46 protein-coding genes and 2 pseudogenes (1 of these 48 running past the window's edge) are annotated in these 56,912 nt (G+C 72.3%); 16 read left to right on the forward strand and 32 right to left on the reverse strand.

Annotation, left to right across the window (positions count from 1 at the left end):
* Positions 1-724: 724 nt before the first annotated feature.
* The 3 genes from ACWCWD_RS33280 to ACWCWD_RS33290 all read right to left on the reverse strand — a co-directional run bounded on the left by ACWCWD_RS33280 (position 725) and on the right by ACWCWD_RS33290 (position 3,724).
* Positions 725-1,279, reverse strand: a complete 555-nt coding sequence (locus ACWCWD_RS33280; RefSeq protein WP_450778755.1) for a chorismate mutase — start codon at positions 1,277-1,279, stop codon at positions 725-727.
* A gap of 145 nt (positions 1,280-1,424) precedes the next feature.
* Positions 1,425-2,807, reverse strand: a complete 1,383-nt coding sequence (locus tag ACWCWD_RS33285) for an FAD-binding oxidoreductase (RefSeq protein WP_450778757.1) — start codon at positions 2,805-2,807, stop codon at positions 1,425-1,427.
* 119 nt (positions 2,808-2,926) lie between these two features.
* Positions 2,927-3,724 (reverse strand): alpha/beta fold hydrolase, encoded by a 798-nt coding sequence (locus tag ACWCWD_RS33290; RefSeq protein ID WP_450778759.1) that lies wholly within the window; start codon positions 3,722-3,724, stop codon positions 2,927-2,929.
* Between the two features lie 276 nt (positions 3,725-4,000).
* Between ACWCWD_RS33290 and ACWCWD_RS33295 the strand changes: the two genes are divergently transcribed.
* Together ACWCWD_RS33295 and ACWCWD_RS33300 are read left to right on the forward strand one after the other, a co-directional pair.
* The gene (locus ACWCWD_RS33295; RefSeq protein WP_450778761.1) at positions 4,001-4,621 is read left to right on the forward strand and encodes a TetR/AcrR family transcriptional regulator; all 621 of its coding nucleotides are present in this window, start codon (positions 4,001-4,003) and stop codon (positions 4,619-4,621) included.
* An 18-nt stretch (positions 4,622-4,639) separates the two neighbouring features.
* Positions 4,640-4,966 (forward strand): annotated as a pseudogene (locus tag ACWCWD_RS33300) (MFS transporter); the annotation flags it as partial.
* A 381-nt stretch (positions 4,967-5,347) separates the two neighbouring features.
* On the opposite strand, the gene ACWCWD_RS33305 reads toward ACWCWD_RS33300, so the two are convergent.
* The 4 genes and pseudogenes from ACWCWD_RS33305 to ACWCWD_RS33320 all read right to left on the reverse strand — a co-directional run bounded on the left by ACWCWD_RS33305 (position 5,348) and on the right by ACWCWD_RS33320 (position 9,383).
* Positions 5,348-6,040: a class E sortase gene (locus tag ACWCWD_RS33305; RefSeq protein WP_450778763.1), complete on the reverse strand. Its 693-nt coding sequence runs from the start codon at positions 6,038-6,040 to the stop codon at positions 5,348-5,350.
* Between the two features lie 252 nt (positions 6,041-6,292).
* On the reverse strand, positions 6,293-7,261 hold the full coding sequence (locus ACWCWD_RS33310; protein ID WP_450778765.1) for a CPBP family intramembrane glutamic endopeptidase: 969 nt from the start codon (positions 7,259-7,261) through the stop codon (positions 6,293-6,295).
* A gap of 128 nt (positions 7,262-7,389) precedes the next feature.
* Positions 7,390-8,049 (reverse strand): response regulator transcription factor, encoded by a 660-nt coding sequence (locus ACWCWD_RS33315; RefSeq protein WP_450778862.1) that lies wholly within the window; start codon positions 8,047-8,049, stop codon positions 7,390-7,392.
* Position 8,050: 1 nt separating this feature from the next.
* Positions 8,051-9,383, reverse strand: a pseudogene (locus ACWCWD_RS33320) (sensor histidine kinase).
* Positions 9,384-9,563: 180 nt separating this feature from the next.
* On the opposite strand from ACWCWD_RS33320, the gene ACWCWD_RS33325 reads away from it, so the two are divergent.
* Positions 9,564-9,794 (forward strand): hypothetical protein, encoded by a 231-nt coding sequence (locus ACWCWD_RS33325; protein ID WP_450778767.1) that lies wholly within the window; start codon positions 9,564-9,566, stop codon positions 9,792-9,794.
* A gap of 44 nt (positions 9,795-9,838) precedes the next feature.
* On the forward strand, positions 9,839-10,744 hold the full coding sequence (locus ACWCWD_RS33330; protein WP_450778769.1) for an NAD-dependent protein deacetylase: 906 nt from the start codon (positions 9,839-9,841) through the stop codon (positions 10,742-10,744).
* Positions 10,745-10,790: 46 nt separating this feature from the next.
* On the opposite strand, the gene ACWCWD_RS33335 is transcribed toward ACWCWD_RS33330, so the two are convergent.
* From ACWCWD_RS33335 to ACWCWD_RS33405, 15 genes are all read right to left on the reverse strand, one after another.
* A complete protein-coding gene (locus ACWCWD_RS33335) occupies positions 10,791-12,191 on the reverse strand; it encodes an alkaline phosphatase family protein (protein WP_450778771.1) in 1,401 nt (466 codons plus the stop codon).
* On the reverse strand, positions 12,188-13,372 hold the full coding sequence (gene eboE / locus ACWCWD_RS33340) for a metabolite traffic protein EboE (protein ID WP_450778773.1): 1,185 nt from the start codon (positions 13,370-13,372) through the stop codon (positions 12,188-12,190). The genes ACWCWD_RS33335 and eboE overlap by 4 nt, the downstream gene beginning before the upstream one ends.
* A gap of 3 nt (positions 13,373-13,375) precedes the next feature.
* Positions 13,376-14,224: a TatD family hydrolase gene (locus ACWCWD_RS33345; protein ID WP_450778775.1), complete on the reverse strand. Its 849-nt coding sequence runs from the start codon at positions 14,222-14,224 to the stop codon at positions 13,376-13,378.
* A complete protein-coding gene (locus ACWCWD_RS33350) occupies positions 14,224-15,066 on the reverse strand; it encodes an EboA domain-containing protein (protein ID WP_450778777.1) in 843 nt (280 codons plus the stop codon). The genes ACWCWD_RS33345 and ACWCWD_RS33350 overlap by 1 nt, the downstream gene beginning before the upstream one ends.
* Complete coding sequence (locus tag ACWCWD_RS33355) at positions 15,063-16,106, reverse strand: sugar phosphate isomerase/epimerase family protein (RefSeq protein ID WP_450778779.1); 1,044 nt, start codon at positions 16,104-16,106, stop codon at positions 15,063-15,065. Before ACWCWD_RS33355 ends, ACWCWD_RS33350 begins: the two co-directional genes overlap by 4 nt.
* Positions 16,103-16,999 carry an SCO3242 family prenyltransferase gene (locus ACWCWD_RS33360; protein ID WP_450778864.1) on the reverse strand — a complete coding sequence of 299 codons (897 nt, stop codon included), beginning with the start codon at positions 16,997-16,999 and terminating at the stop codon, positions 16,103-16,105. The genes ACWCWD_RS33355 and ACWCWD_RS33360 overlap by 4 nt, the downstream gene beginning before the upstream one ends.
* Positions 17,000-17,175: 176 nt before the next feature.
* A complete protein-coding gene (locus ACWCWD_RS33365; RefSeq protein WP_450778866.1) occupies positions 17,176-18,357 on the reverse strand; it encodes an inositol-3-phosphate synthase in 1,182 nt (393 codons plus the stop codon).
* 212 nt (positions 18,358-18,569) lie between these two features.
* Positions 18,570-19,895: a ThuA domain-containing protein gene (locus ACWCWD_RS33370; RefSeq protein WP_450778781.1), complete on the reverse strand. Its 1,326-nt coding sequence runs from the start codon at positions 19,893-19,895 to the stop codon at positions 18,570-18,572.
* 342 nt (positions 19,896-20,237) lie between these two features.
* Entirely contained in the window at positions 20,238-21,245 is a 1,008-nt protein-coding gene (locus tag ACWCWD_RS33375; RefSeq protein WP_450778783.1) for a sugar phosphate isomerase/epimerase family protein, read from the reverse strand.
* Between the two features lie 9 nt (positions 21,246-21,254).
* Positions 21,255-22,463, reverse strand: a complete 1,209-nt coding sequence (locus ACWCWD_RS33380) for a Gfo/Idh/MocA family protein (protein WP_450778785.1) — start codon at positions 22,461-22,463, stop codon at positions 21,255-21,257.
* A 124-nt stretch (positions 22,464-22,587) separates the two neighbouring features.
* Positions 22,588-23,628 carry a substrate-binding domain-containing protein gene (locus tag ACWCWD_RS33385; RefSeq protein ID WP_450778787.1) on the reverse strand — a complete coding sequence of 347 codons (1,041 nt, stop codon included), beginning with the start codon at positions 23,626-23,628 and terminating at the stop codon, positions 22,588-22,590.
* Between the two features lie 17 nt (positions 23,629-23,645).
* Positions 23,646-24,665: an ABC transporter permease gene (locus tag ACWCWD_RS33390; RefSeq protein ID WP_450778789.1), complete on the reverse strand. Its 1,020-nt coding sequence runs from the start codon at positions 24,663-24,665 to the stop codon at positions 23,646-23,648.
* A complete protein-coding gene (locus tag ACWCWD_RS33395; RefSeq protein WP_450778791.1) occupies positions 24,662-26,179 on the reverse strand; it encodes a sugar ABC transporter ATP-binding protein in 1,518 nt (505 codons plus the stop codon). Before ACWCWD_RS33395 ends, ACWCWD_RS33390 begins: the two co-directional genes overlap by 4 nt.
* Positions 26,180-26,544: 365 nt before the next feature.
* Entirely contained in the window at positions 26,545-27,726 is a 1,182-nt protein-coding gene (locus ACWCWD_RS33400) for an ROK family protein (RefSeq protein WP_450778792.1), read from the reverse strand.
* A 560-nt stretch (positions 27,727-28,286) separates the two neighbouring features.
* Positions 28,287-29,444 (reverse strand): ROK family protein, encoded by a 1,158-nt coding sequence (locus ACWCWD_RS33405; RefSeq protein ID WP_450778794.1) that lies wholly within the window; start codon positions 29,442-29,444, stop codon positions 28,287-28,289.
* Positions 29,445-30,136: 692 nt separating this feature from the next.
* Between ACWCWD_RS33405 and ACWCWD_RS33410 the strand changes: the two genes are divergently transcribed.
* The gene (locus ACWCWD_RS33410) at positions 30,137-31,762 is read left to right on the forward strand and encodes a CehA/McbA family metallohydrolase (protein WP_450778796.1); all 1,626 of its coding nucleotides are present in this window, start codon (positions 30,137-30,139) and stop codon (positions 31,760-31,762) included.
* Between the two features lie 237 nt (positions 31,763-31,999).
* On the opposite strand, the gene ACWCWD_RS33415 is transcribed toward ACWCWD_RS33410, so the two are convergent.
* Entirely contained in the window at positions 32,000-33,628 is a 1,629-nt protein-coding gene (locus tag ACWCWD_RS33415; protein ID WP_450778798.1) for a family 43 glycosylhydrolase, read from the reverse strand.
* A 275-nt stretch (positions 33,629-33,903) separates the two neighbouring features.
* Between ACWCWD_RS33415 and ACWCWD_RS33420 the strand changes: the two genes are divergently transcribed.
* The 3 genes from ACWCWD_RS33420 to ACWCWD_RS33430 all read left to right on the forward strand — a co-directional run bounded on the left by ACWCWD_RS33420 (position 33,904) and on the right by ACWCWD_RS33430 (position 37,240).
* On the forward strand, positions 33,904-35,169 hold the full coding sequence (locus ACWCWD_RS33420; protein WP_450778800.1) for an amidohydrolase family protein: 1,266 nt from the start codon (positions 33,904-33,906) through the stop codon (positions 35,167-35,169).
* A gap of 177 nt (positions 35,170-35,346) precedes the next feature.
* Complete coding sequence (locus tag ACWCWD_RS33425; RefSeq protein ID WP_450778802.1) at positions 35,347-36,174, forward strand: PP2C family protein-serine/threonine phosphatase; 828 nt, start codon at positions 35,347-35,349, stop codon at positions 36,172-36,174.
* Between the two features lie 49 nt (positions 36,175-36,223).
* Positions 36,224-37,240 carry an MASE1 domain-containing protein gene (locus ACWCWD_RS33430; protein WP_450778804.1) on the forward strand — a complete coding sequence of 339 codons (1,017 nt, stop codon included), beginning with the start codon at positions 36,224-36,226 and terminating at the stop codon, positions 37,238-37,240.
* 21 nt (positions 37,241-37,261) lie between these two features.
* Here the strand turns inward: ACWCWD_RS33430 and ACWCWD_RS33435 are convergent, their stop codons facing one another.
* Positions 37,262-38,530: a D-arabinono-1,4-lactone oxidase gene (locus ACWCWD_RS33435; protein WP_450778806.1), complete on the reverse strand. Its 1,269-nt coding sequence runs from the start codon at positions 38,528-38,530 to the stop codon at positions 37,262-37,264.
* A gap of 537 nt (positions 38,531-39,067) precedes the next feature.
* On the opposite strand from ACWCWD_RS33435, the gene ACWCWD_RS33440 reads away from it, so the two are divergent.
* A complete protein-coding gene (locus ACWCWD_RS33440; protein WP_450778808.1) occupies positions 39,068-39,268 on the forward strand; it encodes an antitoxin in 201 nt (66 codons plus the stop codon).
* Positions 39,269-39,600: 332 nt separating this feature from the next.
* Positions 39,601-41,424, forward strand: coding sequence for an FUSC family protein (locus ACWCWD_RS33445; protein WP_450778810.1), 1,824 nt, complete (start codon positions 39,601-39,603; stop codon positions 41,422-41,424).
* A gap of 64 nt (positions 41,425-41,488) precedes the next feature.
* Here ACWCWD_RS33445 and ACWCWD_RS33450 read toward each other — a convergent pair whose 3' ends face one another.
* The 4 genes from ACWCWD_RS33450 to ACWCWD_RS33465 form a co-directional block, all read right to left on the reverse strand.
* Entirely contained in the window at positions 41,489-41,830 is a 342-nt protein-coding gene (locus ACWCWD_RS33450) for a hypothetical protein (RefSeq protein ID WP_390963837.1), read from the reverse strand.
* A gap of 45 nt (positions 41,831-41,875) precedes the next feature.
* Positions 41,876-43,606 carry an aa3-type cytochrome oxidase subunit I gene (ctaD, locus tag ACWCWD_RS33455; protein ID WP_450778813.1) on the reverse strand — a complete coding sequence of 577 codons (1,731 nt, stop codon included), beginning with the start codon at positions 43,604-43,606 and terminating at the stop codon, positions 41,876-41,878.
* Between the two features lie 156 nt (positions 43,607-43,762).
* Positions 43,763-44,776 (reverse strand): alcohol dehydrogenase AdhP, encoded by a 1,014-nt coding sequence (gene adhP / locus ACWCWD_RS33460; protein ID WP_450778814.1) that lies wholly within the window; start codon positions 44,774-44,776, stop codon positions 43,763-43,765.
* Positions 44,777-44,944: 168 nt separating this feature from the next.
* Positions 44,945-45,496, reverse strand: a complete 552-nt coding sequence (locus ACWCWD_RS33465; RefSeq protein WP_450778816.1) for a GH25 family lysozyme — start codon at positions 45,494-45,496, stop codon at positions 44,945-44,947.
* A 581-nt stretch (positions 45,497-46,077) separates the two neighbouring features.
* On the opposite strand from ACWCWD_RS33465, the gene ACWCWD_RS33470 reads away from it, so the two are divergent.
* From ACWCWD_RS33470 to ACWCWD_RS33480, 3 genes are all read left to right on the forward strand, one after another.
* On the forward strand, positions 46,078-47,445 hold the full coding sequence (locus tag ACWCWD_RS33470) for an FAD-binding oxidoreductase (RefSeq protein WP_450778818.1): 1,368 nt from the start codon (positions 46,078-46,080) through the stop codon (positions 47,443-47,445).
* 141 nt (positions 47,446-47,586) lie between these two features.
* Entirely contained in the window at positions 47,587-48,081 is a 495-nt protein-coding gene (locus ACWCWD_RS33475) for a hypothetical protein (RefSeq protein WP_450778820.1), read from the forward strand.
* Between the two features lie 93 nt (positions 48,082-48,174).
* Complete coding sequence (locus ACWCWD_RS33480) at positions 48,175-48,402, forward strand: hypothetical protein (protein WP_327179840.1); 228 nt, start codon at positions 48,175-48,177, stop codon at positions 48,400-48,402.
* 84 nt (positions 48,403-48,486) lie between these two features.
* Here ACWCWD_RS33480 and ACWCWD_RS33485 read toward each other — a convergent pair whose 3' ends face one another.
* Complete coding sequence (locus tag ACWCWD_RS33485) at positions 48,487-49,551, reverse strand: enoyl-CoA hydratase/isomerase family protein (protein ID WP_450778822.1); 1,065 nt, start codon at positions 49,549-49,551, stop codon at positions 48,487-48,489.
* A 226-nt stretch (positions 49,552-49,777) separates the two neighbouring features.
* On the opposite strand from ACWCWD_RS33485, the gene ACWCWD_RS33490 reads away from it, so the two are divergent.
* Entirely contained in the window at positions 49,778-51,916 is a 2,139-nt protein-coding gene (locus tag ACWCWD_RS33490) for a SpoIIE family protein phosphatase (protein WP_450778823.1), read from the forward strand.
* A 140-nt stretch (positions 51,917-52,056) separates the two neighbouring features.
* On the opposite strand, the gene ACWCWD_RS33495 is transcribed toward ACWCWD_RS33490, so the two are convergent.
* The gene (locus tag ACWCWD_RS33495; RefSeq protein WP_387368862.1) at positions 52,057-52,461 is read right to left on the reverse strand and encodes a roadblock/LC7 domain-containing protein; all 405 of its coding nucleotides are present in this window, start codon (positions 52,459-52,461) and stop codon (positions 52,057-52,059) included.
* 139 nt (positions 52,462-52,600) lie between these two features.
* Here ACWCWD_RS33495 and ACWCWD_RS33500 point away from each other — a divergent pair, with 139 nt between their 5' ends.
* Positions 52,601-53,029: a PPOX class F420-dependent oxidoreductase gene (locus ACWCWD_RS33500; protein ID WP_450778827.1), complete on the forward strand. Its 429-nt coding sequence runs from the start codon at positions 52,601-52,603 to the stop codon at positions 53,027-53,029.
* A gap of 98 nt (positions 53,030-53,127) precedes the next feature.
* Here ACWCWD_RS33500 and ACWCWD_RS33505 read toward each other — a convergent pair whose 3' ends face one another.
* Positions 53,128-53,742 carry a GTP-binding protein gene (locus ACWCWD_RS33505; protein ID WP_450778829.1) on the reverse strand — a complete coding sequence of 205 codons (615 nt, stop codon included), beginning with the start codon at positions 53,740-53,742 and terminating at the stop codon, positions 53,128-53,130.
* A gap of 332 nt (positions 53,743-54,074) precedes the next feature.
* Positions 54,075-56,198 (reverse strand): MMPL family transporter, encoded by a 2,124-nt coding sequence (locus ACWCWD_RS33510; RefSeq protein ID WP_450778831.1) that lies wholly within the window; start codon positions 56,196-56,198, stop codon positions 54,075-54,077.
* A gap of 225 nt (positions 56,199-56,423) precedes the next feature.
* On the opposite strand from ACWCWD_RS33510, the gene ACWCWD_RS33515 reads away from it, so the two are divergent.
* Positions 56,424-56,912, forward strand: partial view of a MarR family winged helix-turn-helix transcriptional regulator gene (locus ACWCWD_RS33515; RefSeq protein ID WP_450778833.1) — the 5' portion only. 15 nt of this gene lie beyond the right edge of the window; only the first 489 of its 504 coding nucleotides appear in the window; its start codon is at positions 56,424-56,426; its stop codon lies off the right edge, out of view.

Below are 56,912 nucleotides of genomic sequence, written 5' to 3' on the forward strand. Positions count from 1 at the left end.
GTCGAAGGAATCCTGCAGACCCGCGCCGCCTGACCGGCCGCCGTCAGTGCGGTGACTCTCCGTCGGGGTGCTGACGCCAGAGCGGGTGCTCCCGCCCGGCCACTCCCGTGCGACCGAACCGGCACGCATGCCCCGGCGGGCCTCCTCCGGTGATCGAGTCGGCGGAGGGCGTCCCCCCGCGCGGCGATTCAGCGGCTCCGCGACCTTCCCCGGTGTCATCGCCACGACGACCGGCTCGTGGCCTGCCGCGTACGGTTCGGCGGAACTCCTCGGAGCAAGGGCTCAGCAGCCCGGCATCCGGCTGCTGACGTAGCCGGAGCTCGGCCGGCCAGATCAGGCAGGTCGGGCAGGCGCCCGTCCTCGGGCTCAGTGAGCAGGGTCGCGAGGGAGCCGACGTGCCGGGTGAGTGCGTCGGGTTCGGGGCAGTGCGTCCGTACGGTCTTGAGCCGGAGTTGCCCGGTCTCGGTGTGGGTGTCCGGATGGCGGAGGATCCATCCGGCTACGGTCGGGCGCGGGCGGCCGGGGCGGACCCCGGCCGCGGTGAGGTGCGTCTGTCGTGCAGGTGGGCGCGCACGCGCTGGTAGCCGGCCTTGCAGCCGAGTGGCACGATCTCCTCCCGCAGTTCCCAGGCGTTGGTGCAGCCGATTTTCTGGCGGCTGCACCAACTGTCAGAGACCGACTGAGGTTGGTCCGGGGAAGTCGGGAGAGGCTCGACGCTGTCCGGTCACCCCTCGGAGCGGCACACCGACTGTGTCGCTGTCCTGAGTGCCTGGCGGTGGAGCGTGTCCAGCCGCTCGAAGGCTGCCCCGGACCCGGCGGCCAGGGCCAATTGCACCGTGCAGGCGACGGGCTCGTCCCGGAGTTCTTCCGTGTCCTTGAGTTCCTGAAGCAGGTCCGTGGTGAGCCGGTCGAGCTGCTCGCGGATCGGGCCGAGGTCGGGGCGCGTCGTGGGTGCTTCCTCCGGGTGGGCGGTCCAGCGGGCGAACAAGCCCTTCTGTACGAGCTTGCTCGCGGTGATCTGGTCCCGGAAGAACGCGACGGCCGCGTCCGGGTCCACCCCGGCGGCGTCGGCCTGTGTGCGGACCTGCGCCAGTACCTGTTCCTCGCGCACCGGGTCCTCGATGGGCGAGTCGGTTCCGAACTTGGACGCCGCCACGTCGTCGCTCACGCGGATCCGCTCGATGACGAGGTCGGTCAGAGGACCGAGTGCGCCGAGCGGCCTGGCCGCCTGGACGGTGCCGTTGATGGAACCGGTGTTCGCACGATCACTCGTGGCCATGGCCTGAGGAACGGTCAGCACGGTTGTGGCTCCAAGAAATCCGGCGATGACCGCATAGCGGGTCGTGTTGGTTCGAAGGTTCACTGGTCTGCCTCTGTTGTCCGTGGATGGATGCGGAGAGTGGTCTGCCCGCGTCGACGGGCCGTCACCGGGTTCGGGACGGGACCGGCAAGGAGGTCGCGTTGAAGGTGCGGTAGGGGTCGTACCGGTGCTTGACGGTGAGCAGCCGTTCGGCGTTCGGGCCGTAGGCGTGCGCGGTGCGTGCGGGCTCGTCCGGTCCGAGCAGGTTGGGGTAGCCGCCCGGCAGCGCGTCGGGGTCGAGGGCGCCGGCCAGTTCGCCGGCCCAGGCGCGGTGCCCGGCCGCACGGGTGTCGCCGGGCTCCCACTGCGCGATGATCTCGATCATGAGGTGCGGGGCGCGGTTGCCGAACGCCGTTTCGGTCACGGGTACGCGTGCCGCGGCTCCGTGCAGGCTGTGCACGGAGACGGCCGAGTGGGGCGAGGTGAGGGTGGCGCCCGCGAGGCTCAGCACGTCCCGCACTCCCGAGGTCAGGGAGGGTACGGAACGCGTCCGGATCTCGACGTGCCGGCCGGAGGGGAACTGTGCGTCGACGTTCGCGAGCATCCCGGACACGGTGGTCGGCGCGATCCGGGAGACGAGGGGTGTGCCGAGGGTGTCGAGCCGGGCCAGCGCGCGCTCCCCCGCGGCGAGGTCGTCGCCGCTCCAAGTGGGCGAGAGGAACACCACGGGCTTGCCGTCGGGGCCGGGCAGAACACCGGACTGAACGGTCAGTTCGTCCGGGCTCCCGGCCAGGACGTCCGGCAGTCCGGCCAGCACACCCGCGGCCTGCTCCCAGGCGAACAGCACCATGCCGGACAGCAGCGTCGGCACGGCGTGCAGGCGTACGCGCATCGAGGTGACGACCCCGAAGTTCCCGCCACCGCCGCGCAGCGCCCAGAACAGGTCCGGCTCCCGTTCGGCGTCGGTCGTGACGACCGACCCGTCGGCCAGCACCACCTCTGCGGACAGGAGGTTGTCCAGCGCGAGTCCGAAGCGGCCGCCGAGCGGCCCGTAGCCGCCGCCGAGGGTCAGGCCGGCCATGCCCACGGAGCCGGCGGTACCGGTCGCCGCGGTCAGGCCGAACGGCTCGGTGGCGGCGACGAGATCGGCGGCCGTGGCCCCTCCCGCCACCTCGGCGACCTTCGCCATCGGATCCACCCTCACCCGGCGCAGGCCGGAAAGGTCGATGGTCAGGCCGCCGTCGCTCAGCGCTCTCCCGGCCCAGTCGTGACCGCCGCCGCGCACCGTCAGAGGGACCCCGGACTCCCGCGCGGCCAGTACGGCGGTGCCGATCCCGGCCGGATCGGCGCACCGGAGGATCGCTCCGGGGCGAGCCGACACCGCGCCGTTCCAGATGTGCCGGCCGGTGTCGTACTCCGGCCCGGTGGAGACCACCTGCCCTTCAGGGATGGTCCGGCGCAGGACGTCGGTCAGACGGCCGAGCTGCTGGTGTGTCGTCACAGTCATGACACCTCTGTCTTGGAGATCTTGAGAAAAATTCGTGCGGAGCGTCGCTCGGCCGGCCTTGCCGGCCGGGGCCGGACGCCTCGGCCCCGGCCGGCAAGGCGGTCATGCGGAGTGGTGTCTCACCGGGTGCTGCGGGCGGCGTCCTCGATGATGCGGGTGACTGCGGCGGGGCGGCTGACCATGACGGCGTGGGAGGCGTTGACCTCTTCGGTGTGGGCGCCGGCCCGCTGGGACATGGAGCGCTGCAGGTCGGGGGCGATCGCGTGGTCCTGACGGGTGATCAGGCTCCAGGAGGGGATGGTGCGGAAGGCTTCCTGAGTACTGGCGTCGGTGACCGCCTTGGTGTTGGCGGGCCGCTGGACCGCCGCCAGGTCGGCGGCCGTGGTCCGGTCGACGTCACCGGCGAAGACCTCCCGGAAGTGGTCCGGATCGATGGACACGTCCGTACCGCCCGGGACGGTGGTCGACACCAGCGGGATGGCGGGTGTGGACTGCGCGGCCAGGTCGCCCACGGTCTCCCCCGTCGCGGGGATGAAGCCGGCGATGTAGACGAGGGCCTTGACGCCGGGGTCCGAGGCGGCGGAGTTGGTGATCACCGCGCCGCCGTAGGAGTGGCCGACCAGCACCACGGGGCCCTTGATCGTGGACAGGTAGCTGGAGACGTAGGCGGTGTCGCTGGTGAGTCCCTGCAGCGGATTTGCGAGGGCGCGGACGGGATAGCCGTCCTTGCGCAGTCGCTCGATCACCGAGGACCAGCTGGAGGAATCCGCCCACGCCCCGTGGACCAGGACGACGGTCGGCTTGTCGGAGGAAGGTCCCTTGTCGGTCGCCAGTGCCACCCCCGGAGCGGTGGTGGCACCGAGCAGCGTCAGGGCACCGACGGCAAGCGCGACGCGGCGCGGAATACGGACACGCATGATGTGGCCTTTCGATTCGCTGTGGCTTCTCACTGCGGAGGGCTGGACGCCGAGCTCCGGCCCCGGCAACACGGGGCCGGACACCGGCACTTGATTCGGAACCCGGGTCGGGCACGGACCTGAGTCCGCCACCCGGTCGTCGGCCGTGAGGCCGTCGGCCGGGTGCGACGAGCAGCAACCCACCGAAGGAGAACGTTCGGTCACATCATTAAAGGCGCCCGATCGGAACTTCGTCAAGACCGAACGTTCTATCTTGTTTTTTGCTAGCCTGCCGCCATGGACCCGACCCCGGAAAGCGCCGGCGCCTCCGAAGCGCAAGCACGGCTGCTCAGCACGGCAACCAGAATCTTCTATGCGGAGGGAATCCACTCCGTCGGCATCGACCGGATCACCGCCGAGGCCAAGGTGACCCGGGCCACTCTGTACCGGCACTTCGCGGGCAAGGAGGAGCTCATACTCGCCTACCTCGATCAAGCCGACAGGGGGATCCGCGAACGGGTCACCGCCGCCCGGGCGATCAGCCAGTCAGCCGTCGGCACGGTCCAGGCCGTCGCCGAATCCATCGCCCACGGCATCCGGACCCCCGGTTTCCGCGGCTGCGCCTTCCTCAACGCGGCAGCCGAATACCCCGACCCCACACACCCGATACACCGAGCCGTCCTGACCCACCGGCAGTGGTTCCTGAACACCGTCACGGACCTGCTGGCCCGGACCGGCGACGCACCCGCCGCCCGGCACCTCGTCATGCTCAGGGACGGCGCCATGGCGGCCGGCTGCCTCTTCGACCCCGAACTGGTCTCCGCGACCTTCCTGAAGGGCGTCGAAGGACTTCTTCTGGCGCGCACCGGCCCGCCTGCCGGGAGACCGCCGGCCACTCCCCGGACCTCCGCCCCGTAACAACCACTGCCACCAGGTGGCTTCGCGCAGAACCCCGCCGCTCTGATCACCGCCCGGTCCATCCAGGGCATGGGCGACGGCCTGTCCGCCCTCGGGCAGATCGTGCCGGCCGCGACGATCTCGCCCCGCCGGCGCGGCCGCTACTCCGGCTACCCGGGCGCCGCCTTCGCCGTCGCGACTGTCGGCGGACCGCTGCTCGGCGACGTCATCACCGGTACCTCGTGGCCCGGCCGGCGCCGGTGCCTGTTCGTCGGCGTCCCCTTCGCGGTCGTCGCGCCGATCGTGCTGCGGCGCACGCTCAACCTGCCGGTGGCCGGGCGCCGGCGTCGTGGTCCCGATGCCGGGCCCTCCTCGTCGCCGACGGTGGCCCGGTCACTGGCTCCCGTCGTGGAAGGGGCGCGGCTCCGGGCGTCGCGGGGCTCGTACGTGGCGTTTCGAGGGGCTCGTAGTGGTCGCGGGCTCATCCGCGAACCGGGGACAGCCGGGGTTGTGACAGGGGCCGGGAACCCAGCGGGGTACGAAGATGCCGAGGGTTTTGCGCCGTGCGACCACGCTCTCGACGGGCCGCTCACATGCCGGGCATACGTAGTCGGCCTGCCGATTGCTCTGACGCTCGGTTCTGGCCATACCTTTACGGTAGTCCGGCGCTCGGCCCTCCGACACCGGTCGCCCGGGTGCCGAGCGCGGTGTCCCCGGTGGGCGCTCCGGCCGCGCGCGGCTCACGGTTCACGCCGGGCGCACGGACACCAGTACGCCGATCTTGTCGATGCGGTGCTCCGGGTTGTCGTGGGCGTCGCGCCAGTGGTTTCCGGCCGCGTCGTCCTCCGGTGTGGCGCAGGTGGAGAGGGTGATCATGGCCCGGGTCGGTTTCTCGCCGGGCTTGCCCGGCACCTCGGCCCGCTGTTCGGCGAGCGAGCGGGCGGAGCGGAACGAGGTCTCCCGGGTTCCGGTGATCCGGTACTCGTACAACGTGCCGTCCTCCGTCACGAGGACCCGGTCGCCCCTGTCGAGCGACGGGAGGTCGCGCAGCGGTCCCCCGGCGGACAGCCGGTGGGCCGTCACCAGGTAGTTCCCGGTCTCGCCCGGCCCGACGCCGCCGTCCTTGCCGTACGGGCTCGCGGCCACTCCCCTGTCCTGGATGCGGGTACCGGGTGTGTCGTCCGTCGTGCCCTCGTACGGAACCACGCGGAGGTCCGCGACGCCGATCGCCGGGATCGCGAGGGCGGCGATCTCGGTGCGCGGATCCGTCCTGCCGTCCGGTGCGTCGGAGGAGGCGGGGAGCCCGATCGCGGCGGGAACGCCCGGGGAGGACGCGGCCGCGACCGCCGCGGGAGAGCCGACGGCCAGGACGGCAGCGACAGCGACAGCGACGACGGCGCGGGGAACTCGTCTCACGACATCTGCACGGCAAGGGTGCATGGCAGGACCCGTAGTGGCAGGAGGAGGGGGAGGGCGGGGCGCCTCCGGGACATGTCCGGGGGGCTCCCGCACCCCCCAGTAGACCATCGGTCGTCCGGCCCCGCCCTGCCGGACAGGCGGGGCCGGCTCAAGCGCCGGTTCGCCCGCCACCGTGGATCGGGGAGCGGGCTCGCGGTTCGTCCGCCGGGCGCGGTGGAACAGCCTGCCGCACGCACGCAGGCTGTACCTCCCGCCCCCGGGTTCGGGCCGGGTTCAGGCCGCGAGCGCGGCCGACGGCTTCGCCGGCAGTCCGAGGCGGCCACGGGTGGTGACGAGGACGGTGAGCGCGGCCACCGTGGAGCAGAGCAGGAACGCGTGTGTCGTGCTGTCCGAGGGGAGCGAGGGGAAGACGTACGGCCACGCCACGGAGAAGAAGTTGTTGACGCCGGTGTGCAGCAGCATGACCAGCGGCATGCTCTCGCCGGAGCGGTTGAACAGCCAGGTCATCACGGAGCTGAAGGCGAGCGTGGTCCCCAGGAACTCCAGGACCCGGAGGGGGTCCACGTGCGGGCCGCCGCCCCATTCGGTGAGGAAGAGCGGCAGGTGCCAGGCGCCCCAGAGCAGGCCGACGACGAGGGTGGACGTCAGGGGGCCGTAGCGGCGCTGCAGGCGGGGCATGGCGAATTCCCGCCAGCCGGGTTCTTCGGCGAGGCCGGTGGTGACCAGTTGGAGGACGAGCCCGGGCAGGTAGGCGGCCAGAACGGCGAGCGAGGGCAGCACCGGAGCGCGTCCGGCCACCACCGTGGTGGCGAGCGTCAGTGCGGCCGGAACCGCGAGGAGGACCGCGACGAACCAGCGCAGGCGCACCTTCAGCCGGGTCATCCTCCCGCGCCAGACCCGGAGTCCGGCTCGTCCCTCGACGGCCCAGGTGACGAGGAGCGCCGCCCCGATCGGTCCGAGGTACGCGCCGGGCAGGACCCCCAGGACCTGGGTGGTGCCACCGACGGACGGGAAGGCCGCCTGCCATACCCCCAGGCCGTTGCCGGACAGGACGTAGGGCGTCCAGGCCAGCCAGCTCAGGACGAAGGCGAGGGAGAAGAACCAGGTCAGGGGATGCCGTCGGAGGGCGGCCCGCAGCCTGGACCGGCCCGTCCCCGGGTCCGCCCAGCTGGGTTGCGGCGCCTCGGCAGCCGGATCGTCGCCGGCCGTGGTGCTGCTGCGGGCAGGGGTGTGGGAACGCATCGGGATGTCCCTCCGGACGGGGCTGATGTGACGCGGTCCAGCACATCAGCGGCGCGTCCGCGGATCATTGCCGCGCGCACCCGTTCAGAGGTACAGCAGGCTGTACCGGTCGCCGCGCCGAGGCGGTGTCACGCCCGGCGCCGGGTGTCCTCCAAGTAGTGGAGGACTGCCGCGACCCGCCGGTCCGCCTGGTCGGTGGGGGCGAGATCCAGCTTGGCGAAGATGCTGCGGATGTGCTTGTGGACCGCGCCGTCCGTCACGACGAGGCGGGTGGCGATGGCGCCGTTGCCGAGGCCCTCGGCCATGAGCGCCAGCACGTCCCGCTCTCTCGGGCTCAGCCGTTCCAGCCGGGGGTCCTGGCGGGTGCGGGTGAAGAGCTGGGCCACGACCTCGGGGTCGATGGCCGTGCCGCCCGAAGCCACCCGGTGGAGCGCTTCGAGGAACTCCTCGACCCGGCCCACCCGTTCCTTGAGCAGGTATCCCAGCCCGCCGACCCCGCCGGTGAGCAGCTGGGTGGCGAAGCTCTGTTCCACGTAGGCGGAGAGCACCAGGACGGGGAGGCCGGGTCGGCGGTGCCGGGCTTCGACCGCCACACGGATGCCCTCGTCGGTGTGGGTGGGCGGCATCCGTACGTCGAGGATCGCGGCGTCCGGCCGGTGTTCCTCGATGGCTTTCAGCGCCTCGTCGGGGGTCGCGGCCGTGGCGACCACGTCCATCGATTCGGCGCGCAGCAGGAGGGCGAGCCCCTCGCGCAGCAGGGGGTCGTCCTCGGCTATGACGATCCGCAGGTCACGGTCCACAGGGAAGTTCCACTTCAAGGGTGGTCGGGCCATCGGCCGGGCTGGTCAGGTGGAGCGTACCGTCGTGCGCGAGGACCCTGCGCCGGATGCCGGTGAGGCCGGACCCCTTCTCCGGGTCGGCGCCGCCGCGGCCGTCGTCGGTGACGGTCAGGCGCAGATGGCCGCCGCGGGCGCGGACGGTCACGACGGCCTGTCGGGCGCCACTGTGTCTGGCAACGTTCGTGAGGGCCTCGGCGACCGTGTAGTAGGCCGTCGCCTCGACGGATGCCGGACACCGTTCGGTGGTCTCCACGTCGATCCGGCAGGGCGCCGGGCTCTGCGCGGCGAGTCCGGAGAGCGCTCCGGCCAGGCCCCGGTCGTCCAGCACGGGCGGGAGGATGGTGCGCACGACCGTGCGGAGTTCGGCGAGTGCCTGCTCCGCGGCGGACTGGGCGCGTTCGAGGAGCTCGTCCGCGCCCGCGGGGTCGCGGACCACTTGGCGGCGGGCGGCACCGAGCAGCACGGCGACCGAGACGAGCTTGTTCTGCGTGCCGTCGTGGAGCGCCCGCTCGATGCGGCGCAGTTCGGTGGTGTGGGCGTCGAGTGCCGCGGCGCGGGTGGCGGTCAGTTCCGCGACGCGGAGCGACAGGTCGAGGTCGGAGCCGGCCGACAGCAGGCGTCGGCCGGAGCGTGCCTGAAGCCGTGCCATGGCGGGGAACAGGCCCACGACGATGGCGATCCAGCCGATGCCGAGCAGGCCCACGGAGAGGGCGTCGGGCCACGAGTCGGCGGTTCCGTACCCCATGGCGGTGGCGGACGAGTCCGCGGGAACGAAGGGCCAGTACAGCGGGAAGGCGGTGTCGCGTACGGCGGAGGCGGGGAGCCACACGCCGAGGAGTCCCAGCAGCAGTCCGACGGTCGCGTGCCGGGTCAGCCACCGCAGCTCCCGGTGGGTGACCGGATCGAGGAGTGCGAGCCGCAGCCCGGTCGGTGGAGGTCCGGGGGCGACCACTTCCGGGCCCCACCGGGAGAGCCGTCCGCGCTCCGCCCTTCCGGTCGGCGAGCAGGCGCACCGCGCGCAGCGTGGGCGCGGCGAGGAGCAGCCCGAGCCCGATCGGTGCGGTCACGGCCGCGACGACCAGCAGGGCCAGCAGGGCCAGCGCCGCGACGGCCGTACCGAGCCCGCCGACGAGTTGCTTGAGTGCCCGGCCCCCCGCGCGCAGGGTTCGTGCGACGGCTGCTCCGAATCCCGCGCCCGTCGCGTGCTCCGCGTCCGTCCCGGCCCACGCCCCCGCTGTCGTCGCGCGCTCCGCTTCCACCTCGGCCCCCGCCCCCACACCCATGTCCGTCGGCACACCTCTCCGGAGTTCCCGGTGACGCGTGCGGAGCGTACGCGCCCGCCCGCGTGGCGGGCGGTACAGCAGGCACCACCACGGGCCGGGCGCACGCGGGATCGGCCTCGGGCCGGTGGGTCCGTAGTTTCGGTCACGGACCCTTACCACGGACGCAACCAGGGAGTTCCCATGACCGATGTCGATCCTGCCCGCACCCGCACCGCCGTCCCGGCGCAGCGGGGCGGCGTCACGCGTAACGATCTCATCCGCGCCGTTCTGTGGGTGGTCGCGGTCGCCGCCGCGGTGGTCAACACGGTGGCTTCGTACCGTGGTGCCTCCCTCGGCACCCATCTGGTGTGCGGGCTGATCACCGCGGCCGGGGTCGGCGCCCTGGTCGTGGACTGGCGGCGGCGCCGGTGACCGGCCCCGGGACCCGCCGTTCGGGGCCGCCGTAATCTGGGAGCATGCGCATGCGTCCCACTCTGACCTGGACCCCGCCCGAAGACCTGCCGCCCGGAACCACGGATCCGTCTCCGGTCGCCGAGGCACTGACCGCCGGCGGTGTGCTGGTGCTCAGCGGGGCGGGCATCTCCACGGAGTCGGGCATTCCCGACTACCGGGGGGACGGCGGGAGCCTGAGCCGGCACACCCCGATGACCTACCAGGAGTTCACCGCCGACGCCGCTGCCCGGCGGCGCTACTGGGCGCGCAGTCACCTCGGGTGGCGTACGTTCGGCCGGGCGCGCCCCAACGCGGGGCACCGGGCGGTGGCCGCGTTCGCGCGGCACGGTCTGGTCTCCGGTGTGATCACCCAGAACGTCGACGGCCTGCACCAGGCGGCCGGCAGCCGGGACGCGGTGGAGCTCCACGGGAGCCTGGACCGGGTCGTCTGCCTCTCCTGCGGCACCTTCGGCGCGCGCCGCGAACTCGCCGCCCGGCTGGAGGAGGCCAACGAGGGCTTCGCGCCGGTGGCCGCCGGCCTCAATCCGGACGGTGACGCCGACCTCACCGACGAGCAGGTCGTGGACTTCCGGGTGGTGCCCTGCGCGGTCTGCGGCGGCGTCCTCAAGCCGGACGTGGTGTTCTTCGGCGAGGCCGTGCCCGCGGAGCGGGTGGCGCGCTGCCGGGCGATGGTCCGTGAGGCGTCGACGCTGCTGGTCCTCGGGTCCTCCCTGACGGTGATGTCCGGTCTCCGGTTCGTGCGCCAGGCGGCCGAGGAGCGGAAACCGGTGCTGATCGTCAACCGGGACGCGACGCGGGGCGACACCCATGCCGTCACCCGCGTCGCGCTCCCGCTGGGGCCCGCCCTCACCGCCGTGGCGGGCCGGCTGGGGATCGCCGTCGACGACGGGGCCGCCGGGGCCCACTGACTCCCGGGGCCGGCGAGCCGTGCGGTGCCGGCCCCGGTACGGGAGGTCACCGCGGCAGGCCGGCCAGGGCGAGGAGCAGGGACTTCACGTCGGTGGCCGCGATGCGGTCGCCGACCGCGTCGGGGGTGGAGCAGATGAGGAGCGGGCCGTCCTCGTCGCGTTCCGGGAGGCGGCCGTGGCTGCCGCGTACGGGTGAGGCGTCGAGGGGTACGACCGCCATGCGGTAGCGCATGCCGAGCTTCTTGCGGGCGAGCGCGGTGGCGGCCTTGACCTTGACGTAGGGATCGAGCGGGTCCATGAACAGCTCGACCGGGTCGTATCCGGGTTTGCGGTGGATCTCGACGAGGGCCGCGAAGTCGGGGGCGCGGGCGTCGTCGAGCCAGTAGTAGTACGTGAACCAGGAGTCCGGTTCGGCCAGGGCGACGAGTTCGCCGGAGCGGGGATGGTCCAGGTGGTGGGCCTTCTTGCCCTCGTCGTCGAGGAGCACGTCGATGCCCGGCAGGCCGGCGAGGGCGGCGCGGGTGGCCTCCAGGTCCTCGGGGCGGTTTACGTAGATGTGGGCGATCTGGTGGTCGGCGACCGCGAAGGCGCGGGAGGCCATCGGGTCCAGGTACTCCATGCCGTCCTGGGTGTGCACCTCCAGCAGTCCGGCGCGGCGCAGGGCGCGGTTGATGTGGACGGGGCGGTCGACGGGGGTGATGCCGTACTCGGAGAGGACCACGACGGTGCGGTCCTCGGCGCGGGCGTCGTCCAGCAGCGGTGCGATCACGGCGTCCAGTTCGGTGGCGGCGCGGTGGGAGCGCGGGTCGTCGGGGCCGTAGCGCTGGAGGTCGTAGTCGAGGTGCGGGAGGTAGCACAGGGCGAGGTCGGGGGTGCGGGTGCGCAGGATGTGCCGGGTGGCGTCGGCGATCCACCGGCTGGAGACGAGGTCGGCGCCGGGCCCCCAGAAGTGGAACAGGGGGAACGTGCCGAGTTCGGCGGTGAGTTCGTCGTGGAGTGCGGGGGGCCGGGTGTAGCAGTCGGGTTCCTTGCGGCCGTCCGCGTAGTACACGGGCCTGGGGGTGACGGTGATGTCGGTGTCGGCGCCCATCGCGTACCACCAGCAGATGTTGGCGACGGTGTAGCCGGGGTGGGTGCGGCGGGCCGCGTCCCACAGCTTGTCGCCGGTGACGAGGCCGTTGTGCTGGCGCCACAGGAGGATGTCGCCGAGCTCGCGGAAGTACCAGCCGTTGCCCACGATGCCGTGTTCGGCGGGTGTGGTGCCGGTGAGGAAGGTGGACTGGGCGGTACAGGTGACGGCGGGCAGCACGGTGTCGAGGTTCGCGCGGGAGCCGGTGCGGGCGAGGGCCGCTAGGTGCGGCATGTGCTCCAGCAGGCGCGGGGTGAGGCCGACGACGTCCAGGACGAGCAGGGGGGTGGGGTTCGGGCCGGTGGGTTCGTCGTTCACGGCAGCTCCTTCAGGCCGAGGTCGCTCAGCAGGTCGCGGACGAGGTCGAGTTCGGCGGCGATTCCGTCGGCGAGCCGGCCCCGGTCGCGGGGGCGCAGTTCGGGGGGCAGGGCCTGCCAGGTGTAGGTCTCGACCTCCAGGTGGCGGGTGAGCGGGTGGGGGCCGCCGACCAGGCGGGCGAGGGCGGACTCCATGACGGGGAGGGTGGAGGTGAGGGGCGCGGCGGGGGCGGCGTGCAGGGGGACGTGGAAGTGGACGCGCCAGGGGTCCGTGTCGGGCAGGGTGCCGCCGTTCAGCGCCTCGGCGAGGTCGTCGGTGCCGCGCGGGCCGGTGGCCGCCGCACCGGGGCGCGGCCTGCTGCGGGTCTGGTGGAGGAAGCGGGGCTCGTCGAACGCGGCGAGGGCCCGGCGGACCTCGGGGAGCCGGGGGCGGCCGGCGTCGAGGGCGGCCGAGAGCTGGGACTTGACGATGGTGACGCCGGCCCGGGTGAGCGCGTCCAGGGCGGTGCCGGGGTCCTCGAAGGAGGTGGCGAGGTGGCAGGTGTCGACGCAGACGCCGATGCGGTCGTGGGCGATCGCGGTGAGCGGGGCGATGGCGTCCGCGGTGGTCTCCACGATGCAGCCGGGTTCGGGTTCCATGCCGATCCGGATGGAACGCCCGGTCACTTCCTCCAGGGCGTCGAGGCGTTCGGCGAGGGTGCGCAGGGCGGTGCGGGCGGCGTCCGCGCGCCGGTCGTCCCAGGGGGTGCGCCAGGCGAGCGGCAGGGTGGAGATGGAGCCCTCGGTGATGTCGTCGGGCAGCAGCGCGGCGAGGACGCGGGCGAGCGAGTGGGTGTACCGGAGCCGTTCGGGGTCGGTCCAGTCCGGCTGGTAGACCCGGTACTTGACCTCCTGGTCACCGAATCCCTGGTACGGGAATCCGTTGAGGGTGACGACTTCGAGACCGCGCCGGGCGAGTTCGAGGCGCAGCCCGCGGAGCGCGGCGGGGTCGGTCACGAGGGCCTCGGCCGCGTCCTTGGCGAGCCACAGGCCGATGCCGAGGCGGTCGAGGCCCAGGCGGCGGCGTACGGGTTCGCAGTGGTCGCGGAGCTGGGCGAGGACTCCGTCGAGTGTCTCGGCGGGGTGGACGTTGGTGCAGTACGCGAGGTGGACGACGGTGCCGTCGGGATGCCGGAAGCGCATGGGTCACTCCCCGCCACGCTGGATGCTGTTGCCCTCGTGCGCGGGTCCGGTGGCGGACGCGTCCAGGTTCAGGCGCCCGCTGAGTCCGTAGAAGGCGACGGGGTTGCGCCACAGCACCCGGTCGACGTCGTCGTCGGTGAAGCCGTCGGCGAGCATGAGGTCGGCGACCTTGCGGATCTTCAGGGGGTCGCTGTGGCCCCAGTCGGCGGCGGAGTTGACCAGAATGCGTTCGAGGCCGTGGGTACGGAGGATCGCGACCATCCGCTTCTCGTCCATCTTGGTGTCGGGGTAGACGGAGAAGCCGAGCCAGCAGCCGCTGTCGGCGGCCAGGTCGACGGTGGTCTCGTTGAGGTGGTCGACGAGGACCCGGTCGGCCGGCAGCGCGGACTCGCGGACGAGGTCGAGCGTGCGGCGCAGTCCGGTGAGCTTGTCCCGGTGCGGGGTGTGCACCAGGGCGGGCAGCCCGTGGTCGGCGGCGAGCTGGAGCTGGGTGGCGAGAGCGGTGTCCTCGGCCGGGGTCATGGAGTCGTAGCCGATCTCGCCCACCGCGACGACCTGGTCCTTGACGAGGTAGCGGGGCAGTTCGTCGAGTACCGGGGCGCAGCGGGGGTCGTTGGCCTCTTTCGGGTTGAGGGCGAGGGTGCAGTGGTGGGCGATGCCGTACTGCGCGGCGCGGAAGGGTTCCCAGCCGAGCAGGGAGTCGAAGTAGTCCAGGAAGGAGGCGGTCGAGGTCCGGGGCTGCCCGAGCCAGAAGGAGGGTTCGACGACGGCGCGCACTCCGGCGGCGCTCATGGCCCGGTAGTCGTCGGTGGTGCGGGAGGTCATGTGGATGTGGGGATCGAAGAGGCGCATCAGGACTCCTTGCCGTGGGGGTCGTCCGACGGGTGCGGGGATGCCGGGGCACCGGTGAGGGACAGCAGCCGGTGGAGGTCTTCGGGCACGGGCCTGCCGGCGGCGGTGCGTTCGGCGGCGAAGTCGCGGAGCATGCGGGCGAGTTCGGTGTCGCCGTGGGCGCGCCGGGCCGGCTCGGCCGCCGTGTCGACGGGGACGCCGGTGAACAGGCACTTGAGGAGGGCGTGCCGCCAGGCGTGGGCGTCCAGGTGGCGGGCGGCGTAGGGGCCGACGGCGGCGGCCAGGAGCCGGGTGTCGTTGGTGCGCAGCGCGTCCTCCACGAGGGGCAGCGCGTCCGGGCCCGGTACGAGGGCGGGCAGGGCGTACAGGACGGCGCGGCGCTCGTCGGCGGTGCCCTGCCGGTAGACACGGGTGAGGGTGTCGGTGTCGGCGCGGGCCGCGCGCAGCAGCAGGACGCGGGTGGCGTCCGCGTGCAGGGGGCCGCAGCGGCGGCCGGCTTCGGCGAGGCGCACCTCCCATGCGGGCAGGGGGCCGTGGTCGCGCGGGGGCGCGGTGGCGTCGGCGAGGGCACGGTCCAGCCAGGTGCGGGCGGCGGGGTGGAGCCGGGTGCGCAGCAGGGCGAGCAGCGTGTCGGTGGAGCTGGCGGCGAGGGTGGTGCCGGTTGGCCCAGTGGTGTCCGGGGCGGTCGCGGTGGTGGCGTCCGGGGCGGTGGTGCCCGGGGCGGTCGCGGTGGTGGCGTCCGGGGCGGTGGTGTCCGGGACGGTCGCGGTGGTGGCGTCCGGGGCGGTGGTGTCCGGGACGGTCGCGGTGGTGGCGTCCGGGGCGGTGGTCCGGGGTGTCATGCGGGTCTCCCTTCGGGGGTGGCGGTGAGCGTGCCGGGCGGAGGGGGTGCGCTGTCCGGAGCGGGTGCACTGTCGGGACCTGGGGGCGCGCCGACCGGACGGGATGAGCTGTCCGGACCGGGTGCGCTGTCCGGTGGCTTTCGGTGGTGCGTGGTCGCGGTGGCGGCGGCCCGGCGCAGGAACGGGAGGGACCGGGTGGCCTGCTCGGGCCCCGCGTGCGAGTGCCGGGGCAGCTCGACGACGGTCAGGCCCTGGTAGCCGGTGGCGGCGAGGGCCGCCAGGACCGGCGGGAAGTCGATCTCGCCGTCGCCGAAGGGCAGATGCTCATGCACGCCGCGCCGCATGTCGTCGATCTGGACGTGCCGCAGCCAGGGGGCGGCGGCGCGGACGCAGTCGGCGGGCGGGAGGGGTTCGAGGCACTGGCAGTGGCCGATGTCGAGGGTGAGGCCGAGGTGCCCGGGGTCGCCGAGCGCGTGGCGCAGCCGGTGGAAGTCCGCGAGGGTGGCGAGGAGGTGGCCGGGTTCGGGTTCGACGGCGAGGGGGATCCCGGCGGTCGCGGCGGCGTCCACGACCGGGGTCATGGACTCGGTCAGCCGCTGCCAGGCGGTGTCCTGGTCCGTGCCCTCGGGGGTGATTCCGCTGAAGCAGTGCACGGCGTGCGCCCCGAGGTCGGCGCCGATCCCGACCGCGCGGACCAGCAGGTCGGTGCGGCGGGCCCGGTCGGCGGGGTCGGCGTCGAGGAGGGTGGGGCCGTGCTTGCGGCGGGGGTCGAGGACGTACCGGGCGCCCGTCTCCACGGTCACGCCCAGCCCGAGCCCCGCCAGCCGGGCGGCGACGCGGCGGGTACGCGCGCCGAGGTCCGGGGCGAGCGGGTCGAGGTGCATGTGGTCGAGCGTGAGCCCGACTCCGTCGTAGCCGAGGTCGGCGAGGAGACCGAGGGCGTCGTTGAGCCGGAGGTCGCTCAGGCCGTTGCTGCCGTACCCGAACCGCAGCGGCGCGCCGGTTGCCGAGGTCGCGGGGAGGTCGGCCAGAGGGCTCATGTGATGCTCACTTTCCGGGCGAACCTGGCGGCGAGGGGGGCCAGTACGGCGGTCAGCAGGGCGGTGGCCGGGGCGCCGGAACGGGCGCAGAGCGCGGCCTGGAGCGGGATGGTGGCGCGGATGCCGCCGCCGACGGCGCGCTGGGTGAGGGCGGGTGACGGGTTGAGGGCCGCGTGGAGGTAGGGGCGGGCGGCCGTCATGGCGTAGCCGGTGGCGATGCCGGTGCACAGGAGGTCCCCGGCGGCCGTCGACGGGGCGGGCGTGGAGGATGCTCCGCGCATGCCGGGCCGGCCGCCGAGCATCAGGGTGAGGGTGCCGGCCGTGGCGAGCGCGGCGAGCGGTACGAGCGGGGCGCCGCCGGTCGTCTCCCGCCGGGAGACCGCGGTGACGGCCAGGGTGTGGGCGGAGAGCAGAGCCGCGGAGGGTGCCGCGTGCCGGACGCCGCGGGTACCCGGCCGGGTCGCCGCCGCACCGAGAAGCAGGTCGAGACCGCGTGCCGCCGCCATCGCCGCGGGGCCGGCCGGGGTCCGTTTGAGCCCCAGGTCGTACGCCCACACCGCCGCCGCCAGTGGGATCGCGACGGCGAGGGCGGGGCGGCCCGCCCTGGCGGCCAGGGCAAGGCCCGCCGCGGTGCAGACGGAGGCCGCCGCGAGGGCGGCTCCGGGGCGGACCCGGCCGGAGGGCAGCGGGCGGTGGGGGCGCTCGGCGGTGTCCTCGTCCAGGTCGGCCCAGTCGTTGAGGGCCATGCCCGCCTCGTAGAGGCAGAGGGACGCGCCGATGGCCAGCAGGGTGCGGGGGCTGGGGCGCCCGCCGGACGCGGATGCTCCGGCCAGTACGTCCCCGGGAACGGTGAACAGGGCCGGCAGGCGCAGCAGTTCGGCCCAGGCCCGCAGGTCGGGGCCCCGGCGGGCGGGTGCGTCCGCCGGGGTGGTCCCGGGGTGCGTCTGCCGGGGTGCGCTCTCCGGCCGGGGCGGGAGGGGGCGGGCGCGGGGCCCGGGTGCGGGGGCCGCAGCCGGTACCCGGCCGCCCGGGCGGCGCACCGCGGACCGGAGCGTCGACACCAGGCTCCTCAGCACCCCTCCTCCAGGGCGGGGTTCTCCGGAGCGGCGGCGCCCGCCTCCGTACCCGCCGGGACCGCGCCGTCGCGCAGCCGCCCGGCGAAGCGGAGCAGCGCCGCGTACTGCTCGCCCAAGGCTGCGGGGCTGTCTCCCACCGGGTCCTTGAAATAGAACCCGAGGTCGTCCAACGGCCCCTGGAAACCGGCTTCCTGGGCGCGCAGGGCGAGCCGGGCGAGGTCGATGACCAGCGGGGCGGCGAGTGCCGAGTCGCAGCCCTGCCACAGGGTCTGGAGGATCATCCGGGTGCCGAGGAAGCCGTCGAACGCGACGTGGTCCCAGGCGGTCTTCCAGTCGCCGAGCGCGGGTACGTCGTCGATGTGCACCACGCCCTGCGGTGTGGTGCCGAGGGTGTCGGCGAGGACCCGCTCCTTGCCCGCGTTCTTCGCCGCCGCGGCGGCCGGGTCGGCGAGGGCGGCTCCGTCACCGCCGCCCAGCAGGTTGGTTCCGGACCAGGCCCGGACCGCCAGGGCCCGCTGGGCGAACATGGGGCCGAGGACGGACCGCAGCAGCGTCTGGCCGGTCTTCCCGTCCCGGCCGGCGTACGGCAGGCCCGAGGACGCCACCGCATCGGCCAGCTCCGGGTGGTGCAGGCCCGTCGACGGGGTGAAGTTCACGTACGCGCACCCGGCCCGCAGGGCGGCCGCCGCGTACAGCGAGCTGGGCGGCAGGGCCGCGCCGGTGGCGGCGGGCTCCGTGGACGACACGTTGACGACCACCGTGCGGACCAGATCGTGTCTGCGTGCGAAGTCCTGGATGTCCCGGGTGAAGGCGGAGATCACCTCGTCGGGGTCGCGGGTGTCCCCCGCCACCGGGCCGCCCGGCCTGATCTCCGCGTCCGCCGCGGCGAGTTCGGCGGCCACGACGGCCGGGAGGCCGTGCGGCAGCACTCCGGCCGCCGCCAGTTGCTCCGCGCGCTTGGGCAGCGGGCAGTCAGTTACGTCGTGGCCGCCGAACACCAGCGAGGCCAGGGAGGGCAGGCCCGCGTCGGCGAACGGAGGTGCCTCGGTGACCATTCCGGTGGGCGGGTGCAGACCGGCGGCCACTGCGGCGCAGCCGGCGACGGTGGTGGTGGCGACGGAGCCGCGGGCGCCGATCAGCCACACTCCCACCCGAGCCGAAACAGACGCGGACATGACAGACATGGCAGCCTCCTTGCCGGGTGAATTCCCTGCGTGCCTTGCGTGTGCGGTGCGGTACGAATGCCGTGCGGGTTGCCTTGCGGATACCGGACGCGTCGCCGGCGGGAACCGGCGCGCGGCCCGGGGCGAGGACGGCGGACGGGGCTACGGCGCGCCCCGCCCGCGATGCTCGTCCGGTGCCGATGCCGGCGGCACCGGACGTGGTGTCATCGGGACCCGTGAAGCTCCTTGATCCGGATGTCGCGGAACGACACCTGGTCACCGGCTCCGTGGTTCTGGATGCCGAGGTGTCCCTCGCGCAGGCTCCGTGACGGATCGGTGTTGGTGAAGTCGTTGATCCGTACGCCGTTGAGCCAGATGCGCAGGTGCTCGCCCTCCACCCGGATCTCGTACGTGTTCCACTCCCCCGGCGGGTTCAGCGCGCGGTCGCGCTTCTTCCGGTCGGCGGACTTGAATCCGTAGACGGAGCCCGTGGTGCGGTCCGGTGTGTCGGTGGCGTCGATCTGGATCTCGTAGCCGTGGTCCACGGCCGACCACGGGTCGTCGGAGGGCGGGAAGCCCACGAACACACCCGAGTTGTCGTCGCCCTCCGCCTTCCAGTCGAGCTTCAGGGAGTACGACCCGAAGCTCTGGCCCGCGTACCAGAGCAGCCCCATCCCGCCGTCGGAGGTCAGCGTGCCGTCCTCCGACAGGGCGAAGGAGCCCGGCCCCGCCTGCTGCCAGCCGTCCAGGGACGTGCCGTCGAACAGCGGCCGGTAGCCGTTCTCCGGCCGGCAGTCGGCCTGGGCCTCGCCGATGGCCCAGCGGATTCCGCCCAGCAGGTGCTGCCGGAAGGCGGGTTCGGCGTAGGACTCCTTGGAGTGACCGCCGCCGGTGTAGAAGGCGCGGCCGCCCCGGTACTCCTGGCACCAGGCGATCGGGTGGTCGCCGTCCATGGTGCCGCCCTGGTACGAGGACTCGTCGAGCGAGGCGAGGACGTGGGCGTGTTCACGCGGGTTGGAGCGGTAGTTGTACCACTCGTCCGTACGGTTCCAGGTCCGTGCCAGACCCGCTGTCGACGGGTGCGCGCGGTCCTCCACGCGCACCGTGGCCGGCTGGATCGCCGGGTGCGCCTGGAACCAGGCGCCGGCCAGGCCGCCGTAGAAGTCCCAGTCGTACTCGGTGTCGGCGGCGGCGTGGACGCCCACGTACCCGCCGCCGTGGCGGATGTAGCCCTCGAAGGCCCGCTGCTGGTGGTCGTCGAGGACGTCTCCCGTCGTCGACAGGAACACGACCGCGTCGTAGCGGCGCAGGTTCTTCGCGGTGAAGGCGGCGGAGTCCTCCGTGGCGTCGACCGCGAAGCCGCCCTGCGTCGCGAGTTCACGTACGGCCGCGATCCCCTCGGGGATCGAGTCGTGACGGAACCCGGCCGTCTTGGAGAAGACCAGGACGCGCTTGGCCTCGGCCGGATGTGCGGCGGAGGGGCCCGCCACGCAGCCCAGGAGAAGGGCCGCTCCCGCCGCGGCCGTCGTCAGTCTGCCGGTCGTACGCATCACAGCCCCCTCGGCCGGTGGTGGAGTTCGAGCCGTCCGCGGCGAGGAGCGCGGCGCTCCGCCGGACGACCGTGCGGCGGCCCGGCAGGGTCACCGCCTCGCGGGGTCGCCGACGTCGGTGGGTGGTGGTGTGCGGGGGTGTGGGGGTGGTGGGTGGTGCGGTCGGTGCCGTGCACGAACGCCTCCAGAGTGGGGCTGGTCTGTACGGGCGGGCGCGGTACGCCGGGATGTGCCGTCGTCCCGGGGAGCGGGAGTGAGGATCGCGGGGCGGGCTCCGGGGCCGGGCCCCGGTCGTCACGGGCCGGTGGCGGCCGGGGCGGCCCGGCCCCGGAGCCGCCCGGGTCAGGAGGTCTGCGTGCCGAAGGCCGCGTCGAAGGACGCCTTCGGCGGGTCGAAGTCGAACGCCTTGAGCCGGGTCAGGGCCTCGGGGGCGCCCTGGAGCCGGTCCATGCCGGCGTCCTCCCACTCGACGGAGACCGGCCCCTGGTAACCGATGGAGCCCAGCATCCGGAAGACGTCCTCCCAGGGGACGTCGCCGTGGCCGGCGGAGACGAAGTCCCAGCCGCGGCGGGGGTCGCCCCACGGCAGGTGGGAGCCGAGCCGTCCGTTCCGTCCGTCCAGGCGCTTACGGGCTTCCTTGCAGTCGACGTGGTAGATCCGGTCACGGAAGTCCCAGAGGAAGCCGACCGGATCGAGGTCCTGCCACACGAAGTGGGAGGGGTCGAAGTTGAGTCCGAAGGCGGGCCGGTGGCCGACGGCCTCCAGGGCGCGCCGGGTGGTCCAGTAGTCGTAGGCGATCTCGCTGGGGTGGACCTCGTGGGCGAAACGGACACCCTCGGCGTCGAAGACGTCCAGAATCGGGTTCCACCGGTCGGCGAAGTCCTGGTAGCCGCGCTCGATCATCGACTCGGGGGCGGGCGGGAACATGGCGACCAGATGCCAGATCGCCGAGCCGGTGAACCCGATCACGGTGTCGACGCCGAAGGCCGCCGCGGCACGGGCGGTGTCGGCGATCTCGGCCGCGGCACGCCGCCGTACGCCCTCGGCCTCGCCGTCGCCCCAGATCCGGGCGGGCAGGATGGCCTGGTGGCGTTCGTCGATGATGGCGTCACAGACGGCCTGTCCCACCAAGTGGTTCGAAATGGCCCAACACTTGAGCCCGTACCGGTCCAGGAGCTCGCGCCGCGAGTCCAGGTAGGCGGGATCGGCGAGCGCCTTGTCGACCTCGAAGTGGTCTCCCCAGCAGGCGAGTTCGAGGCCGTCGTAGCCGAAGTCGCGGGCCAGACGGCAGACCTCCTCCAGAGGGAGGTCTGCCCACTGACCGGTGAAGAGCGTGAAATTGCGCGGCACGGGTCCTCCTCAGAACGCGATCGGGGTGTAGACGGAGTTCTTCTCCGCGCTCTCCTCCACCGCGGCGAGTACCCGCTGGACCTGCAGCCCGTCCGCGAAGGAGGGTGAAGGAGCGCGCCGCTCGGCGATGGCGTGGACGAGATCGCGGGCCTGGTGCACGAAGGAGTGCTCGTAGCCGAGGCCGTGGCCCGGGGGCCACCAGGCCTCCACATAGGGGTGGTCGGGCTCGGTGACGAGGATCCGGCGGAACCCGGCGTGCGTTCCGGGTTCGGTGCCGTCGTGGAACGCGAGTTCGTTCAGGCGCTCCAGGTCGAAGGCGAGCGACCCCCGTTCTCCGTTGAGTTCGATGCGCAGCGAGTTCTTGCGCCCGGTCGCGTAGCGGGTGGCCTCGAACGAGGCGAGGGCGCCGGAGTCGAACCGTCCGGTGAAGACGGCGGCGTCGTCCACGGTGACCTCCCCGGTGCCGGCCACCGCCCCGGCGGCGAGGCCGCTGGTGGGCCCGGCGGGCAGCGGACGCCGCCGCACGAAGGTTTCGGTGAGCGCGGAGACGCCGGCCAGCCGTTCACCGGCCAGGTACTGCGCGAGGTCGACGATGTGCGCGCCCAGGTCGCCGAGCGCGCCGGAGCCGGCGTGCTCCTTGCGCAGCCGCCAGGTGAGCGGGAAGGACGGGTCCACCAGCCAGTCCTGGAGGTAGGACACCCGTACGTGCCGCAGGGTGCCGATCCTGCCCTCGGCCACCATCCGGCGGGCCAGGGCGGTGGCGGGCACCCGCCGGTAGTTGAAGCCGACCATCGTCAACTGCCCCCGGGCGGCCGCCGCTTCGGCGGCGACGGTCATCGCGGAGGCTTCCGCCACCGTGTTGGCGAGGGGCTTCTCGCACAGCACGTGCTTGCCCGCGGCCAGCGCGGCCAGCGCGATCTCGGCGTGGCTGTCACCGGGGGTGCAGATGTCGACGAGGTCGATGTCGTCCCGCGCCACCAGGGCGCGCCAGTCGGTCTCGGCGCTCGCCCAGCCGTGCCGGTCGGCCGCCGCCCGGACCGCGGCGTCGTCCCGGCCGCAGACGGCCGCCAGGACCGGTCTCAGGGGCAGGTCGAAGACGCGGCCCACGGTGCGCCAGCCCTGGGAGTGGGCGGCGCCCATGAAGGCGTATCCGACCATTCCGACGCGGAGCGGTGGCTTCGCCGCTTCCGGCCCTTCGATCTGCTCCGGGTGTCCCATGGGTGGGTCCTCCTCATCCTCTTCGTAGATCCGTGGGGGTACGGAGGCCGTGTCCGCGGCGTCCGTCCGGGCCCGCGCCCCTTTCCGGGCGCGCGGCGGGACGCCGCGGACACGGCCTGGCCCGTCAGCGGAAGCCGGTGGGCATGTACTGGTCGACGTTGTCCTTGTCGACGACGGCGGAGTAGAGCGTGATCGACGAGGGGATCTCGTACTCGGCGAGGCCGCCGACCCCCTTGGCCTGGCCGAGTGCGCGGGCCAGGTCGATGGCCGAGGCGGCCATCGTCGGCGGATACAGCACGGTCGCCTTCAGGACCCCGCTGTCCTGCTTGATCACCTCGAAGGCGGAGAGCGCCCCGGCGCCACCGACCATCAGGAACTCGTCGCGCCCGGCCTGCTCGATGGCGCGCAGCGCGCCGACGCCCTGGTCGTCGTCGTGGTTCCACAGGGCGTCGATCTTCGACTGGGCCTGGAGGAGCTGGGCCATCTTGGCCTGGCCGGACTCGACGGTGAAGTCGGCGGCCTGGCGGGCGACCTTCTGGATGTTGGGGTAGTTCTTGAGGGCGTCGTCGAAGCCCTGGGTGCGCTGCTTGGTCAGCTCCAGGTTGTCCAGACCGGCGAGCTCGACGACGCGGGCGCCGGACTTTCCCTTGAGCTTCTCGCCGATGTAGTGACCGGCGTTGAAGCCCATGCCGTAGTTGTCGCCGCCGATCCAGCAGCGGTACGCCTGCGGGGTGTTGAAGATCCGGTCCAGGTTGATCACCGGGATGCCGGCGCGCATCGCCTTCAGCCCGACCTGGGTGAGGGCCTTGCCGTCCGCGGGCAGGATCACCAGGACGTCGACCTTCTTGTTGATCAGGGTCTCGATCTGGCCGATCTGCGCGGCGGTGTCGTTGGAGCCCTCGGTGATCTCCAGGGTGACGTCCGAGTACTTCTTGGCGCGGCTCTTGGCGTTGTCGTTGATCGCGTTGAGCCAGCCGTGGTCGGCCTGGGGGCCTGCGAAGCCGATGGTGACCGGCTTGCCGGGCTGGTCGTCGGCGGCCGGCCGCTCGGCGGCGGCGGGCTTCTCGTCCTTGCTCTCGTTGCTCGTGCAACCGGTGAGCAGCGCTCCGGCGGAGATGGCGGCGCTCCCGAAGAGCAGCCCTCTGCGGCTGGTGAGGTGTGACATGACGGTGAACCCCTTCCTCAGGTCGTGCTCGCGGTGCGGCGCTGGACGAGCACCGCGGCGACGATGATCGCGCCCTTGGCAATCTGCTGGACGTCGCTCTGCAGGTTGTTCAGGGCGAAGATGTTGGTGATCGTGGTGAAGATCAGGACGCCGAGCACGGAGCCGGTGATGGTGCCGCGTCCCCCGCTGAGCAGGGTTCCGCCGATGATCGCGGCCGCGATGGCGTCGAGTTCGTAGAGGTTGCCGTTGGTGTTCTGTCCGGACCCGGAGAGGATGATCAGCATGAAGGCGGCGATGCCGCAGCACAGTCCGGACAGCAGGTAGAGGTAGAGCCGCTGGCGGCGTACGTCGATGCCGGCGAGCCGGGCCGCCTCGGCGTTGCCGCCGACGGCGATGGTGCGGCGCCCGAAGGTGGTGCGGTTGAGCACCAGCCAGCCGACGACCGTCACGGCTGCGAAGACCAGGACGAGGGGCGGGATGCCGAGCACGTACGAGTCCCGCTCGCCGAGGCCCAGGAGCCCGTCGACGGTGACGATCTGCGTCTTGCCGTCGGTGATCTGGAGCGCGAGCCCGCGGGCCGAGGCGAGCATGGCGAGGGTGGCGATGAACGGGACCATGCCACCGAAGGAGATGAGCAGCCCGTTGACGAACCCGCAGGCCACGCCGACGAGCAGCGCGGTGAAGAGGATGCCCGCGAAACCGAACTCCTGGGTGGCCACCGTGGTCGCCCACACCGAGGCGAGGGCGACGACCGCGCCGACCGACAGGTCGATGCCGCCGGAGGTGATGACGAAGGTCATGCCGACCGTGACGACGCCGATCACCGACGCCTGGGTGAGGACGAGTTGGAGGTTCTGGGTGTCCAGGAACTCGTCCGGTTTGGTTATTCCGCCGACGACGGCGAGGGCGAGGAGCACGCCGACCAGCGAAAGGGTACGGATGTCGGCGCGGGCCACCAGGGAGCGCCAGACGGGGAGGTCGCCGGCCGACTGCGCCTTGTCGGTGCTGTCGCGGGGCGGGGAGGCGTGCTGCGTCATGATGCCGGGCTTCCTTCCAGAACGATGTCGAGTACGCGGTGTTCGTCGAGTTCGCGGGCCGGTGCCTCGTGCACGACACGGCCCTCGCGCAGCACCAGCACGCGGTCGGCGAGGCCCAGCACTTCGGGAACCTCGCTGGACACGAGCAGCACCGCGAGTCCTTCGTCGGCCAGCCGCCGCACGACCGCGTACAGCTCGGCGCGGGCTCCGACGTCGACGCCCCGGGTCGGTTCGTCGAGCAGCAGCACGCGGCAGCCGCGCAGCAGCCAGCGGGCGAGCACCGCCTTCTGCTGATTCCCGCCGGAGAGGGTGCGGACGGGAACCGACGGGTTGTCGGGGCGCAGGGACAGTTCCCGGGTGGCCGCGCGGGCGGCCGACCGTTCTCCGCGGCGGTCGAGCCAGCCGGCACGGGAGAAGCGGGAGAGCGTGGAGAGGGAGACGTTGCGGGTGACGGACTCCAGCATCAGCAGCGCCTGCGCCTTGCGCTCCTCGGGGGCGAGGCCGATGCCGGCCCGGACCGCCGCACGCACACTGCCCGGCCGCAACGGGCTTCCGTCGACGAGTACCTGTCCGGACGTCGGCCTGCGGGCGCCGTAGAGGGTCTCCAGGATCTCGGAGCGGCCGGAGCCGACGAGTCCGGCGAGGCCGACGATCTCACCGGGGCGGACGGTGAGGTCCAGCGGCTCGAACTCGCCCGCGCGGGCGAGGCCGCGCAGCTCCAGGACCGGGGGCCCGGCGGGCGGGGACTCCGGCCGCCGGGGGAAGACGTATTCGACGTTCCGCCCGGTCATCAGGGCGACGATGTCGTGGGTCGGGGTGGCGTCGGCGGGCAGTCCGCCCGCGACCGCCCGGCCGTCCTTGAGCACGGTCACGCGGTCGCCGATGCGGCGGATCTCCTCCAGGCGGTGCGAGATGTAGACCACCGACACGCCTTCCGCGGTCAGCGTCCCGACGATCCTGAACAGGTTGTCGACCTCGTCCGGATCGAGGGCGGCGGACGGCTCGTCCATGACGATGAGCCGGACCTCGTGGGAGAGCGCACGGGCCATCGAAACGATCTGCTGCTGCGCGGCCGACAGGTCTCCGACGAGACGGGCGGGGTCGATCTCGGGGTGCCCCAGCCGTCGCAGGAGTTCGGTGGACGCGGTACGGGCGGCCCGGCCCCTGACCACGAACCCGGCGGTGGTCGGCTCGTGGCCGAGGTGGATGTTCTCGGCGACCGACAGATGCTCCACCAGGTCGAGTTCCTGGTAGATGGTGGCGATGCCGAGACGCATGGCGGCGATGGGCGAACGCAGGGTCACGGCCTCGCCGCGCCAGTGGATGGTGCCGGTGTCGGGCTGGTGGGCACCCGCGAGAACCTTGATCAGGGTGGACTTGCCGGCACCGTTCTGGCCGAGCAGGCAGTGCACTTCACCGGCCTGGACCTCCAGGTCGACGCCGTCCAGGGCGCGGACACCGGGGAACGACTTGGTGATGCCGGACATGTGGAGCAGCGGTGGCTGGAGTGCCATGTGGGTTCCCCTCGGCAGACATACGGCCTCGGTCAGGGCTGGAGCACCTGGTGTCGGGTCGGGCGGGTCGGATTCGGGCACGCGGGCGCGGTACGAGGACGCGCTGCGCGGATCGCGGCGGTGCGGTGGCTCGTGCTGTGCGGTGGCTCACGGTGCTGTGGCTCGCGGTGCGGGTGCTGCGGAGCGGCAGTGGCGGTGCGGAACGTACGGAGCTGTGCCGTGTGCGGGGCGGAGCTGTGCCGTGTGCGGGCGGTACGAGCGGTGCCTGGCGGTACGAGCGGTGCCTGGCGGTACGAGCGGTGCCTGGCGGTACGGACGGTGCGGTGCGCTGTACCGGGGGGCGTTGGCTGGGTGCTGGGAGCGCCTTACGCGGGTGAGAAGAGGTGGTCGCTGATGAGCCGGGCGGCGCCGATGACTCCGGCGTCGTGGCCCAGTTCTCCGAGGACGATCGGCAGGTTGCCGGTCGCCAGGGGCAGCGACTGGCGGTAGACCTGAGTGCGGATGGCCGCGAGCAGGGTGTGGCCGAGGCCGGTCACCCCGCCGCCGATCACCACCAGGCCGGGGTTGAAGAAGGAGACGAGCCCGGCGATGACCTGCCCGACGTGGGTTCCGCCCGCGCGGATCAGATCGAGCGCGATGGCGTCCCCCGCGGCCGCGGCGGCTGCGACGTCGACGCCCGTGAGGGTGCCTTTCGCCGCGAGCCGGGCCGCGAGGTCGGCGGACAGGCCCTGCCGGGCCGCTTCGGTGGCGTCGCGGGCGAGTGCCGCACCGCCGAAGTGCGCTTCCAGGCAGCCCCGGTTGCCGCAGGTGCACGGCCGGCCGCCGGGGACCGCCTGGATGTGCCCGATGTCTCCGGCGCTGCCCGTCACTCCGCGGTGGACCTCACCGCCGGCGACGATGCCGCACCCGATGCCGGTTCCGATCTTGACGCAGAGGAAGTCGGTCACCGAGCGGGCGACGCCCGCGTGCCGCTCCCCCATGGCCATCAGGTTCACGTCGTTGTCGACCATGACCGGGCAGCCGAGTTCCTGACCGAGCACCTCCCGCACGGGGAAGCCGTCCCAGCCGGGCATGATCGGCGGTGCGACCGGCACACCCTCGGGAAAACTGACCGGTCCGGGCACTCCGACCCCGGCGCCGTCGAAGCCTTCCGCGAGTCCCGATTTCCTCAGTTGCGCCGCCAGATCCAGCACGTGCTCGAAGACCGCGACGGGGCCCTCGCGTACGTCCATGGGCCGGTTGAGGTGACCGAGCACCTCCAGTTCGGCGTTGGTGACGGCGACGTCGACCGACGTCGCGCCGATGTCGACACCGAGGAAACGGAGACCCGGTGCGAGCCGGACATTGTGGGACCGGCGCCCGCCGCGTGAGGCGGCGAGGCCGTCGGCGGCCACCAGCCCGGTCTCCAGCAGCCGGTCCACCTCCACGGCAAGCCTCGATCGCGAGAGGTCGACCTGTTCGCCGAGGCGCGCCCGGGACTGCGGACCGTGGTCGCGCAACAGCTTGAGCAGGTGGGCCTGGTGGGCGTTCGCCGGTCGTTCGGTCATGCGTCTCACGTGTCCCCCCTAGCCACAACTCGACCTGTGTGCACTGGACTTGCGGTTCCTGCTTTCGGTGGAACGTAGCAGTCAACGGCACGGTCGTGAAGAAGTCGTGCGTCGATCCGCGCAGACTTTTTCCGCTCGGAGGACAAAGCCCCTGCTGGACGGCCTCGTTCGTCCGGGGTACCGGAGCGCGAACCGGCCGGTACGGCAGCGCACCGGCCCGCATCAGCGACGCGCGCGCCTGGTCCGGCGGATCCGGGACCGGGCTCTCGCGCGCCGCACTCACGTGCGCCGTCACGGCGCCGGGCGGCAGCGGAAGGCCCCGGGCGTCCCGGGACGAGGAGCCCGGCCGCCTGCCTTCGCCCACCGGTTACGTTCCCCCGCCGACCCGGTGGCCCTGATCCGGCTCGACGGGTTCAACTCCTCGTTCGCCCGGGCCGGTCAAGCCGTCCAGGGCCCGTCGGAGCGGCCGCGTCGCGGGCGTGGTCGTCAGCCCCCGAAGGACGCGCGGGAGCGCGCCGACAGACCCATGCGGGAGCGCTCCCACGACCTTCGGCTTCCGGTCACTTCCGTGCGAACGCGGCGGCGAGCGCCGCCGCGCCGATCAGCTCCGCGTCCCTTCCCAGCTGGGCGGGGAGGACGTCGAGGGACGCGGCGATCGCGGGCTGGGCACTGCGGTGCACCGTCGCCGCCACACCCTCCAGGAGGGCGCCGCCGGCGGCACCGAGTTCGCCGCCGATGATGACCGCGGCCGGGTTGAGCAGGTTGCTCAGGACCGAGAGCACTTCGCCGAGGATGCGGCCCGCGTCGTTCAGGATCCGCCAGGTGGTCGGATCGTCCGGCCGGTCCCCGAAGGAAACGTCGGCGTCCAGGCTGGGATGGGTGTGGGCGATCTGCGCCTTGACGGACTCGACCGAGACCACCGCCTCCAGGCAGCCACGTCGGCCGCACCGGCACAGCTCCGTGTAGCCGGGCAGCGGTGTGTGGCCGATCTCCCCGGCGATACCGAGAGCCCCCCGGTACGGCTCACCGCCGAGCACCATCCCCGCGCCGATGCCGTGGGACGCCTTCACGTACAGGAAGTCGGAGTAGCCCTGCCCGGCGCCGCACCGCAGTTCGCCGTAGGCGCCGAGTACGGCGTCGTTCTCGACGTGGACCCGCAGGCCAAGCCGGCGTTCGAGTTCCCTCCCGGGGTCGAGGCCGACCCAGCTGGAGAGGATGGTGGGCGAACGCACCAGCCCGGTGGCGGAGTCGAGTGGTCCCGGGATCCCCGCGACCACGGTCGAGAGGTCGTCGACGGCATGCTCGCGGCGGAGTTCCGCGAGCATGTCCGCCGCCGCGTCCATGGCCTCGGACGCGCGCAGGTCGACGTTCAGGTCGGCACGCCGCTGGGCCAGCATCCGGCCCGTGTCGTCGACGACGGCGACCTTGATGTGGGTGTGTCCGAAGTCGAGCGCCGCCGAACTGGCCCCGCCGGGAACGCATCTCAGCACCCCCGCCGGGCGTCCGCTGCCGCTCCCCGGCCCCTTCGCCTCGGGATCCTCCTCCTTCACCCGCTCCTCGGCGATGAGCCGGGAGACCGCGTGATTGACGGTGCTCCGTGACAGACCGGTGGTTTCCACGAGTTGCGCACGCGTCAGTGCACCGCCGCCCTGAATGACCCGGAAGATCTCTTCCCTGGTTCTGTTGCGGGGTGAGGAGCGATCGGAAGCCACATCCATGGACCGATGATAGTGGCACACTCCAGTTTTACCCATCATTGGCCAAACGGTAATTTGCGCTTCACACAAAACCCGCCGGAACCATATCTGTTTTCACTTATTGACGGTCAAAAAGTTGCTCCATAGCCTCCTCTCCGCGTCCGGCTCCCGGCCGGACTCGGACAGAGAGGACGCCGTCGGTGAAATTCACTCCGCGACGCCCCCGGACGAAGCCGGTACTCGTGGCCGCCGCCGCTGCCTCGGCCGTCGCGGCGGCTCTGCTGTCCGGCGTGCTGCTGTTCGCCGAGGCCGCGACGTCCGACCCCCAGCCCTCCGCCCTGGAGCTGGCCGACGCGGCCCTGTCCCGCCGGGCGGCGGCGCAGGCTACCGCTGGTTCGACTCCTTCTACCGCGCGCTCGACCGCGAGAATCCCTCATCCATCGTCAACTCCCCCTGCGCTTAAGGCGGTTCGTGCACCGATTCAGTGTCCGGGCCCAGCAGGTGACCACTGACACCATGGCCGAGGAGCTCACCAGCGATCCGGCGGAAAAGTCAGGACCTTGAGGCATCGAGCCCCGGGCCTCCGCACCGGCGTGCTTCCGCCACCGTCGGTACCTCGCGCCGCCATGCCGGGGCCACACCATGTTCACGGAGGTCACCAAGAGTCAAAAAGTAAACGGCTTTCACCAGAACACACTTTTTTAGGACGACCCATGTGCCTTGACGGACACTGCGAGAACCAGGTGGACATCCTCCGCCCCGACGCCGGACGGACCGACGAACCCGGGGACGGGCCGGGGCGCCGCGGGCTGCTGGCGGCGGGCGTCGCCGGCGCGGCTGCCCTCACCCTCGCCCCCATGGCGTTCGCCCCGTCGGCCCAGGCTGCGGAGTCCGCCCCGCAGGGCGCGGAGGCGACGCATGTCATCAGTGGCCATCTGGCCACCGGCGTGGCCGACTTCGTCTATCTGCCCGTCGAGGTCCCGTCCGGCGTACGGAAGATCGCCGTGTCGTACGCGTACGACAAGCCCGCGGTCCCCTCCGGCACACCCGGCAACTCCTGCGACATCGGCATCTTCGACGAGCGCGGCACCGGCCTGGGCGGGCGCGGCTTCCGGGGCTGGTCCGGCGGTTCGCGTACCTCCTTCGAGATCAGCAACGGCGAGGCGACCCCGGGCTATCTGCCGGGCAAGGTCGGCCGCGGCACCTGGCACATCGTGCTCGGGCCGTACCAGGTGGCGCCGCAGGGGCTGAACTACCAGGTCCAGGTGACCCTGACGTACGGCGAGCCCGGCCCGGCCGCTCCCCGCAGCTTCCCGCCGCAGCGGGCCAGGGGCCGCGGCCGTGCCTGGTACCGGGGCGACTGCCACCTGCACACGGTCCACTCGGACGGCAAGCGCCTGCCCGCCGAGGTGGCGGCCGGTGCGCGGGACGCGGGGCTGGACTTCATGGTCTCCACCGACCACAACACCTCGTCCGCGCACGCGGTGTGGGGCGAGTACGCCGGTTCCGACCTGCTGATCATCACCGGTGAGGAGGTCACCACCCGCAATGGCCACTGGCTCGCCCTCGGCCTTCCCCCCGGCGAGTGGATCGACTGGCGCTACCGCAACCGCGACGACGCCTTCCCCCGCTTCGCCCGTCAGGTGCGCCGCGGCGGTGGCCTCGTGGTGCCCGCCCACATGTACTGCGCGTACGTGGCGAGCCAGTGGAAGTTCGGCTTCGACGACGCGGACGCCACCGAGGTGTGGACCGGCCCGTGGACGTACGACGACGAGCACGCCATCAGCACCTGGGACCAGAAGATCGGCGAGGCGGTGCGCTCGGGCGGCCGCTGGGTGCCGGCCATGGGCAACAGCGACGCGCACAGCACCCCGCAGGTCATCGGCCTGCCGCACAACGTGGTGCTCGCCGACGACCTGCAGACCGACTCGATCATGGACGGAATCCGCGCCGGGCGCAGCTGGATCGCCGAGTCCGCCGCGGTGGAGCTGACCTTCACCGTGAGCGGCGACGCGCGGCAGGCCGGGATCGGCGAGACCCTCAAGGCACCCGCGGACGCGCCGGTGGACGTCCGCCTCGACGTGAAGGGCGTACCGAACGGCACGGTCCGCTTCATCACCGACGAGGGCCAGATGCACCAGGAGTCGCTGGGCGCCGAGGGCTCGGGCACGGTGGTGTGGCGTACGACCACCTCGCTCGCCGCGTACGTGCGCGCCGAGGTCCGCCACCCGATGGCGAACGGTTCGGCGGGGCAGGGCAACACCATGGGCGACGCCCTGATGTTCGGCCCGATGGCCGCCCTCACCAACCCGGTCTTCCTGAAGACGTCGGGGCGCTGAGGGCAGGCCGGAAGCGCTGCCCGCCCTGGTCGGGCGGTGCTGCTCGACGGCGGGCCCGCCCGCACCGTGCCGGTGCTTCTTCTCCTGCTGATCGAGCGCGGCAGCACGGCACCGGCGCGCCGGGGGCGGGAGTCTCACGCCGGCCCTCGTGGCAGAAAGCACGAGACCGCTCCCCGCCTCCCTTCGGCTGAGCGGTGGGCGGGGCGTCGGGGGGGGGGGCGTGCCGCTGGGCCCCGCTCACCCTTCCGCTGTGAACGTCGCGGCGTCGAAGTCCGCGTGGTGGCCTCTTCCGGTGAGGTCCCAGACCCACAGTCCGACGAAGGCGCCCGTGAAGCCCATGGCTCTGACCTGGCCCTCGTGGACGTCCTCGGCGTGCTCGTCGGAGAGCACGGTCGCGTCGGCCGCCTCTCCGACGGGGCGCCGGCCCGAGCCGGTGTCGTAGTGGAAGCGCAGTTCCCCGCCGTCCAGTTCGCACCCCAGGCGCAGCCTGGCGATGCCGTCGAGGGGAATCCCGCCGGCCTCGTCGACGGCCAGTACGCCCCGGTCGCTGCTCGCTCTGCGCAGGACGGGCCGGCCCTCGTCGTCGGCGGTGACGTACAGGTAGTACCAGTTGCGGGTGTTGTAGTACGCGGTGATCCCGGCGAGGTGCTGGAAGGCCTCGGGGCGGTACTCCATGGTGGCTTCGAAGAAGCAGCGGGGCGCGGTCACCCGCTGGGCCACCAGGCTCGGCCCGACGAGGCTGTGCGGGGCGCGGCCTCCCCGGATCCTGAGGTGGGAGGGGCGGTCGGTGAGCGACAGCCACTCCGGTGCCGCGGGGCGCCGGAGCGTGGACCACTGGGCCCCCAGGACGGGCCGGTCGAACTCGTCGGCCAGGTGGGCGCCCGGGGCCGGGGTGTCCTCCGGGGGTGCCTCGCGCCGTACGGGGGCGGGGGCGGCCACTTGCAGGGCGGGTTCGCCCGTCGGGACGCGGGGCCAGTCCTCGGGAGTCCAGGTCACGGGTGCCAGGGCCGTCTCCCGGCCCAGGATGCACGGCCCGTGCCGGCCGAGCGGGCGGGCCACGAGGTAGGCCAGGTACGTCTCACCGGCGGGCGTCGTCACGAGGCTGCCGTGACCGGCCTTCTGCAGGGGCAGGTCCGGGCGGTGGCGTGCGGTGATGAGCGGGCCGCCCGGATCGCGTTCGTACGGGCCGGTCAGGGTACGGGAGCGGGAGACGGTCACCTGGTGGTCGTAGCCGGTGCCGCCGTCGGCCGTCAGCAGGTAGTACCAGTCACCGACGCGGTAGAGGTTGGGGCCCTCGATCCAGCTGTCCCCGGGAGGCAGGCCGATGAGGACGGGGTCGCCTGTCAGGGCGCGGGCCGCACGGTCGTAGCGGGTCGCTTCCAGGCCGGCGGACCCGCCGTGCCCGGGCCGCCAGTCGTGGACGAGGTTGATCAGCCAGCTGTCGGGGCCGTCGTGGAAGAGGGACGCGTCGAAGCCGCGCGCGTGCAGCAGGACCGGCTCGGACCAGGGGCCGTGGACCGAGGGAGCGGTGACGAGGTGGTTGGGTGCGTCGGAGAAGCCGCCGGTGTACGCCGACACGTTGCTGTAGACGAGGTGGAACAGCCCGTCGGCGTGGCTCAGGCTGGGCGCCCATACGCCGCCGGAGTCGGGGCATCCGGTCAGGTCGAGCGCCGGCGGGCCCGCCAGCGCCCCGCCCAGGGGCTCCCAGTGGACCAGGTCCCGGGAATGGTGCAGGCGGACGCCCGGACACCATTCGAACGTCGAGGTCGCCAGGTAGTAGTCGTCACCGACCCGCACGATCGAGGGATCGGGGTGGGTACCGGGCAGCACGGGGTTCCGTACGACCTGCGCAGATCCGTCTCGCACGCGATTCTCGGCCTTCCACTGGTTCCCCGGGGTCCGGGCTCCTGACGATCAAGGGGGAACGTAGCGTCGAACAGACGCATCGACAACCGTCCGCCGCCGGGCCGGGCAGGGCCGCGGCGGAGGTCCGGTCACGCGTCACCGGTCTCCCCATATATGAATGTTTCAGGACAAAAGACTCGCGGTAGGCAGAGGAACCGGCCCGGTTCTCCGGGCCGGTCCCTGGCGCGGCAGGCGTCCTTCGCCTTCGGCGCCCTCCGTCCGCAGAGAGGAACCCCATGGGCTCCGTACCGATCCTGATCCGTGACGTCCGCATTTTCGACGGGCTGAACAGCGAGCTCTCGGGACCTTCGTCGGTGCTCGTCGAAGACCGCAGGATCGCCGCGATCGGTGGCGGCACGCCGCCGCCGGACGCGCTGGCCGTCGAGGGCGGCGGACGCGTGCTCATGCCGGGGCTGACCGATGCGCACGTGCACCTTTTCGCCGCCGGGAACACCGAGATCGGACTGGCCATGGGCAGCACCGGCTCGGGCTACTACCAGGCGCTGGCCGAGGCGGGCCGGATGCTCATGCGGGGCTTCACCTCCGTGCGGGACATGGGCGGGGACGTCACCGCGCTGCGGCAGGTCCTGGACGCGGGCGCCTTTCCCGGCCCGCGGATCTATCCGAGCCAGGCGGCGCTCTCGCAGACCTCGGGGCACGGCGACTTCTCCTGCGCGTACGACGACGCCACGACGTTCGGCGGCGCGCCGTCGCGGGCCGAGGGGATCGGTTTCATGCGGGTCGCCGACGGCCGGGACCAGGTGCTGGCGGCCGCCCGCGAGCAGCTGAAACGGGGCGCCACCCAGCTCAAGGTGATGGCAGGCGGCGGGGTGACCTCGGCGCACGACCCGCTGGACGTGGTGCAGTACACGGTGGACGAGTTGCGCGCGGCGGTCGAGGCGGCCGCCGACTGGGGTACGTACGTCAGCGCGCACGTCTTCAGCGACGAGGGGATCCGCCGCGCGGTCGCCGCCGGGATCAAGTCCGTCGAGCACGGTCACCTCGCGTCGGAGGAGACCATCCGGCTGCTGACGGACGCGGGCGTCTGGCTGAGCACCCAGCCGTTCGTGGAGGGCGACCACTCCTTCTCCTCTCCGGAGTCCACGGCGAAGAACAAGCAGGTGTGCGACGGCGTGGCCCGGACCTACGCGTGGGCGCGGGCCGCGGGGACGCAGATCGCCTTCGGAACGGACCTGCTGCTGGATCCGTCCAAGGCCGGCCTCCAGAGCGAGATGCTCACCCGGCTGTCGAGCACCTTCGGTTTCACGCCCGTCGAAGCGCTGAAGATGGTCACCTCGGGCAATGCCCGTCTGTTCCGGCTCTCCGGGGAACGCGACCCGTACAAGGCGGCCCGCATCGGCGAGGTCACGGTCGGCGCCTGGGCCGACCTGCTGGTCGTGGAGGGCGACCCCACCCGCGATCTGAACGTGCTCGGCGCGCCCGAGGACAATCTGGCCGTCATCGTCAAGGACGGCCGGGTCCACCGGAACCGGCTGGCCTGAGAGACGGCGCCCGGCCCCGCGGTCAGCCGCCGGGCCGGGCGGCTCCGGACTGGATCGTAGGGTGCCGGGGCCGGGCGGCGGGCAGTGGACGCGGCTCCGGCCGTCAGTACGCCGCCGGGTAGCCGGAGCGGCCCGCGCGAAATAGTCTGCAGTGACCGATGCGCACTGGAGCAGCCGATGACTCGCCGGAGGAATCCCGCCCCAGCGAGCGCCGCGGATCTCCTCGGCACCCTGCAGCAGCTCACCGCCCGTGCGCGGCAGGAGGTGGAGCTCCATCAGGCCCGGGTCGAACTCGCCGAGGCGCTCCAGCGCACCATGCTGCCGGGCGCGCTGCCCTCGGTCCCCGGTCTGCAGACCGCGGCCCGCTACCAGCCGACCCACCACGGGCTGGACATCGGCGGCGACTGGTACGACGGTTTCGCGCTGCCGGACGGCACGCTCGGCTTCGCGATCGGTGACGTACAGGGGCACGACGTCGAGGCGGCGGCCGTCATGGGGCAGATCAGGATCGCGATGCGGGCCATCGCGGGCAGCACCTCGGACCCCGGCGAGGTGATGCGCCGCACCAACGATCTGATGATGTCGGTCACGGCGCCCCTGTTCGCGACGTGCACCTTTCTGCGGGTGGATCCGGTCACCCACGAGATCCATTCCGCCCGCGCCGGCCATGTGGCGAGCGTGTGGGCGAGCGTCGACGGCCGGTCGGGGATCGTGGAGAGTCCGGGCGGACTGCCCCTGGGCATCCAGAGCGGGGAGGTGTACCCGGTCACCCGGCATTCCCTGGACGTACCCGGCGCGATCGTCCTCCTGACCGACGGACTCGTGGAGGGCCCCTCCCTCGATCTCGACGAGGGTCTCGAAGGGATGCGCCGGCTGGTGAGCGCCCATGTGACCGCCTCCGCCGAAGAGCTCGCGCAGACGGTGCTCGGGGCCGCGGACATGACGGGCCACGAGGACGACGTCGCCTTTCTCGTCCTCCGCCACGGCGGCGCACCGGCCGGCTGACGCGCACCGCGCGTGTCACCGCGGGTGTCGCGCGCGGGGCCGGTGTCTGATGACATCTGTGATCCGCAGTGAGAAGGCCAGAGGCCGGGCCGTGGCCGCCGCTCAGCTCCTGGGCGTCGCCGCCGTGTACTACCTGTCCGGCCGTCTGGGGCTGCTGCGCAGGGTGGAGGCGTACCAGTCGGTCGTGACGCCCCTGTGGCCGCCCACCGGAGTGGCGCTGGCCGCCCTGCTGCACTTCGGCATCCGGATCTGGCCCGGCATCGCGCTCGGCGCCCTGTTCACCACGGTCTCCATCAGCGGCTCGTTCTCGCCCCTGGGGCTCGGCATCCTGGCCGGCAACACGCTCGGCCCGGTCTGCGCGTACATGGCGCTGCGGTCGGTGGGTTTCCGGGAGGAGCTGGACCGGCTGCGGGACGGGGTCGCGCTGGTGTTCCTGGGTGCCTTCGCGGGGATGCTGGTCAGCTCCGTACTGGGGTGCGTCACGCTGGTCCTGACCGAGAAACTGCCGTTGGAGCGGTTCTGGCCCGTGTGGGCGTGCTGGTGGGCGGGGGACGTGATGGGCGTACTCGTCGTGACGCCCATCCTGCTGGTCCTGCGGCGGGCGCGGATGCCCCGGGCCACGGACCGCTGGCTGGAGGCAGTCGGCCTGTTCGTCGTCATGACGGGCGCCTCCCTGCTGGCGACGACCAGCACGCTCGCCATGCTCTATCTGGTGTTCCCCGTCCTGATCTGGGCGGCACTCCGCTTCCAGCTGCCCGGCAGCGCCCCCTGTGCCTTGCTGGTCTCCGTACTCGCGGTGATCTCCGCGACGCACCAGGCCGGGCCGTTCCGGGGGCACGAGGTGCTGGAGGTGATGCTCAACCTCGCGCTGCTCAACGGCTCGGTGACGCTCACTTCGCTGCTGCTGTCGGCGGTCGTCACGGAGCAGCTGAACATCCGCCGCGAGATGGAGCACGCCTGTGTGGAGCTGGCGGAGCTGGTCGAAGAGCTGACGCCCCGGTCGGACCGCCGCGCCCGGAGGCCCGTCTCCGGCGAGCGCGCGGCGATGCGGCCGGGGCTCGGGTGAGACGGGCGGCCGGGCGCGGGGTCAGTCCCCGGACCGGGGGAAGAACCGGCGCAGGAAGTCGTTGCGGAAGACTCCCTCGGGGTCGTGGCGGGCGGCGAGCTCTTCGAAGCGGGCCCAGTCGGGGTAGAGGCCGCGCAGGTCGCCGGGGCCCATGGGGAACACCTTGCCCCAGTGGGGCCTCGCGCCGAAGGGGGCCAGGGCCTCCTCGACGGCGTGCAGCACCGGGATCACCGCCGCCGTGTCCGGCTTCCAGGTGAAGTGGAAGGCCACGGAGTCGCGGCCCCGGGCGGGGCTCAGCCAGAGGTCGTCGGCGGCGATCGTCCGGATCTCGGAGATCAGCAGCTGGGGTGCGATGTGGTCCCGGATGCGCTCCAGTGCCTCGAAAGCCGCGGGTGCGTCGCTCCGCGCCACGAAGTACTCCGACTGGAGTTCGTCACCGCTGCTCGGGGTGAATTCGAGGCGGAAGTGGGGCAGCCGCTCGTGCCAGGGGCCGCGTGTCCCCTGCTGCGGGGTGCAGTTTCCGGCCGGCATGCCGGGAACCGGGTGGCGGGGGCCGTCGGCGAGCACCGCGCCGCGCCACTCGGCGGGGGCCTCGTGCGTGTCCTCGCCGTCGACGGCACGCTTCACCCAGACCTGGTCGACCGGCCGGTCTCGCCAGCTCGTGAAGAGGCTGACGCTGTAGCCCTCGGCCATGATCTCGTCGAACCCGTGCACCGCCTGGTCGCGGGGCAGGTCTTCGTAGACCCACTGCCGGACGTCGAAGGTGGGGACGAGGTCGAGGGTGAGCCGGGTGACGACGCCGAGCGCGCCGAGCGACACCACCGTGCCGGGGAAGTCGGGGTGACCGCGCTCCACCGTGGTGAGGGAGCCGTCCGCGCGGACGAGTTCGACGGCGCGGACCGCTCCGGCCAGCGAGCGGTTGCCGATGCCGGAACCGTGGGTCCCGGTGGCGCAGGCTCCGGCGACCGAGATGTGCGGGAGGGAACCCAGGTTGTGGAGTGCGAAGCCGCTCCCGTGCAGGGTTCCGGTCAGCTCCCCGAACCGCAGTCCGGCGCTCACCGTGGCGGTCCGGGCAGCGGAGTCGATGTCGACCACCCGGGGCAGCCCGGCGACGGAGACCAGGTCACCCCGCGTGTCGGCGATCTCGTTGAAGGAGTGCCTGGTGCCCAGGGCGCGGAGCTCGGTGGCCGATCCCACGATGTCGCGCAGCTCTTCCACGGACGTGGGGGTCAGCAGGCGACGGGCGCCGAAGGTGACGTTCTTGGCCCAGTTCCGCTCGGGGGCGTTCACGCGGCACTCCCCCACCGTGCGGCCCGGCGGATCGTACGAGGGGTGGGGCGCGGGGCAGGCGGCGGACACGCGGCGGTTCCCTGCTCGGGACACGAGCGCGGGCGAGAGAGATCGATCATGCGTACGGAGCTTAGTCGCGCGGCTCCGGACGGCGGGTGCCGGTGGGGGGCGTCCGACACCTCAGGCCGTATTCCGGCACCTTGGGCCGCATGTCGAAAGTGGCGCCGCCCGCCCGAAGGGCAGGGACGGGACTTTCGACACACGGCCTGGCGTCGTCAGTAGGGAAGCGGCCGGCCGGACGGCGTGCGCAGATCGAGCGGGGGCGGCCCCGAGGGCTGGGGCGGACGGCGGACGATCCTGATGCGGCCCATTGCCACCACCTCCTGTTGGTCAACCGGTATCTGCCCCAGGGGGCGGTGTTCACACTTCCGCGCCGGTGCGGGCTTCGCATCCCGGCGTACGACCGGGGATGCGGAGCGGGCGGGGTGCGGCGAACCTTGAGGGGACCCGGGGGGACGACGACGGAAAGGACACGTCATGTCGGCGATGGACAAGATCAAGAAGATGCTCAAAGGCCACGAGGACCAGGCGGGCAAGGCCGTCGACAAGGCCGGTGACATGATCGACAAGAAGACCGGCAACAAGTACCAGAGCCAGGTCGACTCGGCTCAGGACGGCCTCAAGCGGCAGTTCGGGGCGGAGGGCGAGCGGGGCGAGGGCAATCCGCCGCGCCGGTAGGCCGTGCGGCGGCCCGGGGCGGCCCGTGATCCACAGGTCACCGCCCGCGAAGCCCCCGGCCCAGACGGCCCGGGTGGTGCCGGCCGGCTGCCGGCGGGGCGCTCCGCCGGCCTTTCCCGCTGAGGGGGCTCTGGGGCCTTCACGTTCCGGAAACGGCCGGGTAGCACGTTCTCCACGTTGCTCCCCTACGCTTGGTGCACGAAGCCAAGGCCGAGGACGTCCACCGGCGCACCATGTCACCGCTGGACGGGAGCCCCGTGTTCCGAACCTCCTTGCCCGCCTTTCCCTTCTCCCTCCCTTCACGTCCGCTGCCCCGCTGGCTCGGACACGTCATGAAGATGCAGCGTGCCCCGGTGCCCTGGGGTGCCGTGCTGCGGGGCGGGCCGGCCGTGCTGCCGCTGCTGCTGTCGGTCCTGGCCGACCGCCCCTCGCTGGGGGTGCCCGCCGCGCTGGGGGCCCTGCTCGCGGGGATCAACGACCGCCCGGGCAGCCGGCGCGGCGCGGTGCTGCGGCTCGGGCTCCCCGCGGTGATCGGCTCCTTCGGGCTGTTCCTCGGCACCTGCATCGGCGGGCTCGACGGCGGCGGGCGTTCCCTGGTGGTCCTGCCGCTCGCGCTGGGCGTGCTGGGGCTCGTGGCGGGCGCGCTCAGCTCGACCGGGCCGGTGGCCTCCGCTTGTGGGACCCAGTTGCTGGTGGCGGCCGTGATCGGCGCCGGGATGCCGTTGCCCGAGCCCGGCTGGCAGCGCGCGGTCCTGTTCCTCGTCGGCGCGGGCTGGCTGCTGGTGCTGCGGCTGGTGCTGCCCTCCCCGGTACGTTCCCGAACGGGAGCGGGCGCTCCGTACGTGCTCGACGGGGAGCGCGAAGCCGTGGCGGCGGTGTACGCGGCTGTCGCCGATCTCCTGCGGGCGGCGGGAAGCGACCGGGCGCCGGGCCGGCGCGCGGCTCTGAGCGCCGCGCTCGACCACGCGCAGGACACGCTGTCCGGGCCGAGGCTGCGGCGGCACGCGAGTTCGGCCGCCGAGCGCAGATTGCACGCCCAGTACGCCGCCGCGTTTCCTCTGGCCGAGGCGGCGACCGCGCTGGCCTGGGCGGGGGAACCACTGCCCGCCCGCATCGCCGAGGGACCCGACCAGCTGGCCCGGGCCGTCCTCACGGGCACCCACTGCGGTGCGCTCCCCGCGCCGGCCCGGTCCGGATCAGGGCTGCGCGCGCTCGACGAGGCGTTGCTGCGCGCCGCCGCGGACTTCGACAGCCGCGAAGGCAGTCGGCGGCTGCGGACCGGCGAGGCGTCCGGGCGGCCGTCCCTGCTGCGGCGTGCCTTCGGCCCGGCCGGGCGCGCGTACGGGATACGGGTCGCCCTCTGCTGCGGGACGAGCACCGTGCTCGCCCAGCTGCTCCGGCACGACCACTGGTACTGGCTGCCGGCGACCGCGGTGTTCCTGGTCAAGCCCGACCTCGGGCCGCTGGCCTCACGGGTGCTGTGCCGGGCGGTCGGGACGGTGGCGGGGGCGGCCTTCTTCGCGGTGCTGCTGGCACCGTTCGCCGGGCCTGCGGTCGCGGTGGGAGCGGTCGCGGTGTGCGGGGCGCTCGTCCCCGTGGCCAGCCGGCACTTCGCGGCCCAGACCGCGGTCGTCACCGTGCTCGTGCTCTCGCTGGTGGCGCTGACCGGTGAGCCGTCCGCCGGTGCCGGACGTGTCGTGGAGTCCTTGCTGGCGTGTGCGCTGGTGCTGGTGATCGGCCATGTGCGGATGCCGGGACACCGGGTGGCCTCGGTGCGCTCGGCGCTCGACACGGCGACCTCGGCCGCGTACCGGTATCTCCGCCACGTGCTGGACGACCCGAGGGACGGGGAGCGGCGGGGCGATCTGCGCCGGGACGCCTACCGGTCCCTGGCGGCGGCCCGGAACGCGATCGAGCTGTCGGCCGCCGAGCTGCCCCCGGTGGCCCGGCGTACGGCGGGGTCCGCCGAGGTCGCCCAGGCGCTGGAGCTGCTGATCGACACGACGACCGCCTGCGCCGTGCACCTCGACGGCCGCCCGGCCGGGCTGTCCCGCTCGTACGCGGACCGGCTGACCGCCCGGCTGTCCGCTCTGGACGCCGCGCAGGCGGGGGTGTTCCGTCCGGAGCGGGCGGAAGCACCGGTGGCGGCGGTGTGAGCGTGCGACGTACGGCGTCCCGCCGCGGGCGTGGTGCCCGCGGCGGGACGCGTGGTGGACCGGGTCAGCGGGTGAGCAGGGTCAGCGCGGCGAAGGCGCCCGTCACCGCCCCGGCCCCGGCGACCGACAGGGCCACGCAGCGCTTCCTGAGCTGTTCGTAGCGTTCGGTGTACTCGGCGCGGAGCTCGACGGCCCGCCCGGCGACGCGGCTGAACGACTCACGGCAGACCGCCACCCGGTCGGTGACGTAGACGCGTTCCACGTCCTCGCGCTGGGCGGTGGTGAGCCAGGGGAGCTGGTCGGTGAAGCGGCCTGCGCGGCGGCGCGCTTCTTCGACCTCGGCGTTCCACAGGAGGTAGCCCTCCATGCGGGCGAGGCCCCGGGCGCAGTCCGGATCGGGTTTCACGGGTTCCTCTTCTCGTGACAGCGGACGTCGTCGGGCGGACACCGCCTACTGCTGCTTGTCTCCGGGGGCGATGGTCACCGACGCGTCGGGGACGTTGGTCGCGTCGTCGAGCGCCCGGACGTACGGGTGGTGCAGGTCGAACGCCGGGGACTCGGAGCGGATCCGCGGCAGGGTGACGAAGTTGTGGCGCGGGGGCGGGCACGAGGTGGCCCACTCCAGCGAACGGCCGAAGCCCCACGGGTCGTCGACCTCGATCTTCTTGCCGTACTTGGCGGTCTTCCAGACGTTGTAGAGGAAGGGCAGGATCGACAGGCCGAGCAGGAACGAGGAGATCGTCGAGATCGTGTTCAGCGCGGTGAAGCCGTCGGAGGCGAGGTAGTCGGCGTAGCGGCGCGGCATGCCTTCGGCACCGAGCCAGTGCTGGACCAGGAACGTGCCGTGGAAGCCCACGAACAGCGTCCAGAACGTGATCTTGCCGAGCCGCTCGTCCAGCATCCTGCCGGTGAACTTCGGCCACCAGAAGTGGAATCCGGCGAACATCGCGAACACCACGGTGCCGAAGACGACGTAGTGGAAGTGCGCGACGACGAAGTACGAGTCCGAGACGTGGAAGTCCAGCGGCGGCGAGGCCAGCAGAACACCGGTCAGTCCTCCGAAGAGGAAGGTGACCAGGAAGCCGGTCGCCCAGAGCATCGGCGTCTCGAAGGACAACGAGCCCTTCCACATCGTGCCGATCCAGTTGAAGAACTTCACACCGGTCGGCACCGCGATGAGGAACGTCATGAAGGAGAAGAACGGCAGGAGCACGCCGCCCGTCACGTACATGTGGTGCGCCCACACCGTCACGGAGAGACCCGCGATGGCGATGGTGGCCGCGATCAGTCCGATGTAGCCGAAGATCGGCTTGCGGCTGAAGACCGGGATGACCTCGCTGACGATCCCGAAGAACGGCAGCGCGATGATGTACACCTCCGGATGGCCGAAGAACCAGAAGAGGTGCTGCCAGAGCAGCGACCCGCCGTTGGCCGGGTTGAAGATCTGCGCCCCGAACTTGCGGTCGGCCTCCAGGGCCAGCAGCGCACCGGCGAGGACCGGGAAGGCCAGCAGGACCAGCACACCGGTCAGCAGGACGGTCCACACGAAGATCGGCATCCGGAACATCGTCATACCGGGCGCGCGCATGCAGACGATCGTGGTGATGAAGTTGACCGAGCCGAGGATCGTACCGAACCCGGAGAAGGCGAGACCCATGATCCACAGGTCGCCGCCGACGCCCGGCGAGTGGACCGCGTCGGTGAGCGGTGAGTAGGCGAACCAGCCGAAGTCCGCGGCGCCGTTGGGGGTGAGGAACCCCCCGACGGCGATGAGCGAACCGAAGAGGTACAGCCAGTACGCGAACATGTTCAGCCGCGGGAACGCCACGTCGGGCGCGCCGATCTGCAACGGCATGATCCAGTTGGTGAAACCGGCGAACAGCGGCGTCGCGAACATCAGCAGCATGATCGTGCCGTGCATCGTGAACGCCTGGTTGAACTGCTCGTTCGAGATGATCTGGTTGCCCGGCCGGGCCAGTTCGGCGCGCATGACCAGGGCGAGCACGCCGCCGACGCAGAAGAAGGCGAAGGACGTGATCAGGTAGAGCGTGCCGATCGTCTTGTGGTCGGTGGTGGTCAGCCATCTGATGACGACGTTCCCCGGCTGCTTGCGCCGTACCGGCAGTTCGTCCGCGTACGCGGCCTCTGATTCCACCGGTTCTGAGGTACCCCTCGTCGTCACTGCGACGCTCCTTTGATCGACGGTCCGTTGCGGACTCGCCGACCAGAATGGCCCGGTGGGGTTCGGCCCTGTGGGACATCCTTCCCGGTGGAGCGTCACCGGGCGCCAAGGACACTCAAACGGCCCAACGGCGGCGGGGGCGCCGCCGAGAGGACGTCAGCGGAGGTCGAAGACGAGGCGGCCGGACACCTTCCCGTCCAGCACTTCGCCGATCGAGCTGTTGATGTCGTCGAGTTTCCGGGTCTCGCGGACGACCCGGGTGCGGCCGAGGCGGTGCAGCCGGAAGACCTCCGCCAGATCCTCGCGGGTGCCGACGATCGAGCCGACGACCGTGATCCCGTTCAGGACGGTGTCGAAGACCGGCAGCGCGAGCGTGCCCTCGGCCGGCAGCGCGACCAGCACCAGCGTCCCGCCCCGGCGGAGCGATCCGTACGCGGCGGAGAAGGACTCGTTGCTGACGGCCAGGGAGATGGCGGCGTCGGCGCCGCCCAGCTTCTGGGTCTCCTCGGCGACGTCCTGGGTTCGGGCGTCGACGACGTGGTCCGCGCCGAGGTCCCGGGCGAGCGCCAGCTTCTCGTCGGTGACGTCGACGGCGATGGTCTCCGCGCCGAAGATCCGCGCGTACTGGAGGGCGAGGTGGCCGAGGCCGCCGATGCCGGAGACGAGGACACGCGCGCCGGGCCGGGCGCCCGAGAGCTTCACCGCCTTGTACGTGGTCACCCCCGCGCAGGTCAGCGGGGCCGCGTCGAGGGGGTCGATGCCCTCGGGCACCGGCACCACGTAGGTGCCGTGGGCGACGGCGTACTCCGTGTGACTGCCGTCGACGGAGTAGCCGCTGTTGCGCTGTTCCAGGCAGAGGGTCTCCCAGCCGGACACGCAGTGGTCGCAGTGGCCGCACGCCTCGCCGAGCCAGGGGATCGCCACCCTGTCCCCCGGTGAGAGGTGGTCCACCTGCTCTCCGACGGCCTCGACCACGCCGATGCCCTCGTGGCCGGGCACGAAGGGGGGCTCGGGTTTGACGGGCCAGTCCCCCCGGGCCGCGTGGATGTCGGTGTGGCAGAGGCCGGAGGTCTCCATCCGCACCAGCACCTGGTGCGGTGCGGGGGTCGGGACGGGCCTCTCCTCCACGGTCAGGGGTTCGGTGAAACTGCGGACCACGGCGGCTTTCACGGGCATTCCTCCGTTCACCGGGCGGGTCGGAGGCGTCGGGAGACACCACCCCACCGGATCGGACATGTGCCACAAAACATACTAAGTCACCTTGGTAATGTCCGACCGGTGCGGTACTGCGCGAGCGATGATTCCCCGTATCGCGCGAGGACCGCTGCGGAGACGGGTCTATCCCCCGGCCCAGCTGCGCAACTCGGCGGGCGAGGCGAAGTCCGCCACGTTCTTGTCGATCGGGTGGTCCGTGTACTGGTGGATGAGCCAGTCCGCTTCGATGCGGGGCTCCCCGGGTTCGACGTAGTCCGCGATCCAGAGGCCGTCGCCTGCGTACGAGGTCCTGTCGACGTCGAGCCAGAACGAACGGCCACAGTAGAGCAGTGCCCGGTGGTCGGGACGGAGCCGTTTCAACTCGTGGAGGAACTTGTCCTTGTCGGCGTTACCGGCCCGGGTGCCGTCTCCGGTCTGTTCCCAGTCCACGGCGAGCAGGTCGCCGGATTTCTCCGGTGTCCGGGCGAGGAAGAAGCGCACTTGTTCCGCCGCCTTCCCGGGCCAGAGGAAATGGTAGAAGCCGACCACACAGCCGGCGTCCCGCGCCCTCTTCGCCTGCGCCGCCAGATGCGGATTGACGTAGGAACGCCCCTCCGTCGCCTTGATGAAGACGAAATCCACTCCGTCCGTGTCGAACGTCTCCTGGTAGGAGCTGACATCGATTCCGTGCAGCATGGGGCCACCTTCCAGCGAAGGGTGTACGTCCTCGTCCGTTCACATGCCCCCACCGGGCCCGCCCCATTTACCCTCCGGCGGGAGTATCGATTCTTCACCAGAAATAGCGGGCGGAGTAAGGGGGTTGGCGGAGGAAAGAGAAGCCTTCACCGTGCAGCGCAATCCAAAAGGTCGGATCATATACAGATCGGAATCATCGGTGCGGGCCATATCGGCGGCTACCTGACCCGGCGTCTGATCACCGCCCATGCGCCCTTTCCCGGGACGGCTGGGCACGCGGCGGCCGGACGCGGGGCGGCCCGCCCGACACGGTGGCGCGGGCGAGGGCACTGGCCCCGCCGAGCAGGGGCGCGACCGTCTCCCGATGCGTGGTCAGGTCGAGTCCGGCCGACTGGCCGGCGGTTCCCGGGTCAGGCGCTCGGTGGCCTCGTGCGCCCGCCGGGCGGTCCGGTGCGGGTCACCGGGATTACGGGCGGCCCGCTTCCTGCTCGCAGGCGTGTTCCGGGGTCCGCTTCCGTGCCCCCGATCCGCGCACGCCATGATGGGTGGCCCATACATCATTGTAGGAGGTGGCCACCGAGATGACGAACGCACCGGTCGACAGCATCCCGGCCCAGCGCGTGCTCACGGACCCTGCGGGTCTGGCCCGGTACCAGCACGACGAGGCCGAGTGGGCTCCGTACGGTATGCCCCGGGCGGTGGTCAGGCCGCAGAACACGGACGAGGTGCGCGCGGTGGTGCGCCACTGCGTCGAACACCAAATCCCCCTGGTGTCGCGCGGCGCGGGTACCGGACTCTCGGGCGGGGCCAACGCGGTGGACGGTGCGATCGTGCTCTCCTTCGAGGACATGAACGCCGTGCTGCGGATCGATCCCGCGGAGCGCCTGGCGGTCGTCCAGCCGGGGGTCGTCAACGACGACCTGCGGGCCGCGTGTGCGGAGCACGGCCTCTGGTACCCGCCGGATCCGGCCAGTTCCCCGTGGTCCACCATCGGCGGGAACGTGGCCACCAACGCCGGCGGCATGTGCTGCGTGAAGTACGGCGTGACCCGGGACTACGTGCTCGGCCTGGAGGTCGTGAACGGCCTGGGCGAGACGGTCCGGCTGGGGCGGAGCACCGCCAAGGGCGTGGCCGGGTACGACCTGGCCGGTCTGATGGTCGGCTCCGAGGGCACCCTCGGCGTGATCACGGAGATCACCGTACGGCTCCGGCCGCGGCGGCCCGCCGAGCGGACCGTCGCGGGGTACTTCTCCTCTGTCGTGGCGGCGGGCGAGGCGGTCAGTGCCGTGACGGCGTCCGGCGTCATCCCCTCGGCACTGGAACTCGTCGACCGGCACTGTCTCGCCGCCGTCGACGCGTGGAAGAACATGGGGCTGTCCGCCGACGCCGAGGTGGTCCTGCTGGGCAGGGTCGACACCCCGGGAGCCGAGGGGGACGCGGAGGCGGAGCTCGTGCGGGAGTGTTTCGAGCGCGCCGGGGCGAGCTGGGCCGCCGTCTCCACCGACCAGCAGGAGGCCGACGCGCTCTTCGAGGCGCGGCGGCTCGCCTACCCGGCACTGGAGCGGCTGGGCCCGGTGCTCACCGAGGACGTGTGCGTGCCCCGGACGGCGGTGCCGGAGATGCTGGCCAGGATCGAGCGTACGGCCGCCCGGCACGACATCCTGGTGGCCAACATCGCGCACGCGGGCGACGGCAACCTGCACCCGCTGATCATCACGCCGCCCGGTGACGAGGCCGCGCGGGCCAGGGCGCAGCTGGCGTTCGAGGACATCCTCGACGACGCGATCGCGCTGGGCGGCACGGTGACGGGTGAACACGGCGTGGGCCTGCTGAAGATGGGGGGCCTGGGCAGGGAACTCGGTCCGGCCGTACTCGCCATGCACCGGGCCGTGAAGTCCGCCCTGGACCCGCACGGCATCCTCAACCCCGGCAAGGTGCTGGCCGGCTGACTCATCGGGGCCTGATCCGCCGTCGGAGCCCGGCCCGCGGTGCGCACCGGACCCCGGGCCGGCGTCGGCGCGGGTGTCAGTGGGTCACGGCACACTGGTCGTACGGGGAACGGGACATGGGACTTCGGGACGGGGTGACGGATGGCGGCCACCGGGGACACCGGCTTCGAACCGGCGACGGGGGACGGGCCGCCCCTTCCGGAGTGGGCCGAGGCGGCCCGCTCCGCCGCCGTGGCCACCGCGCACGAGGGCCTGTTGCAGATCCGGCGCCTGACCAACGTGGAGCACCCCGCCCCGGAGGCGGTGCCCGCGGCCTGGGAACTCCTGCGGCCCGTGCGCGCGGTGGCGCTGGCGCTGGAGGCCGCCGGTGTCCGGCCGTCGGCCGTGCATGCCTCGGGCCTGCGGGCCTCGACCGGCTATCTGGTCGGCGCGGGCTCCGCACCCGGCACGGTCCGGGTGGAGTGGGTGGGCCCGGCGGGCGGCGGCGCCGCCCAGGACGAGGAGGAGTCGCTCACCCGGTGTGCGGGGGTCCTGCGCGGGCTGGGCTGGACGGCCCTGCTCTACCGGGGGCCGCGGCGGCGCCGCTTCCTCGAGGTGGAGCCGCCGTCCGGCCTCCGGCGACCGGCCGGACGGTGACCCGGTCCGCGTCGCCGGGAGACTGGTTGCGGGGCGTTGTCAGACCCATGGGAGATGCTGATGGCCCGACACCTCTGACCAGGAGACGCCGACATGGAGAAGGACGAGCTCGCCGCTGCCCAGGCTTACGTCAGGCTGCTGGAGGCCACCCGGTCCGTGCTCACGGAACCGCAGGAAGCGCCGTTGTATCTGCCGTTGCTCACCGCGCCGATGGAGGAGGCGGACCGGGCGCTCCGGGACGCCGATCTCTCGGGGAACGAGGAGCGCCTCTTCGCGCTCGTACGGGCGCTGCGGCCGAGCCTCTCCGCGAGCAGCCGGTGAACCCCGCCGCCCGCCCGCGAGGCGGACGGTCCCGGCGGAGTCCGTGAGCCACCGCCCCCCGCCGGGACCGAGCGGGGACACGGCTCAGCCCCGGCCGGGTGCCAGTCCGAGTTCCTGGGCGCCCAGCGGTGCGAAGTACCGCGCCACGTCGGTCTCGCGTACGTCCTCGGTGCGGGCCGGGACCCATCGGGGCGCGTAGTCCTTGTCCACGATCCTGGCCCTCACTCCCTCGACGAAGTCGGGGTGTGCGAAGGCGCGGGTGGAGACGCGGAAGTCCTGGTCGAGCGATTCCTCCAGGCTCTTCGCCTCCCGCGCACGGCGTACGGCGGCCAGGGTCACCGCCAGTGCGGTGGGTGACAGGGTGAGGAGGGTCTCGGCGGTCTCCTTCGCGGCGGGGGCCCCGTGGTCGCGCAGCCGGTCCACGACTCCGCCCACGGTGTCCGCGGTGTAGCAGCTGTCGATCCAGTCGCGCGCAACGTCGAGTTCCCCGGCCTCCGGGCCGGTGGCGTGGTCGCGGACGGTGCGCGTCACGTCGGCGGGCGTCGTACATCCGGCGAGCGCGGCCGTGAGGGCGGGGAGGTCCTCGGCGAGGACGTGGTGGTCGGCGAGGCCGCAGAGCAGCGCGTCCGCCGCGCCGACGGACCGGCCGGTCAGCGCGAGGTGGGTTCCGAGCTCTCCGGGCGCCCGGGACAGCAGGTAGGTGCCGCCGACGTCCGGCACGAACCCGATGGCGGTCTCCGGCATCGCGACACGCGAGCGTTCGGTCACGATCCGTACGCTCCCGTGCGCCGAGATCCCGACGCCGCCGCCCATCACGATGCCGTCCATGTAGGCGATGTACGGCTTCCGGTACCGGTGGATCCGCGCGTTGAGCCGGTACTCGTCGCGCCAGAAGTCCAGGGACGCGGCTCCTCCCGCCAGGGCGTCGTCGCGCAGGGCTCGGATGTCACCGCCCGCGCAGAGACCCCGCGTCCCGGCTCCCGAGACCACCACCGCCGTGACGGTGTCGTCGTGCTCCGCCGCCACGAGCGCCGCGTCGAGGGCGCGTACGGACGCGTGGTCGAGGGCGTTCAGCACGCGCGGCCTGTTGAGGGTGATGCGGCGGACATGACCGTCGGTGTGCAGGAGAACGGGGGCGTCGTCGGTCATGGATGCGCTCCGGTACGGTTCCGCGGCGGCGCCCGCAGGGTGCGCGGGCATTGGTTCCCGCCATTCTGCGATGCCACGCGTAGCCGCCCGAGGGCGGGGCGCCGCTGTTCGCGGCGGGCCCACCAGCATCTGTGGCACTCCCTCCGGACCGGCTCGACAATTGGGACGACCAGGGTCTTTCCTCGCAGCCCGTAGGGCCCGCCGCCGGACGACCTCCGGAGCCGCAATGAACGATCACGCAGAGTCTGTGGATCACCCGTCCCCGCCGCCGGGTCCGGACGCACCGGACCACGACAGCGGACTCGGCACGGTCCAGCGGCTGGCGATGAACCGGACCGGGAGCTTCGACTGGGACCTGGAGACCCGGACCATGAACGTGGACGACGCGGGGCTGATCGTGTTCGGGGTGGATCCCGAGACCTTCGACGCGAGCCGCCCGGGGACCCTGGTCGAGCTGCTGGAGCCCACGGAACGTGAGCGTCTGAACCTCTCCGTCGACGAGGCCGTCACCAGTGGCGCCGATTCGTACAGCGTGCATTTCCAGGTGCCGATGCCGGACGGAGAGGTCCAGTGGACGCACGTCCAGGCCCGCATCCTGCGTTTCCCGGACGGCCGGGCCCACCGGATCGTCGGAGTGGTGCGGGACGCGACGGCGGAGGTCACTCACTCGGAATTCGTCAAGGAGCTCGAGAACCGCCGGCAGCGCCAGACCAGCATCGTCGAACGGACGACCAGCGCCATGTCGCGTGCCGCATCCGTGGAGGACGTGACGGCGGCACTGACCGGGCCCGGTGGGACGGCGAGGCTGGGGTGCGACGGGGTGACGCTCGGGCTGGTGCAGAACTCCTCGCTGAACGTCGCCGCGGTGAGCGGGCACACGCTGGAGGCGTTCGACGGACTGGGCTCGGGCGATCTCGGACGGAAGCTGCCGCTGATCGACACCATTCTCAGCGGCCGTCCGCGGTTCATCACCTCCCCCGCCGACATGGTCCGGCGCTATCCGGTGCTGAAGCCCTACGAGGACCAGCTGGGCTTCTCCTCCGCCGCCTATCTTCCGCTCGTCGCCCAGGCGCGTTCGCTCGGAGGACTGGCCATGTTCTACGGCAAGCAGATGTCGTTCAACGCGGACGAGCGGATTCTCTGTCTGGGCCTCGCCGCCATCCTCGCGCAGAGCCTGCAGCGGGCGATCCTCTTCGACGAGGAGCGTGAGTTCGCGACCGGGCTTCAGGCGGCGATGCTGCCCCGGCGGATCCAGGACGTCGAGGGCGGCGAGATCGCGGTGCGCTACCACGCCGCGCGGAACGGGCGCCAGATCGGCGGCGACTGGTACGACATGATCGCGCTGCCCAACGGCCGGTACGGCCTGGTGGTGGGCGACATACAGGGACACGACACCCACGCGGCGGCGATCATGGGGCAGCTCCGGATCGCCCTGCGCGCCTACGCCGCCGAGGGGCACCCGCCGGCCACCGTGCTGGCCCGGGCCTCGCGCTTTCTCGCCGAACTGGACACCGACCGCTTCGCGACCTGCACCTACGCACAGGTCGATCTGGGCTCGGGCGCCCTGCGCGTAGTGCGCGCGGGCCATTTCGAGCCGCTCATCCGGCACGCCGACGGACGGGTCCGCAGCCCTCAGGTCAGGGGCGGCCTCCCGCTCGGGATCTCGACGTACTTCGGGTACGAGGAGTTTCCGGAGACCCGTCTCGATCTCGTACCGGGCGAGACCCTCGTGCTCTTCAGCGACGGCCTGGTGGAGGAGCCGGGCGCCGACATCGACACCGGGCTGGCGGCGTTGGCGCACGAGGTGCGGACCGGGCCGTCGGGGGCTCAGGCCCTGGCCGACCATCTCTCCGAGCGGCTCTGGGAGCGCTGGGGGGCGGGCGACGACGTCGCTCTGCTGGTGCTGCGGCGCAGTCCGGACATCGGGACCTCCCTGGCGCCCCGGCTGCACCAGTACATTCACCAGGCCGACCCGGAGGGCCTCTCGGACGCCCGCTCCATCGTCCGGCAGGCCCTGACCGACTGGAACATGGAGGACCTCGCCGACGACGCCGAACTCGTCACCGGGGAACTCCTGGTCAACGTGCTGCTGCACACGGAGGGAGGGGCGGTGCTCACGATGGAGGTGCTTCCCGAGCCCGTCCGCCGGGTACGTCTGTCGGTCCAGGACCGCTCCAGCGTGTGGCCGCGCAGGCGCTCCCCCGGTGAGACCTCGACCTCGGGCCGCGGGCTGCTGCTGCTGGACGCGGTCGCCCTCCGGTGGGGCATCGAGCCCCGGGGCGAAGGGAAGGCCGTGTGGTGCGATCTCGGGCCGCCCGGCCCGTCCGCCGAGGACGACGACCGCGTCGGAGGGACAGGGACCTGACGAACGAGCCGTCGCCCGTCCGATGTCGAACCCGGTCGGCCCGAAAGTTGGCTCGAAGCGCTCGGTCGCGAGGATCGCCGTTCCGCTCCCGGAACGTCTCCGACGGGTCGTGGAGCGAGTGGAAGACCGGCCCTGCGGACTCAGAAGGGGTAGGTGTCCTCCTGCCGGACGGCAACGCCGAGGTGTTCACCGACCCGGTTGACCAACAGCGTCATCTCGTACGCCACATGACCCACGTCGGCTTCCGCCGCGGTGAGCACGCAGAGGCAGCTTCCGTCTCCGGCCGCGGTGACGAACAGCAGCGCCTCGTCGAACTCCACCATCGTCTGCCGTGCCCTGCCCGCCTTGAAGTGTCTGCCCGAGCCGCGTGCCAGGCTGTGCAGCCCGGAGGAGACAGCCGCCAGGTGCTCCGCGTCCTCCCGGACGAGTCCCGTGCTGGCTCCTGTCACCAGTCCGTCGTTCGAGAGCACCAAGGCGTGCTGTATGTGCTCCACCCGGCTGGTGAGATCGTCGAGAAGCCAGTCGAGTCCCCGGTCCAACGCCATGCGTGCCCTCCCCGTTGCCACTTCCCCGTACCCCTCTTCGCGCGTAAGCCTTGCGCACACCTCTCCTGCGGGCAAGCGGCCCCTGGGTTCCGGGGCGTCGCTTCGCGCCACTCGCGTCCCGGCGGCGCAGGATGGGCCCATGGCACACCACATGACCGAGAAAGAGTGGCGGGCGTTCCTCTCCGCCGGGACCCGCACCGGCAAGCTGTCCACCGTACGGGCCGACGGGAGCCCCCACGTCGCGCCCGTCTGGTTCCTGCTGGACGGACAGGATCTGGTCTTCAACACCGGCAGGGACACGGTGAAGGGGCGCAACCTCGCGCGGGACGGCCGGGTGGCGTTGTGCGTGGACGACGAGCGGCCGCCGTACTCGTTCGCCGTCGTCCAGGGGCGGGCCGGGCTCAGCGAGGACCCCGACGAGCTGCTGACCTGGGCGACGCGGATCGCCGCCCGGTACGTGGGTGAGGAGGCGGCCGCGGAGTACGGCCGCCGCAACGCGGTTCCGGGCGAACTGGTCGTACGGGTACGGATCGAGAAGGTGGTCTCGATGGCCGACATCGCCGCCTGACGGCCCGCCCGGGCCCGATCCGCCCGGCCCGGGGACCCGACCGCCCCTGTCCGGTCCGGCCGTCCGGGTCCGGTCCGGTCCGGTCCGGTCGAGGGGCCCTATCCCACGGAGTCGAGCAGCCGGGCGGTGTGCATCCGCCCGGCGTACTCGACCATCCGGATCAGGACCTCCTTGCCGGAGGCGCGGTCCCGCGCGTCGCACAGGACGACGGGCGTCCCGGGGTCCAGGTCGAGCGCGCGCGACACGTCCTGCTCGCCGTAGGAGCGGGATCCGGAGAAGCAGTTGACGGCGACGACGAACGGGATGCGCCGGTGCTCGAAGTAGTCGACGGCGGGGAAGCAGTCCTCCAGCCGCCGGGTGTCGGCGAGGACGACCGCCCCGAGCGCCCCCTGTGACAGCTCGTCCCAGAGAAACCAGAAGCGGTCCTGTCCGGGCGTCCCGAAGAGGTAGAGGGAGAGCCCGGACCGGATGGTGATCCTGCCGAAGTCCATCGCGACCGTGGTCGTGGTCTTGCGCTCCACGCCTTCGGTGTCGTCGACGGTCTGTCCGGCTTCGCTGAGCAGCTCCTCGGTACGCAGCGGACGGATCTCGCTGACGGCTCCGACCAGGGTGGTCTTGCCGACGCCGAATCCTCCGGCGACCAGGATCTTCAGGGCGAGGGCCGTGTTCTCGCCGCCGGCCTCCCCCGGTGCGGCGCCCCCCTCCGTGTCCACCCCGTCACCGTCTTCACGGACTGCACCGCCTGCGTGCTCGGAGGCCATCGATCACTTCTCTCACCCATGAGCCCTGGGGGGTGCGCCCCGGTGGATCGGACGCACCCCTTCGGACTCGGTCGAGTCATTCCCGGCGTGGTGCCGGCGAGGTCCCGAGCAGCATGACAAGCCGGTCGGCCGATCGAGAGAGGCGATCGCAATTTGATCGTTGCGGCCGGAAGGTGGTCGGACGGTGCGCGTATGGCGCCGTCAATCGAGCACGTGGGTCCGAGGACGACGACCCCTTCCGGCCAGAATGGTCCGTACCAATATGATCTGCCTGCGCCCGCCTCTCAGGAGCGCGTATCCTCCCGGTCGGCCTCCGCGTCCCGCCGCCCCTTCACCATGAGCCTGTTCGGCCACCACGACACCGGGCCGATGTCCAGCACCAGCGCGGGCACCAGCAGCGATCGCACCACCAGGGTGTCGAGCAGCACGCCGAACGCGACGATGAAGGCGATCTGCACCAGGAAGGCCAGGGGGATGACGAGCAGCGCGGCGAAGGTCGCGGCCAGCACCACGCCCGCCGAGGTGATGACTCCGCCGGTGGTGATCAGGCCACGCAGTACCCCCTCGCGGGTGCCGTGCAGCAGGGACTCCTCGCGTACCCGGGACATCAGGAAGATGTTGTAGTCCACGCCGAGGGCGACGAGGAAGACGAATCCGTACAGCGGGACGGAGGCGTCCGTACCGCTGAAGCCGAACACGTGCTGGAAGACCAGCGCCGAGACGCCCAGTGTGGCGAGGTAGTTGAGTCCCACGGTGGCGACCAGCAGCACGGGCAGCAGGACCGACCGGAGGAGTGCCATCAGGATCACCAGGATGATCGCGAGCACCACCGGCACGATGAGTGCGCGGTCCTCGGCCGCGGTGGTCTGGGTGTCGAGCCGCTGCGCGGAGTACCCGCCGACGGCGGCCTGCGCGCCGGGAACGGCGTGGACCGCCTCGCGCAGCCGCTTCACCGTCGCGTTGGCGGCGTCGCTGTCCGCCTCGGCCTTCAGCGTGGCGTCGATCCGTACCCGTCCGTCGACGACCACGGGGGCGCCGTCACCGGGGCGTCCGGACGCGGTGACCGGGGTGACGGCGGCGATCCCCTCGGTGTTCCGGGCGGCGGCGACGACCTGATCGGTACGGTCGGCCCGGGCGATGATCACGGCGGGGTTTCCGGACCCGCCGGGGAAGTGCTCGCTGAGCGTGGCCTGCGCGGAGACCGACGGCGCGTCGTTGACGAAGGTCTCGTCCAGCGGAACGCCCTGCGACTTCAGGGTGGGTGCGAAGAGCGCGCACGCCACCAGCACCAGCAGGGTGCCGGCCCAGACCTTGCGGGGGGCCCGGTCCACGAAGGCGGCGACGCGCCGCCAGATGCCGTGCCCGCCCGTGGCGGCGTCGGCGGGGCGGGGCTTGGCCGGCCAGTAGGCGGCGCGGCCGGTCAGCACGAGGACCGCCGGGAGGAAGGTCAGGGTGGAGAGCACGGCGCAGACGATCCCGATGGCGCCCACCGGGCCCAGCGCCCGGTTGTTCGTCAGATCGCTGAGCAGCAGCGCGAGAAGCCCGAGGGCCACGGTCGCCGCACTCGCCGTGATCGCGCCGGCCGAGCGCCGGAGGGCGGCGAGTGCGGCTGCCACGCGGTCACCGCCCCGGGTCAGTTCTTCCCTGAACCGGGCGGTGAGCAGCAGCGCGTAGTCCGTGGAGGCGCCGATGACGAGGATCGAGAGGATGCCCTGCACCTGGCCGTCGACGCGTACGACCCCGTGGTCGGCGAGGACGTACACGACCGCGCAGGCCAGCCCCAGGGCGAACACGGCGCTGATGATGATCAGGAAGGGCAGCAGCAGACTGCGGTAGACCAGCAGCAGGATGACGAGGACGGCGATGAGGGCCACACCGAGGAGCAGGCCGTCGATGCCGCCGAAGGCGTCCTTGAGGTCTGCCTGGGCCGCCGCGGGTCCCGCGATGCCCACCGTAGTGCCGGGCACGGACCGTGCGGCGTCGCGTACCCGGTCCAGGGTGCCGGGCAGGGCGTCTCCGAGGCCGGATTCGAGCTGGACGATGCCTTCGAGCGCCCGGCCGTCCTCGGAGGCGAGCGCGGGGGTCGGGGTTCCCTGCACGCCGGGCGTGCCCCGGAGCGAGGCGAGCGCGCGGGTGGCGGTCTCGGCCGCGCCGGCCGGGAGTGCGCCGTCGTCGCCGGTCCAGACGACGATGGCGGGCACGGTGCCGGACTTCTGGAAGGCCTTCTGCTCCTCGGAGACCTCGGTCGATTCGGCGCTGCGCGGCAGGAACGCGGCCTGGTCGTTGGTGGAGACCTCGCCGAGTTTCCCCGCGTAGGGGCCGAACACTCCCCCGATGCCGAGCCAGACGAGGACGAGTACTGCGGGCACCAGCCATCGGAGAGTGCGGTGCCGTGATGCGGACGTCATTGCTTCCCCAGGAGTCGACACGTTCAAAACGACGGGACGGGCTTGCGAGGCGACAGTGGCGCGGAGGGAGACAGTGGCTCACGAGGCGAAAGCGCCGCGACGTGACGGTGCCACGAGGCGGGACGCCTTCCCCGGGCCGGGGCGCATGCGGCGACCCGACACGCGGTCGAACATATCTCTCAACGATCAACTATCTCAATCATCGAGAGATATTACCCTGGACCCATGCGCAGCACAGAGGGCAGCCCGGACAGAGGCACGGACGAGGACGCCGCCGGGCTCCAGAGTTTCGCCGTGCTGCTGCGGCGGATGAACAGCGAGTTCAACCGCATCGCACACGAATTCGCCCACGAGCAGGATCTCCACCCGACGGACGTGCAGGCGCTCATCGCGATCCTCGACGCGGACTACGGCGAGCCCGGCACCGCCATGACACCGGGTCGCCTGCGGGAGCAACTGAACCTGACCTCGGGTGCGGTGACGGCCTGTCTCGACCGGCTGGAGCGGACCGGTCACATCCGGCGCGTCCGGGACAGCGGCGACCGCAGAGTGGTGCACCTCCACTACGCGGCCGCGGCGATGGCGGTGGCCCGCGACTTCTTCCGGCCGCTGGCCGAGAGCACCCGGGCGGCGCGGGGCCAGTTCGACGCGGCGGAGCTGCGCACGGTCGCCCGCTTCCTCGAGGCGATGAACGACGAGCTGGGCCAGATCCGC

It is taken from the genome of Streptomyces sp. NPDC001493, assembly GCF_053597235.1.

Bases quoted from the DNA above. Each gene is read 5' to 3' on its own strand.
- ACWCWD_RS33470 (WP_450778818.1), top strand. From the start codon at position 46,078: ATGACGAACGCACCGGTCGACAGCATCCCGGCCCAGCGCGTGCTCACG.
- ACWCWD_RS33305 (WP_450778763.1), bottom strand. From the start codon at position 6,040: ATGCACCCTTGCCGTGCAGATGTCGTGAGACGAGTTCCCCGCGCCGTC.
- ACWCWD_RS33310 (WP_450778765.1), bottom strand. From the start codon at position 7,261: ATGCGTTCCCACACCCCTGCCCGCAGCAGCACCACGGCCGGCGACGAT.
- ACWCWD_RS33445 (WP_450778810.1), top strand. From the start codon at position 39,601: ATGAAGATGCAGCGTGCCCCGGTGCCCTGGGGTGCCGTGCTGCGGGGC.
- ACWCWD_RS33440 (WP_450778808.1), top strand. From the start codon at position 39,068: ATGTCGGCGATGGACAAGATCAAGAAGATGCTCAAAGGCCACGAGGAC.
- ACWCWD_RS33490 (WP_450778823.1), top strand. From the start codon at position 49,778: ATGAACGATCACGCAGAGTCTGTGGATCACCCGTCCCCGCCGCCGGGT.
- ACWCWD_RS33410 (WP_450778796.1), top strand. From the start codon at position 30,137: ATGTGCCTTGACGGACACTGCGAGAACCAGGTGGACATCCTCCGCCCC.
- ACWCWD_RS33495 (WP_387368862.1), bottom strand. From the start codon at position 52,461: ATGGCGTTGGACCGGGGACTCGACTGGCTTCTCGACGATCTCACCAGC.
- ACWCWD_RS33290 (WP_450778759.1), bottom strand. From the start codon at position 3,724: ATGCGTGTCCGTATTCCGCGCCGCGTCGCGCTTGCCGTCGGTGCCCTG.
- ACWCWD_RS33510 (WP_450778831.1), bottom strand. From the start codon at position 56,198: ATGACGTCCGCATCACGGCACCGCACTCTCCGATGGCTGGTGCCCGCA.
- ACWCWD_RS33485 (WP_450778822.1), bottom strand. From the start codon at position 49,551: ATGACCGACGACGCCCCCGTTCTCCTGCACACCGACGGTCATGTCCGC.
- ACWCWD_RS33280 (WP_450778755.1), bottom strand. From the start codon at position 1,279: ATGGCCACGAGTGATCGTGCGAACACCGGTTCCATCAACGGCACCGTC.
- ACWCWD_RS33365 (WP_450778866.1), bottom strand. From the start codon at position 18,357: ATGTCCGCGTCTGTTTCGGCTCGGGTGGGAGTGTGGCTGATCGGCGCC.
- ACWCWD_RS33420 (WP_450778800.1), top strand. From the start codon at position 33,904: ATGGGCTCCGTACCGATCCTGATCCGTGACGTCCGCATTTTCGACGGG.
- ACWCWD_RS33355 (WP_450778779.1), bottom strand. From the start codon at position 16,106: ATGAGCCCTCTGGCCGACCTCCCCGCGACCTCGGCAACCGGCGCGCCG.
- ACWCWD_RS33370 (WP_450778781.1), bottom strand. From the start codon at position 19,895: ATGCGTACGACCGGCAGACTGACGACGGCCGCGGCGGGAGCGGCCCTT.
- eboE (WP_450778773.1), bottom strand. From the start codon at position 13,372: ATGCGCTTCCGGCATCCCGACGGCACCGTCGTCCACCTCGCGTACTGC.
- ACWCWD_RS33430 (WP_450778804.1), top strand. From the start codon at position 36,224: ATGACATCTGTGATCCGCAGTGAGAAGGCCAGAGGCCGGGCCGTGGCC.
- ACWCWD_RS33480 (WP_327179840.1), top strand. From the start codon at position 48,175: ATGGAGAAGGACGAGCTCGCCGCTGCCCAGGCTTACGTCAGGCTGCTG.
- ACWCWD_RS33285 (WP_450778757.1), bottom strand. From the start codon at position 2,807: ATGACTGTGACGACACACCAGCAGCTCGGCCGTCTGACCGACGTCCTG.
- ACWCWD_RS33330 (WP_450778769.1), top strand. From the start codon at position 9,839: ATGCGCATGCGTCCCACTCTGACCTGGACCCCGCCCGAAGACCTGCCG.
- ACWCWD_RS33385 (WP_450778787.1), bottom strand. From the start codon at position 23,628: ATGTCACACCTCACCAGCCGCAGAGGGCTGCTCTTCGGGAGCGCCGCC.
- ACWCWD_RS33405 (WP_450778794.1), bottom strand. From the start codon at position 29,444: ATGGATGTGGCTTCCGATCGCTCCTCACCCCGCAACAGAACCAGGGAA.
- ACWCWD_RS33345 (WP_450778775.1), bottom strand. From the start codon at position 14,224: ATGCGCCTCTTCGATCCCCACATCCACATGACCTCCCGCACCACCGAC.
- ACWCWD_RS33390 (WP_450778789.1), bottom strand. From the start codon at position 24,665: ATGACGCAGCACGCCTCCCCGCCCCGCGACAGCACCGACAAGGCGCAG.
- ACWCWD_RS33500 (WP_450778827.1), top strand. From the start codon at position 52,601: ATGGCACACCACATGACCGAGAAAGAGTGGCGGGCGTTCCTCTCCGCC.
- ACWCWD_RS33465 (WP_450778816.1), bottom strand. From the start codon at position 45,496: ATGCTGCACGGAATCGATGTCAGCTCCTACCAGGAGACGTTCGACACG.
- ACWCWD_RS33380 (WP_450778785.1), bottom strand. From the start codon at position 22,463: ATGGGACACCCGGAGCAGATCGAAGGGCCGGAAGCGGCGAAGCCACCG.
- ACWCWD_RS33295 (WP_450778761.1), top strand. From the start codon at position 4,001: ATGGACCCGACCCCGGAAAGCGCCGGCGCCTCCGAAGCGCAAGCACGG.
- ACWCWD_RS33425 (WP_450778802.1), top strand. From the start codon at position 35,347: ATGACTCGCCGGAGGAATCCCGCCCCAGCGAGCGCCGCGGATCTCCTC.
- ACWCWD_RS33395 (WP_450778791.1), bottom strand. From the start codon at position 26,179: ATGGCACTCCAGCCACCGCTGCTCCACATGTCCGGCATCACCAAGTCG.
- ACWCWD_RS33475 (WP_450778820.1), top strand. From the start codon at position 47,587: ATGGCGGCCACCGGGGACACCGGCTTCGAACCGGCGACGGGGGACGGG.
- ACWCWD_RS33400 (WP_450778792.1), bottom strand. From the start codon at position 27,726: ATGACCGAACGACCGGCGAACGCCCACCAGGCCCACCTGCTCAAGCTG.
- ACWCWD_RS33350 (WP_450778777.1), bottom strand. From the start codon at position 15,066: ATGACACCCCGGACCACCGCCCCGGACGCCACCACCGCGACCGTCCCG.
- ACWCWD_RS33325 (WP_450778767.1), top strand. From the start codon at position 9,564: ATGACCGATGTCGATCCTGCCCGCACCCGCACCGCCGTCCCGGCGCAG.